Annotated in this window: 43 protein-coding genes, 1 tRNA gene, 1 other RNA gene and 2 pseudogenes (1 of these 47 running past the window's edge); 33 read left to right on the top strand and 14 right to left on the bottom strand. The window is 62.5% G+C overall.

The features are described from left to right. Positions 1–1,314, top strand: partial view of an AarF/UbiB family protein gene (locus Q0K62_RS02115; RefSeq protein WP_297316333.1) — the 3' portion only. Its footprint begins 393 nt before the window's first position; only the last 1,314 of its 1,707 coding nucleotides appear in the window; its start codon lies beyond the left edge, outside the window; it ends in the stop codon at positions 1,312–1,314. 18 nt (positions 1,315–1,332) lie between these two features. On the opposite strand, the gene Q0K62_RS02110 is transcribed toward Q0K62_RS02115, so the two are convergent. Beyond that, positions 1,333–2,193: an aldo/keto reductase gene (locus tag Q0K62_RS02110; RefSeq protein ID WP_366515879.1), complete on the bottom strand. Its 861-nt coding sequence runs from the start codon at positions 2,191–2,193 to the stop codon at positions 1,333–1,335. A gap of 169 nt (positions 2,194–2,362) precedes the next feature. Here Q0K62_RS02110 and Q0K62_RS02105 point away from each other — a divergent pair, with 169 nt between their 5' ends. Then, entirely contained in the window at positions 2,363–3,451 is a 1,089-nt protein-coding gene (locus Q0K62_RS02105) for a glycerophosphodiester phosphodiesterase family protein (RefSeq protein ID WP_297316332.1), read from the top strand. On the opposite strand, the gene Q0K62_RS02100 is transcribed toward Q0K62_RS02105, so the two are convergent. From Q0K62_RS02100 to Q0K62_RS02075, 6 genes are all read right to left on the bottom strand, one after another. Further along, the gene (locus Q0K62_RS02100) at positions 3,420–5,480 is read right to left on the bottom strand and encodes an ABC transporter permease (protein ID WP_297316331.1); all 2,061 of its coding nucleotides are present in this window, start codon (positions 5,478–5,480) and stop codon (positions 3,420–3,422) included. The genes Q0K62_RS02105 and Q0K62_RS02100 overlap by 32 nt on opposite strands. Positions 5,481–5,801: 321 nt before the next feature. Next, a complete protein-coding gene (locus Q0K62_RS02095) occupies positions 5,802–7,199 on the bottom strand; it encodes a hypothetical protein (protein ID WP_297316330.1) in 1,398 nt (465 codons plus the stop codon). A 158-nt stretch (positions 7,200–7,357) separates the two neighbouring features. Further along, a complete protein-coding gene (gene upp / locus Q0K62_RS02090; RefSeq protein ID WP_297316329.1) occupies positions 7,358–7,996 on the bottom strand; it encodes a uracil phosphoribosyltransferase in 639 nt (212 codons plus the stop codon). A gap of 571 nt (positions 7,997–8,567) precedes the next feature. Next, on the bottom strand, positions 8,568–9,230 hold the full coding sequence (locus Q0K62_RS02085) for a thymidine phosphorylase (RefSeq protein ID WP_297316344.1): 663 nt from the start codon (positions 9,228–9,230) through the stop codon (positions 8,568–8,570). A 28-nt stretch (positions 9,231–9,258) separates the two neighbouring features. Continuing rightward, complete coding sequence (locus Q0K62_RS02080) at positions 9,259–10,341, bottom strand: histidine phosphatase family protein (protein WP_297316328.1); 1,083 nt, start codon at positions 10,339–10,341, stop codon at positions 9,259–9,261. A 94-nt stretch (positions 10,342–10,435) separates the two neighbouring features. After that, entirely contained in the window at positions 10,436–12,685 is a 2,250-nt protein-coding gene (locus Q0K62_RS02075) for an RNA degradosome polyphosphate kinase (protein WP_297316327.1), read from the bottom strand. A gap of 856 nt (positions 12,686–13,541) precedes the next feature. Here Q0K62_RS02075 and Q0K62_RS02070 point away from each other — a divergent pair. The 12 genes and pseudogenes from Q0K62_RS02070 to Q0K62_RS02015 all read left to right on the top strand — a co-directional run bounded on the left by Q0K62_RS02070 (position 13,542) and on the right by Q0K62_RS02015 (position 24,854). Next, positions 13,542–14,504 carry a hypothetical protein gene (locus Q0K62_RS02070; RefSeq protein ID WP_297316326.1) on the top strand — a complete coding sequence of 321 codons (963 nt, stop codon included), beginning with the start codon at positions 13,542–13,544 and terminating at the stop codon, positions 14,502–14,504. A 29-nt stretch (positions 14,505–14,533) separates the two neighbouring features. Beyond that, positions 14,534–15,619 carry an ATPase, T2SS/T4P/T4SS family gene (locus Q0K62_RS02065; RefSeq protein ID WP_297316343.1) on the top strand — a complete coding sequence of 362 codons (1,086 nt, stop codon included), beginning with the start codon at positions 14,534–14,536 and terminating at the stop codon, positions 15,617–15,619. Then, positions 15,616–16,275, top strand: coding sequence for a pilus assembly protein (locus Q0K62_RS02060; RefSeq protein ID WP_297316325.1), 660 nt, complete (start codon positions 15,616–15,618; stop codon positions 16,273–16,275). Before Q0K62_RS02065 ends, Q0K62_RS02060 begins: the two co-directional genes overlap by 4 nt. After that, positions 16,275–16,814, top strand: a complete 540-nt coding sequence (locus tag Q0K62_RS02055) for a type II secretion system F family protein (protein ID WP_297316324.1) — start codon at positions 16,275–16,277, stop codon at positions 16,812–16,814. Before Q0K62_RS02060 ends, Q0K62_RS02055 begins: the two co-directional genes overlap by 1 nt. A 470-nt stretch (positions 16,815–17,284) precedes the next feature. Beyond that, a pseudogene (locus Q0K62_RS02050) lies at positions 17,285–17,455 on the top strand (DUF4244 domain-containing protein); the annotation flags it as partial. Further along, positions 17,455–17,844: a TadE family type IV pilus minor pilin gene (locus Q0K62_RS02045; RefSeq protein WP_297316323.1), complete on the top strand. Its 390-nt coding sequence runs from the start codon at positions 17,455–17,457 to the stop codon at positions 17,842–17,844. The pseudogene Q0K62_RS02050 and the gene Q0K62_RS02045, both read left to right, overlap by 1 nt. Before the next feature lie 5 nt (positions 17,845–17,849). Continuing rightward, positions 17,850–18,452: an Rv3654c family TadE-like protein gene (locus Q0K62_RS02040; RefSeq protein ID WP_339350351.1), complete on the top strand. Its 603-nt coding sequence runs from the start codon at positions 17,850–17,852 to the stop codon at positions 18,450–18,452. A 55-nt stretch (positions 18,453–18,507) separates the two neighbouring features. Then, positions 18,508–21,435 (top strand): DNA polymerase III subunit gamma/tau, encoded by a 2,928-nt coding sequence (dnaX, locus tag Q0K62_RS02035; protein WP_297316321.1) that lies wholly within the window; start codon positions 18,508–18,510, stop codon positions 21,433–21,435. After that, positions 21,435–22,037 (top strand): recombination mediator RecR, encoded by a 603-nt coding sequence (gene recR, locus Q0K62_RS02030; protein ID WP_297316342.1) that lies wholly within the window; start codon positions 21,435–21,437, stop codon positions 22,035–22,037. The genes dnaX and recR overlap by 1 nt, the downstream gene beginning before the upstream one ends. A gap of 213 nt (positions 22,038–22,250) precedes the next feature. After that, on the top strand, positions 22,251–23,072 hold the full coding sequence (locus Q0K62_RS02025) for an aspartate kinase (protein WP_297316320.1): 822 nt from the start codon (positions 22,251–22,253) through the stop codon (positions 23,070–23,072). Between the two features lie 13 nt (positions 23,073–23,085). Continuing rightward, positions 23,086–23,649 (top strand): ACT domain-containing protein, encoded by a 564-nt coding sequence (locus Q0K62_RS02020; protein ID WP_297316319.1) that lies wholly within the window; start codon positions 23,086–23,088, stop codon positions 23,647–23,649. Between the two features lie 134 nt (positions 23,650–23,783). Next, positions 23,784–24,854, top strand: coding sequence for an aspartate-semialdehyde dehydrogenase (locus Q0K62_RS02015; RefSeq protein ID WP_297316318.1), 1,071 nt, complete (start codon positions 23,784–23,786; stop codon positions 24,852–24,854). 285 nt (positions 24,855–25,139) lie between these two features. Here the strand turns inward: Q0K62_RS02015 and Q0K62_RS02010 are convergent, their stop codons facing one another. Continuing rightward, on the bottom strand, positions 25,140–26,165 hold the full coding sequence (locus Q0K62_RS02010) for a sugar-binding domain-containing protein (RefSeq protein WP_297316317.1): 1,026 nt from the start codon (positions 26,163–26,165) through the stop codon (positions 25,140–25,142). Positions 26,166–26,410: 245 nt separating this feature from the next. On the opposite strand from Q0K62_RS02010, the gene Q0K62_RS02005 reads away from it, so the two are divergent. The 4 genes from Q0K62_RS02005 (at position 26,411) to Q0K62_RS01990 (ending at position 30,853) form a co-directional block, all read left to right on the top strand. Continuing rightward, complete coding sequence (locus tag Q0K62_RS02005) at positions 26,411–27,400, top strand: hypothetical protein (protein ID WP_297316316.1); 990 nt, start codon at positions 26,411–26,413, stop codon at positions 27,398–27,400. 5 nt (positions 27,401–27,405) lie between these two features. Next, complete coding sequence (locus tag Q0K62_RS02000) at positions 27,406–28,095, top strand: 3-keto-L-gulonate-6-phosphate decarboxylase UlaD (RefSeq protein WP_297316315.1); 690 nt, start codon at positions 27,406–27,408, stop codon at positions 28,093–28,095. A gap of 314 nt (positions 28,096–28,409) precedes the next feature. After that, complete coding sequence (locus Q0K62_RS01995) at positions 28,410–29,366, top strand: sugar kinase (RefSeq protein ID WP_297316314.1); 957 nt, start codon at positions 28,410–28,412, stop codon at positions 29,364–29,366. Positions 29,367–29,491: 125 nt separating this feature from the next. After that, complete coding sequence (locus Q0K62_RS01990) at positions 29,492–30,853, top strand: MFS transporter (protein WP_297316313.1); 1,362 nt, start codon at positions 29,492–29,494, stop codon at positions 30,851–30,853. Positions 30,854–31,887: 1,034 nt separating this feature from the next. Here the strand turns inward: Q0K62_RS01990 and Q0K62_RS01985 are convergent. Together Q0K62_RS01985 and Q0K62_RS01980 are read right to left on the bottom strand one after the other, a co-directional pair. Continuing rightward, on the bottom strand, positions 31,888–32,145 hold the full coding sequence (locus Q0K62_RS01985; RefSeq protein WP_297316312.1) for a hypothetical protein: 258 nt from the start codon (positions 32,143–32,145) through the stop codon (positions 31,888–31,890). A 276-nt stretch (positions 32,146–32,421) separates the two neighbouring features. Beyond that, positions 32,422–32,925 carry a TetR/AcrR family transcriptional regulator gene (locus tag Q0K62_RS01980; protein WP_297316311.1) on the bottom strand — a complete coding sequence of 168 codons (504 nt, stop codon included), beginning with the start codon at positions 32,923–32,925 and terminating at the stop codon, positions 32,422–32,424. A gap of 126 nt (positions 32,926–33,051) precedes the next feature. Between Q0K62_RS01980 and Q0K62_RS01975 the strand changes: the two genes are divergently transcribed. Then, complete coding sequence (locus Q0K62_RS01975; RefSeq protein WP_297316310.1) at positions 33,052–33,672, top strand: DUF5701 family protein; 621 nt, start codon at positions 33,052–33,054, stop codon at positions 33,670–33,672. Positions 33,673–33,864: 192 nt separating this feature from the next. Continuing rightward, on the top strand, positions 33,865–35,775 hold the full coding sequence (gene leuA, locus Q0K62_RS01970) for a 2-isopropylmalate synthase (protein WP_297316309.1): 1,911 nt from the start codon (positions 33,865–33,867) through the stop codon (positions 35,773–35,775). 198 nt (positions 35,776–35,973) lie between these two features. Here the strand turns inward: leuA and Q0K62_RS01965 are convergent, their stop codons facing one another. Then, complete coding sequence (locus Q0K62_RS01965) at positions 35,974–38,184, bottom strand: transglycosylase domain-containing protein (protein WP_297316308.1); 2,211 nt, start codon at positions 38,182–38,184, stop codon at positions 35,974–35,976. Positions 38,185–38,503: 319 nt separating this feature from the next. On the opposite strand from Q0K62_RS01965, the gene Q0K62_RS01960 reads away from it, so the two are divergent. Beyond that, complete coding sequence (locus tag Q0K62_RS01960) at positions 38,504–39,646, top strand: inositol-3-phosphate synthase (RefSeq protein WP_297316307.1); 1,143 nt, start codon at positions 38,504–38,506, stop codon at positions 39,644–39,646. 268 nt (positions 39,647–39,914) lie between these two features. On the opposite strand, the gene glf is transcribed toward Q0K62_RS01960, so the two are convergent. After that, positions 39,915–41,072 (bottom strand): UDP-galactopyranose mutase, encoded by a 1,158-nt coding sequence (gene glf / locus Q0K62_RS01955; protein ID WP_297316306.1) that lies wholly within the window; start codon positions 41,070–41,072, stop codon positions 39,915–39,917. A 199-nt stretch (positions 41,073–41,271) separates the two neighbouring features. On the opposite strand from glf, the gene ffs reads away from it, so the two are divergent. The 5 genes and pseudogenes from ffs (at position 41,272) to Q0K62_RS01930 (ending at position 47,913) form a co-directional block, all read left to right on the top strand. Beyond that, an RNA gene (gene ffs / locus Q0K62_RS01950) (signal recognition particle sRNA small type) lies at positions 41,272–41,362 on the top strand. 205 nt (positions 41,363–41,567) lie between these two features. Beyond that, positions 41,568–42,584 carry a phosphatase PAP2 family protein gene (locus Q0K62_RS01945; RefSeq protein WP_297316305.1) on the top strand — a complete coding sequence of 339 codons (1,017 nt, stop codon included), beginning with the start codon at positions 41,568–41,570 and terminating at the stop codon, positions 42,582–42,584. Positions 42,585–42,839: 255 nt separating this feature from the next. Further along, the gene (gene topA, locus Q0K62_RS01940; RefSeq protein WP_297316304.1) at positions 42,840–45,773 is read left to right on the top strand and encodes a type I DNA topoisomerase; all 2,934 of its coding nucleotides are present in this window, start codon (positions 42,840–42,842) and stop codon (positions 45,771–45,773) included. Beyond that, positions 45,770–46,423 (top strand): annotated as a pseudogene (gene tmk / locus Q0K62_RS01935) (dTMP kinase); the annotation flags it as partial. The gene topA and the pseudogene tmk, both read left to right, overlap by 4 nt. Before the next feature lie 329 nt (positions 46,424–46,752). Further along, complete coding sequence (locus Q0K62_RS01930; RefSeq protein ID WP_297316303.1) at positions 46,753–47,913, top strand: DNA polymerase III subunit delta'; 1,161 nt, start codon at positions 46,753–46,755, stop codon at positions 47,911–47,913. Positions 47,914–47,923: 10 nt separating this feature from the next. Here Q0K62_RS01930 and Q0K62_RS01925 read toward each other — a convergent pair whose 3' ends face one another. Further along, on the bottom strand, positions 47,924–48,985 hold the full coding sequence (locus tag Q0K62_RS01925) for a LacI family DNA-binding transcriptional regulator (protein ID WP_297316302.1): 1,062 nt from the start codon (positions 48,983–48,985) through the stop codon (positions 47,924–47,926). 43 nt (positions 48,986–49,028) lie between these two features. Continuing rightward, positions 49,029–49,295 carry an HPr family phosphocarrier protein gene (locus tag Q0K62_RS01920; RefSeq protein ID WP_297316301.1) on the bottom strand — a complete coding sequence of 89 codons (267 nt, stop codon included), beginning with the start codon at positions 49,293–49,295 and terminating at the stop codon, positions 49,029–49,031. 235 nt (positions 49,296–49,530) lie between these two features. Between Q0K62_RS01920 and ptsP the strand changes: the two genes are divergently transcribed. The 7 genes from ptsP (at position 49,531) to Q0K62_RS01885 (ending at position 57,661) form a co-directional block, all read left to right on the top strand. Beyond that, positions 49,531–51,183, top strand: a complete 1,653-nt coding sequence (ptsP, locus tag Q0K62_RS01915) for a phosphoenolpyruvate--protein phosphotransferase (RefSeq protein WP_297316300.1) — start codon at positions 49,531–49,533, stop codon at positions 51,181–51,183. 45 nt (positions 51,184–51,228) lie between these two features. Further along, positions 51,229–51,675, top strand: a complete 447-nt coding sequence (locus Q0K62_RS01910) for a PTS sugar transporter subunit IIA (protein ID WP_297316299.1) — start codon at positions 51,229–51,231, stop codon at positions 51,673–51,675. 115 nt (positions 51,676–51,790) lie between these two features. Continuing rightward, positions 51,791–52,063 (top strand): PTS sugar transporter subunit IIB, encoded by a 273-nt coding sequence (locus Q0K62_RS01905; protein ID WP_339350343.1) that lies wholly within the window; start codon positions 51,791–51,793, stop codon positions 52,061–52,063. Positions 52,064–52,177: 114 nt separating this feature from the next. After that, positions 52,178–53,719: a PTS ascorbate transporter subunit IIC gene (locus Q0K62_RS01900; protein WP_297316297.1), complete on the top strand. Its 1,542-nt coding sequence runs from the start codon at positions 52,178–52,180 to the stop codon at positions 53,717–53,719. A 457-nt stretch (positions 53,720–54,176) separates the two neighbouring features. Then, complete coding sequence (locus tag Q0K62_RS01895) at positions 54,177–55,703, top strand: C69 family dipeptidase (RefSeq protein ID WP_297316296.1); 1,527 nt, start codon at positions 54,177–54,179, stop codon at positions 55,701–55,703. 155 nt (positions 55,704–55,858) lie between these two features. Then, the gene (locus Q0K62_RS01890; RefSeq protein ID WP_297316295.1) at positions 55,859–57,379 is read left to right on the top strand and encodes a formate--tetrahydrofolate ligase; all 1,521 of its coding nucleotides are present in this window, start codon (positions 55,859–55,861) and stop codon (positions 57,377–57,379) included. 208 nt (positions 57,380–57,587) lie between these two features. Beyond that, positions 57,588–57,661: transfer RNA gene (locus tag Q0K62_RS01885), tRNA-Lys, on the top strand. The last annotated feature ends 10 nt before the right edge of the window (positions 57,662–57,671 follow it).

Here is a 57,671-nt window from a genome sequence, read left to right as displayed (position 1 = left end):
ACCCCGTTGGGTTCGGCATCCCTGGCCCAGGTGCATCGGGCCCGGTTGGTCACCGGTGAGGATGTGGCCGTCAAGGTCCAACGCCCCGGCATCCGGGAGACCATGATCCAGGACATCGATATCATGCGCAGCGTGGTCAAGTGGGCATCCAGGTTCGTCCGTAGCACCCAGGTGGTCGATATCCGAGGGGTGGTCGAGGAGCTCTGGGAGACCTTCCAGTCCGAGATCGACTTCCTGCAGGAGGCCGGCAACCTGTCCGAGTTCAAGGATTTCTGCGCCCCCTATGCCTACATCGACTGTCCCCGCCCCTACCCGGACTTCTGCACCAGGCATGTGGTGGTCATGGAGTATATCGACGGCATCTCCCTCTCCCACCCCGGTCGGCTGGCGGCCCAGGGGTATGACCTGAACGAGGTCGGCACCAAGCTGGTTGACAACTACGCCACGCAGATCATGGATCGTGGGTTCTTCCATGCCGATCCGCACCCCGGCAACATCATCATTCGCGACGGCCAGATCGTCCTGATTGACCTGGGCATGGTGGGGCGACTCGACAAGGTAACCCGGGCGGCCCTCAAGGACATGATTTTCGCGGTAGGCCGTGAGGATTCGCCCGCCCTGGCCCAGGGGCTCCTTCGGTTCGCCGGGACCGGGGAGTCCAGGGCGGAGGATTATCCCTATCTGCTCGCCGACCTGGATGCCGTGGTCCAGCGCTATGGGAAGCTTGACCTGGCCGACCTTGACCTGGCCGAGTACGTCAACACCGTCATGCAGTTGGCCGCCCGGCATGGTATCAAGGTGCCTGGTTCCGTCACCATGGTGGCGCGCTGCCTGGTCACTCTGGAAGGGCTCCTGGATGAGTTCATACCAGAAGCCAACATCGTCCAGATCATTGCCGACCATGTGGCCTCCAGCCAGGAGGTCGGGGCCAGGGTCAAGGAGAACGTCGAGAAACTGGGTTCCCAGGGTGATTTGGCCCTGCATGGCCTGCTTGATGCCATGGCCGAGTCTCGGACCGCAGCACGGATGCTGACCCGGGGCCAGCTTCGCGCCAATGTGCAGCTTGTGGGCTCCGAAGAGCCCCTGCAGCAGTTGGCTGACATGGTCAACAGGCTGACCATGGCCCTGATCGTCGTCGGCCTCTACGTAGGTTCCTCAATCGTCTACTTTGCCCGGATCAAGCCGGTCATCTTCGGCATTCCTGTGGTCAGCATGCTGGGATACGTCGTGGCTTTCATCCTTTCGGCATGGATCGTATTGGACATCCTGGTCAAGCACCGGGCGCTCAAGCGCAGACAGCACGGTGGCGCCTAGCCGGGGCCCGGGAAACTCTCAGTTGCCGAAGCGCTCCACCACGGCTGGGTCCTCATGGTCCATGAAGGCCGATTTGCCGGTGTCCATGGCCCGCAACCGGTCCATCTCCTCCTGGGTCAGTTCGAAGTCCCAGATGTCCAGGTTCTCCTTCATGCGCTCGCGATGGGTGGACTTGGGGATGACGATCACCCCGTCCTGGACCAAAAAGCGCAGGGCGATCTGGGCAGTGGTCCGGCCGTGCGCCTTCCCGATTTCAGTCAGGGTCGGGTTGGTGAACATCCCCTGACGCCCCTCGGCGAAGGGCCCCCAGGATTCGATTTTCGTGCCGTACCTGTCCATATAGGTGCGTTCGAGCGGTCGTTGATAAAAGACATGGGTCTCCAGCTGGTTGACTGCCGGGACGATCCGGTTGAACTTGACCAGGTCCACATACCGGTCGGCGTAGAAGTTCGAGACGCCGATGGCCCTCAGGGCCCCCTGGTCGTACAGGTCCTCCAGGGCGTGCCAGGCCCCGTAGTAGTCGTTGAAGGGCTGGTGCAGGAGGACCAGGTCCAGATGGTCCGTGCCCAGCTTCTTCATGGACTCCTCGACCGAGGCCCGGGTCCGGTCGTATCCGTAGTTGGTGATCCAGACCTTGGTGGTCAGGAAGACCTGGTCACGGTCGATACCGGTCTGGGCCAGGGCGGCTCCGACGGCCTCCTCGTTCCCATAGGCCTGGGCTGTGTCAATGGCCCGGTAGCCTGTCTCCAGGGCATCCATGACGGAACGCCGACACTCGTCGTGGTCGGCGATCTGGTAGACGCCGAAGCCCTCCATGGGCATGAGAACACCGTTGTTGAGTGTGACGGTCGGGATTGATGTGGATTGAGTCTCGTGCAAGGTCTGGCCTCTTCTCTGATACCGGTGGGCCGGAGCGGATAGGTGAACCGCTTTTGCCCTCTCATCCACCATATGTCTTTGAAGCCACTCGAAGTCAAATTGACAAACCCGGATTACATTTCCGTGATGCTAGCGTGGATGATGACATACCTGACGGCGGGAGGCGATGATGAGGTCCAAGGAACATTCGGTCGGCAAGGTCGCACTGGGTTTGGGGCTCGGGGCCCTGGGGGCATGGTGCTGGGCCCTGGCACCGGGGCTTTCGGTGGTCACTGGCAGGAGACGGACGCAGGGCCTGTCCTTCCGTCCATATGCTCACAGGGGATTGCACGATGCCGGGTCTGGCATGGACTTGAACGAGCCCAGTCCCGGGCGGACGGCGTATCTGAACCGGGTCCATGAGTGTCTGCATGTCGAATCGGCAAGACCGGCGGGCAGGCATGCATCACCGGGGAGGCCGGAGGGGGTCGCCAGGGTTGTGGCTCCGGAGAACTCCCTGCCTGCCTTCGAGGCCGCGTGTAAGGCAGGCTATGGCATCGAGCTGGATGTGCACCTCAGCCGTGACGGCCAGGTGGTGGTCATCCATGACGGGGACCTGCGAAGGGTGGCGGGTGTCAATCGTGCCGTGGCCGACCTGACCTATGCACAATTGCAGCAGATTCCCCTCTACACCGGGGAAGGCGTGATGGATGGCCCCGATGACAGGAGCCCGATGCATGCCGATCATGTCGGAGGTCGAGGCAGACAGACGGGAGGCGGGGAGGTCGGGGGTCCCGAGGCCCCGCACGTACCTCTCCTGACCGAGGTGCTTGCCCTGGTGGATGGCCGGGTGCCCCTGGTCGTCGAGATCAAAATGAACGGCGGATTGGACAGGGAGCTCATGAGCAAGACAGATGACATCCTTTCCGCCTATCGGGGTGACTATGTCATCGAATCCTTCAATGTCCTGGCGCTTGCCTGGTATCGGGCCCACCGGCCCGAGGTGACCCGAGGGCAGTTGGTGGCCCCATACCACGGTCGGGTGAACTCCTTCGATTCTGCCCTGCGGTGGATGGCCGGCTCCCTCCTCTTCAATTGGCTGGGGCGGCCGGACTTCGTGGCCTGCGAGTGGCATGGTGGACACTCTGTGCCCATGCGCCTCTACCGGTTCCTGGGCGGGGTCCCAATCGCCTGGACCATTCGTTCCGAACAGGCCCAGCAGGCCGTCGGCCCGGATTTCGACGGCATCATCTTCGAGTCCTATCTGCCCGGGAACTGAACCAGCCGTAGACACCGGAGACCAGGGCGGCCAGGACCAACGCGCACAGGGCCATGATGAGGAAGTAATCGTATGGCAGTGGCACCATGTCCATGTCGACCTGCTTCGACAAGGCCCTGAAGATGATTGCCAGCACGCCCACCATGGCCAGGGCCGAAAGGAGGGTGGCCGAGAGGGTGTCAATCATCGATTCCCAGACGGAGGCGCGGACCGATGTTCCACGTACAACACCGGCGGCATGCATCCTGCGATTTTCCTGACGGTGCTCGCTGACGGCGATGGCACAGGACTGGACCAGGAAGATGGATGTGAGGATGACGGCTCCACCCACCATCTTGGGCAGGGCCCGTTGCACTTCCTGGGACCTGCCTATGTCATACCTGATGTGCTCTTTCCTGGTGCGCGCCTTGATGTCCCTGTGGTCCCATGAACCGTTGAGCCGACCGACCAGGTCGTCCGTCTGGACTCCCGGTGCGGCCTTGACCAGGGTGGTCAGCCCCCTGGGGTCGGGTGCCAGATCGATCAGATCGGTATCCGTACTCAGGTATTGCTCCGTCCTCCCTGTGTGGGTCATGTCAACTACGGCGGTGATGGTTACGGTATGGCGTCGGTTGTTCTTGTCGACCAGGACCAGCTTGTGCCCCAAGGGGTCCCGCTTGCTGTGGTACAAGGACCAATCCGGGGTGACGGCAATCCTGCCAGGACCCAGGTCATCGGCGGACCCCTTGACGAAGATGGGGCTGAGTTCGTCGGTGGCATTGCCGGCCTTGCTGATGTGCATGGTCGTGATGGCGGGAAGGTTGTCCGTTGCCTCCTCATCGTCGTCCGCGCTGGTTCTGTCTTCTTCCGCCTTCCAGACATCCTTGCTGTAGGTGACGGCGGATTCGATGTCCGATGAAGACTGAAGTCGCCGGTCCAGGTCCCCTGTTCGTTTGCTTCCTGCACTGATCAGGACGTCGGCCGTGACCGGCTTGTATTGGTTGATGGTTGAGTTGGCCCAGCTCGTTCTGGCCATGCTCAGCATACCGGTCATGATGACCAGCATCAGGATGACGGGCAGGGCTATGGCAGTGGAACTGCGGCTTTCCTTGTACGCTCTTTGCCTGGCCAGGAGGCCGGAACCGTGGGAGACGAGCTGGAAGGGGATGCCTATCAGATTGTTGCAGGCCGATACCAGGACGGGGGCCAGAGCGCCGACGGCGACAAGCATGCAGCCGGTGGCGGCCAGAATCTGACTCTCCACATCCATGTCGCGGAAGTTGTGGAAGACCAGGACCAGGCCACCGGCCAGGCCTGCCAGGGCGATCACCAGGCGCAAGGGGCCGATTGGCTTGGCTCCCGCCCGGTGCTCTGATGCCTGCATGGCTTCGATGGGAGATATGGATGTGATCCTCCTGGCGGCGAACCAGGCCCCTATCAGGCAGGCCAGAAGGATGCCACCGAAGGAGATGAGGACCCCCTCGGGATGGGGCCGGGCGGTCATGCTCAGCTGTTCGAGACCCGAGTTGATGAGGGACTTGGCGAAGGAGGGAACCAGGAAGCAGCCTGCCGCGCTGCCGATCAGGTCGGCCAGGCCCAAAGGAATGATGAACTCCAGCAGACAGATCAGTCGCACCCGCCTGGGAGAGGCTCCTGAAAGACGCATCATGGCATACTCACGCCGGCGACGTTCAATCAGGAATCCTACGGAGGTGATGACCAGGAAGATCGAGATGAACCCACAGACACAGGCGGCCATGATGGACAGCTGTTTGGCAGCTTCCTGTGCGCTCTGTGCCATGGTGCGGTCGAAGACGCTCAGGGTCCGCATGTCCGGCATCCCGTCGCCCATTCTCGCGGCCAATGCGACCTGGACCCAGGCGCTGGTCAGCGCGGATGAGGCAATGACCGCCAGGACCATGACCGTGTAGGAGGCTCGGTGCTCATGGAGGAGGGATAGTACCAGAGAAGGCAGATCCGGCCTCTTGACGGTTCCGGTTCTGGTTCCGGCATTCGGGTATGGTGCCCTGTTCGTCCTTGTCGTCTGCATAGCAGGAGTCCCTCCATCCGATTCCCATGGATCCGTCTCATCGGGGTATCCCGATTGTTCGGATACCACCATTCGAGCACAGGAAGGACTGTCCCTCAGGGTGTTTTCGGGGTCGAATCAGTGATGAATCAGGGTACCTGATCACACCGGGAAATATGGCATGGGGATGCCGGGCATGCCCGGATGGGCGAAAATCTGTCAGCTGAGACCGTCGCGGGTTGGTTCTTGGAAGGCTGGGGCTCAGGGCCGCTCGGGCGGCACATGGAAACAGATCGGGGAGGAAACCGGGAGGGATGGTATTCGCGCCGTCCGGGATGTCGGCTATTGGGGATCCTGATTGTGCCCATCCGGGTGGAAGAGGTGGGTTATTCTCTTTTTCGGATTAACGGTATGCAGAATTTCCGATGACTGGCGGGAGACCGAATCGGCTATCCTGCCGCTGAGTTCCTTGGCCTGGTTCAGGGCCTGGTCACCAAGGTCGCGGGCATTGTCGACACCTCCCTTGGTCCGGTCAAGGACCTGGCCACTCAGGTCCCAGGCGGCGCTTGCGCCTTCCAGGGTCTTTCCGAGAACCTGCCCGCCGATGTTGCGTGCGGTGTCGATGCCTTCCCTGCTTGTTTCCATGATCCGGAACGTCGTGTCACGGGCTGCGTCCAGCCAGGGTCGGGAGATGAGCGGGTCGCTGCTCCGGTCCAGTCCGATGCCCTGGCCGAATTCCGCCATGTCCTGCTTGATCAGGTTGCAGTAATCAACTATGCGCGGCGATTGCTGGGGATGGAGCAGAACCTCCTGGTTGGCTTTTTCCGCTGTCTGATCGACTTGCTTGAGCAGATGGTCGGCATTATCGGAAATGACGCGGACACGGTGTTCACGCGAGGTCTTCGCCGCCCGGCGGTGTTGGTCGAGTTCATCGGGTTCCACCTGGGCGACCCGGTCCAGTTCCAGGATCGTGCCGGCATCCTGCAGTCGGAGCGATCCGGCCAGGACGGCCAGCCACTCATTGATCTGATCCCGGTAATTCCCCATGTCGGTGCCCGGGTCATGGGCCCCTGATCCGTCGCCCATCTTCTCGGTGATGTCATCGATTTGGCGGATTGCGTAAGCCTGCGTCTGGGCGATGGCCAACGACGTGGCCTGCACCTTGTCCCAGGTGGTCTGCGAAACGTGCCCGATCTGGTTGCGCGCGGCCAGGGCATCTTCGATGACCAGGTTGGCACCGACCATGTTGGTCAGGACCGTGTCCCGCTGGGCGCGCAGGATATCGTCCACATGCCTGTCGATTCTCTGCAGGTACTTCACCATGGCCTGCATGGTCTGTTGAAGTTCATACTGGGTTATCAGGGCACCGATGCTGGTCAGCAGGACCGGAGACAGGGCGGATTCCACCCCGCCCAGGAACCGCTGCCCGGCCTGGGCCTCCCCGCCGTCCTTCACCAGGACCGTACCTGCGGACAGGCCCGTGCGCTGGTCCCGGTGGAGGTCGTATTGGCTGAGGGTTTTGGGGGCCTTCCCATCCTGTCTGACCCATTTGCCGGATATGGCCCTGTCGCCAAGGACCTGTGCAACCATTCCCGATAGGTACCCTCGGTCGGTATGGGGATTGATGGGCTCGGCCAATGATTGCAGATGATGCGACTGCAGGAACCCGTCGATGGCTTCGAGGTCCCCCAGTAGTGCCATGCTGTCGCCGTCGTCGATGACCTGTATTGATTCAACCATGATAGGCCTCTCCCGGGCAATAGTGACTGTTCGACTCCTAGGGTGAAGCCTATCATCGCGAGTCCGGGAAGCAGGGGAGATTGAACGGCGTTCTGCCTACCTATAAAAACGGTGGGAATCGTCAATGCGTGACGACCCCCACCAAAGAAAGAACCGAATCAGTCGATGACGCCGTAGAGACGGTCGCCTGCGTCGCCCAGACCGGGGACGATATAGGCCTGGTCGTTGAGCTTCTGGTCGACCGCACAGACCACGACCTTCAGGTTGATGTTCGGGTCGATGTCCTTTTTGAGGCGGCCCAGTCCCTCGGGGGCGGCCAGGATGTTGATTGAGGTCACATCCTTGGCGCCGCGCTCGGCCAGATAGTTGGTGGCTGCGATCAGGGTTCCGCCGGTGGCCAGCATGGGGTCGAGCAGGAAGCACTGACGGCCTGACAGGTCCTCAGGCAGACGGTTGGCGTAGGTGATGATGTCCAGGGTGCTTTCATCGCGCTTCATCCCCAGAAAACCCACCTCGGCCGTGGGCAGGAGCCTGGTCATGCCGTCGAGCATGCCCAGTCCGGCACGCAGGACCGGGACCACCATGGGGCGGGGGGAGCGGAGTTTCTTACCCACCATGGGGGCCACCGGGGTCTCGATCGGGTGGTCCTCGATGTCCAGGTTGCGGGTGGCCTCGTAGGCTTCCAGCATGACCAGCTCGCTGATCAGCTCACGGAAGGTGTTGGAGGGGGTGTTCTTGTCCCGCAGTACGGTCAGCTTGTGTTCAATCAGCGGGTGTTCCAGTACATGAAGTTCCATACCTCCTAGGGTAGCCCAGTCTGTGCGCTTCCGGTAGCGGACGGCAAGCCTCCCCCCCCCCCTACGAGGTTTGCCTGCCCTGCAGGACTTTGACGGAATCGGCTGCATCGGAATCGGGGTGAACCGTGCGTAAACCGAGTGGCTGCCGGACAGATGGGTCTCCCATGTAACGGTTGAAATTGGCATATTGGAGAAATGCCAGTACCGGCGACGGTGGAGGGGGCCTCGTCGCAGGATGAATGTGGCTTAGGGGCTTGACGGCCCGGCAGATACGTCAGGGATACGGGTTGATATGCCGGATTCGGGTGGTATTCATGGTCGCCCACATGCCCTGGTTCAGGAGGGGGTGTTGACGATATGAGGAAAACGCCGAACCATGAAAGCGCCTGTCGGCGCAAACGCCGCTCGCGGCGGCAACAAACGGAGCCCGGGGCTTAAGCATGGTCCGACGCAAACACCATTGTACGACATCGCCTCGGGCTTTCCCGACAGGGAACGCACTTATGCTCCAGGCCGGAAATCGGGGGCAGTCGGTCTGGTTCACCGGGACGGATGAGGATGGTGTCCCCGCCTACTCCAGACGGCCGCGCCGCCAGAGTGAGGCGCCGTGGAGGAAGTCGCGGGCCGTTTGGTTCAGCGATGATGCTGTCCCCAGGGCGGATTCACCCTGCTGGCCACCGGGCCCGGCCTGGCGGACCGAGGCCTTGATGCCCCTGGCGATCACATCGCAGAAGGCCCCTGCCCGCTCCAAGGCCACGGCGAAGTCACCGGTGAAGGCTCCGGAAAGGATGGAGTCGGCGGTCCTGGCGATGTCGGCAGCCTCGGGTGCCGGATCTACGCCGGCGATGGCCGAGGCTGCCGTGTCCGTGGGCTCTCCCAGCCTCCAGAGCCGGGAGATGCCGTCGGCGTCACGACGCATCCAGGAGCGCAGCATATAGAGCCGCCAGAGGATGCCCGGGAGGGAGTCCGGATCTGCGTCGCTCCAGAGTTCGGCAATCAGGTCGACCCCCTCCCGGTCGACCAGGGTCAGGACCCGTTCCACGATCTTCGGATCCTCGGTGTGATGGACCTTGTCCAGGAGGGAGGCGGCTGAGACATGGCTCATTTCGCTGACCTGCTGGGGGTCCATGCCCCCGGTGAGCTGGGCTTGCAGAGCTGGGTCCAATTGACCTGGACGTGAGGGTCTGGAGGATCCGGTTCCCGAGGCCACAAAGCCGGTTCGTGAAGGGCGGATGGATGAGGCGCCGACCCGTGAGTTGCTGTCAGTAGACAATTGGTGTCACCTTCTGTACGTCGATGATGGATGGGTGGGCGGGGTCGCCCGTCAGACTGAGAACGATGGCGGTTCCGGTGGGCATGAAAGGTGACCCTTCCGGCAGGCGCTTCGCCAGCCCCCTGCTGGTACACAACCCGCGCAGGTGCGCAAACATTCCGCCGATGACCGGCCGGTGCATGCAGACCATTGCGGTCCTGTCTGCCTGAACCAGAAGGTCGGCCATTCGGGCATCCAACCATTCGATGGCCCTGTCGGGATCCTTGCGGAACGCTGATTCCGTCAGGTGGTTCACGCTCGTCAGGGGCAGGTCCGTCTCGTCGGTGAAGGGGCAGAGGGTCTGTACGCAACGAATCCAGGGGGAGCTCGCCACTGTGTCGGGGGCGAAGGCCACCAGCTCACGGGCCAGGGCATAGGATGTCCCTGCACCTCTGGGGGTGAGTGGGCGGTCGGCGTCCTTGCCGGTCCATTCCTTGCGGGGCACCGCCTTGCCATGCCTGACGATGAGGAGTTGTCGGGCGGTGAGCGCCCCCTCGTCCACCCGGTCGATGAAGGCGTCGAGAATGGCCCGGTCGCTGGGATGGGTCAGAAGGCCCCTGGCCGTCTGGGTGCCGACCCAACGGATCCGGTCGATCTCCTTGGTGCTGGGCTTGTGTATGGGGCCCATGAGGGTGCGTTGCCGGTCGGCCCGATCCTCACCGGCCGGGGTTGCCATCCAGTACCGGATGTGTTTAAGCCTGCCCCCCTTGCCTCCCTTGCGCTTGCCCTCATTGACCAGGGGGTATTCGACATCGTCCAGGTAGGGGCCCAGGCGGGCTATCTGCCCGGTTTCCTCGCCCACCTCACGCAGGGCTGCATGCATGTGAGTCTCGTGGTTTTCGAGTTTCCCCTTGGGCCAGCTCCAGTCGTCGTACTTGGGCCGGTGCACCAGGCAGAGCTCCAGATCATCCAGGGCGGCACGGGGATCGGCATCGACAGGGGGTCGGCCATTGTCACTGAACTTCATCCACCCCTGGAAGTCCTGCCGCCACCGGTACAGAATGGCGCCGGCAGCCTCCACAGACCGGCTCATGGCCTGACCTCGCTTCGGACCGGTTCCTCAGGAACCATCGGTGATTCCGGTCGCTGCGGGCTCTCCAGGGGGTGGCCTGTCCGGAGTGAGACCATCATCGCCGCCGGGCCCTCAATGCACGGGTGTGTTTGTCGATCAGGTACTCCTGGCAGTCGACCAGGGGTTCGCCCTTTTCGTTGCGTGAGTGACGGACGTAGGTCCCGTCCGCCTGCATATGCCAGGAGCTGGTGGCATCGGCCATCTGCAGGTCCACGTATTCGATCAGCCCCTGGACCTCGTCGGGGGCCGTGATGCGTACCAGGGCCTCCACGCGCCTGTCCAGGTTGCGGTGCATCAGGTCGGCGGACCCGATCCATACCTCGGGGCCCGAAAGAGGACCCTCTCCAATCTGGGGGCCCTGGGAGTTGGCGAAGGCGAAGATGCGGCTGTGTTCCAGGAAGCGTCCCAGGATCGAATGGACCCTGATGTTGTCGCTCAGGCCAGGCACACCGGGCTTCAGGGAGCAGATGCCGCGCTCCACGATGTCTATCTTGACGCCGGCCTGGCTGGCCCTGTACAGGGCGTCGATGGTCTTTTCGTCCACCAGGGAGTTGACCTTGATCTTGATCCAGGCCTCCTTGCCGTCCAGGGCCGCATCCTCCTCGCGGGCGATGCGCTGCAGGAGACCCGAGCGAACGGTGCGTGGGGCGACCAGGAGACGGTGGAAGGACGACTTGGGGGCATAGCCCGAGAGCTGGTTGAAGAGTCTGGCCAGGTCCTGGCCCACCACCGGATCGCAGGTCAGGAGACCGAGGTCGGTGTATTGGCGGGCGGTCTTGGGGTTGTAATTACCTGTCCCGACATGGCAGTAGCGACGCAGGCCGTCCTCCTCCTGGCGGACCACCAGGGAGAGCTTGCAATGGGTCTTGAGCCCAACGATGCCGTAGACCACGTGGACACCGGCTCGTTCCAGCTGCCGGGCCCAGGCGATGTTGGCCTCCTCGTCGAACCTTGCCTTGATCTCGACCAGGGCCAGGACCTGTTTTCCGGCGTGGGCCGCGTCGACCAGGGCGTTGATGATGGGGGAGTTGCCCGAGGTCCGGTAGAGGGTCTGTTTGATGGCCAGGACGTGGGGGTCGGCCGCCGCCTGCTCCAGGAAGGCCTGGACCGAGGTGGAGAAGGAATCGTAGGGGTGGTGGAGGAGGATGTCGTGCTCGCGGATGGCCGCGAAGATGTCCTGGGCCTGGCTGGATTCGACCTCGGCGATCTGCCGGTTGGTGGTCGGTATGAAGGGGCGGAACTTCAGGTCGGCCCGGTCGATGGACTGCAGCTCGAAGAGGACGGTCCAGTCCAGGGGGGCGGGCAGGCGGTAGACCTCGTCTGGATTGACCCTGAGTTTGGTTGCCAGCAGCTGGGAGAGGAAGGGGGAGGTGGTGTCTGAAATCTCCAGGCGGATGGGCGGGCCGAACCGGCGCTGGAGGAGTTCCTTCTCCATGGCGTTCAGGAGGTTCTCCGCATCATCCTCTTCCACGTCGATGTCCTCGTTGCGGGTGACCCGGAATGAGCGGGCCTCCTTGATGATCATGCCGGGGAAGAGTGATTCCAGGTGGGCGATGATCAGGTTCTCCATGGTGATGAAGCCGTAACGCTCCTCGCGGCTCTCCTCGTCGGTCAGATCGTCGACGGGCACCAGGCGGGAAAGGTTGTCGGGTATCTTGACCCGGGCGAAGTGGGTCTTGCCGGAGGTGGGGTTCTCGACCAGGACGGCCAGGTTCAGGGAGTTGCCCGAAATGTAGGGGAAGGGGTGGGCCGGATCGACGGCCAGGGGGGTCAGGACCGGGAAGACCTGGTTGCGGAAGAAGTTCGACAGACGTTCCTGTTCCTGGCTGCTGAGCTGGTCCCATCCGAGCAGGATGATGTGCTCCTTGGCCAGGTCGGGCAGGATGTGGTCGATGACATAGTGGGCGTGCTCGTCCTGGAGCTTGTGGGCCTGCTCGGATATGGCACGAAGCTGTTGGCGGGGGCTGAGTCCGCTGGCTGCGGTGACGGCGATGCCCGTGTCGACGCGGCGTTTGAGGCCGGCCACGCGGACCATGAAGAACTCATCCAGGTTTGAGGCGAAGATGGCGGCGAAGTTGGCGCGTTCCAGGAGGGGGACGGTCTCATCCTCCGCCAGTTCGAGCACGCGCTTGTTGAATTTGAGCCAACTGATTTCACGGTCGAAATATCGATCCTCGGGCAGGGGCGTGTCCGGTTGGCCGTGTCTGCCTGCGGGATGACGGGACTGCTTGTCGGTCTCGGCTATATGCTCCGCAATCTGGCTTTTGAGTATGGCCTTGGAGGGTGCGTCGAATTTCTGGATCATACTATAGAACTCTATTCCGTAGTATGGTCCGTTTCAATTGCCGGGTCGCTGGTCGTTTGTGGCCATACATAAAGGGGCGGCCCCGGAAGGGCCGCCCCACAAGGTCTGCTCAGGCGGAATCTCTGCACAACATCTTCGTTGCAACGGCTAAGTATGTAAATGCCCGTTCAACGCATCGGTCCTTGTGGCCATACACTTTGTGGGCTTCCGCTCTATTGAGTTTTCCTTGTACTTGGTATTATGCCAGATTTCGCAAGGGCTGCAAGCCAGGTTGAGGTCCTCGAAAAGAAGGAAGGATTTGTTCGATATCGTGCATATGGACGGTCAAAGAACGGGTGAGTTGGTTGTTTCGGGTCGGCTTATGTTCGCATATGTTATGAATCACTTCTCCTCGCCTGAGCATCCTTGGAATTGCAGGCGTGTCGCGGTTATTTGAGTTGCATGGTCGATTGGGTTAAGTCCGGTCGAGTCCAGTCCGGTCCGATCCGATCCAGCCAAACTGGGTTCTGCTTTCTCCGGACCTGATCTCTCGGCTCTCGTTTTTTTTTCCTCCCTGTCCAGCTCGACTCCGGTAGTGGCTGCCCTGTCCTCTTGGGTCTCTTTCCCCTGTGCTCTCTTTGGTGTTGTCCACTGTCTTCCATTGCTCGCGGTGTTTCATGGCGCTTCGTGGAGGAATTATCGCCCCCCCCCCCCTGCTCTGATGAATTTGTCTGGTTTTGTCGGCTGTGTTCACACTTGACCACAATCGTCTTTCTTCATGGTCCGGCTGATGAAGTGCATGTGTACTTGGTCTATGAGGCAGAAGCGGATTGAAGGCCAGGCATGGTCCTGGTCGAGCGAGACGGGTGGTGCCATGATGGCCGGAAGCAAGGTAGGGATGGATGAGTCCTCCAACCGGAATACCCCTGGTACGAGCTCGGGCCTTGATGTTGGTGGAAGGTCCCGGAAACCGGGCGGTCTGGTCTTTCTATGCGCCTCGGGTGGGGCGGGATTGACCACCCTGGTGGCCATGGTCTCCAAGATGTTGACCAGGCGTTCCCATGTCTGTGTCCTAGCGGATATGGACCTGGCGGGTGGGGGAATGGATGTCCTTCTGGGAATCGAGGGTGCTCCTGGTTTGCGTCTTGGGCAGATTCGCGCCCCTCTGGGGAGGATGGACTCCCAGGCCTTGCAGGAGGAGCTCCCGGTCTGGGACGGTATTCCGGTGTTGAGCAATGACCCCTGGAATGGCCGTCCGCCTGGATGGTGGGATATGGATGCGGCCCTCAGGGCCATGTCATGTTTTGCCGATCTGATCCTTATCGATGCCGGCCGTGGAACCGACTTGGAGAATTTGCGCTCGCTGGCCGGTCTGCCCAGGGTGCTGCTGGTTGACATGACGGTCCTGGGACTGGCCAGGGCCCGGTCGCTCCTGGTTGGTCCCGAATCGTTCCAGGGGGCGGGTGTGAATGGGGGTGGAGTGTCATCGGTCACGTATGGGGATCCCAGCGCCCGGGTGCCCCGCCAAGAGGGTGTGGCTCGGGGAGGCCTAAAACCGGGGTCGGACAGGGCGAATCTCGCCGGCCCCGATCCCCTGGCAGTCATAGGAATCCTGCCCCGTGCCGGGCGGTCATCCTCGGTCGTCGACCAGGAGGAGGCTGCAGATTTCCTGGGTTTTCCGCCCCTCTGTGTGCTGAAACCCAGCGCTTCCCTGGCCGGATCGATTCTGTCCGGCCTGGGCCTGGAGAAGATACCTCGCTCCTATCTGAAAGCTCTGGATTCCCTGATCGGTGTGATTGAGGATTCCCTCCTGACGGGTCCGGGCGAAGTCGAGTATTGACAGTGAGCAGCATCGGTGGTGAACGAATGATGGCTACAGGTGAATTCGGCTCTGTCCGGCGGTCCTTCCAGGGATGGGGGTCAGAGCTGACTTTCGGATACCTGAACGATCTGGTGCAGGATCGCGCCGTTACGGACATCGCCGTCACCGGGGAGGGAAGGGTCTGGGCCGATAAGGGTAGGGGCATGGAGGAGGAGATCTTGGAGCCGGGTTTTGCAAGCCCCGGGGCCGTTCGTGATTTTGCGGTGCAACTCTGCTCTCAGCTCGGCAGGCGGCTGGATGATGCCCGCCCCATTGCCGACGCGTCCAACGAGGCGGGCATCCGTATCCATGCCGTACTGGCTCCGCTGGTCCCTTCCGGTGCCTCCTTATCCATACGGCTTCCGGCCCACCGACGACCCGGACTGGAAGAGCTGGCGGCATCGGGGCTCTGCCCCCACAACTGGCTTTTCATCCTCAGGGCCCTGGTGGTCAACCGTGCCACCTTGCTGATTACAGGGGGAACGGGTGTGGGTAAGACCACCCTCCTGCGTTCCCTCCTGGCTCTCTGCCCGCCCGGGGAGCGGTTGGTCACCGTCGAAGAGGTGCGCGAGTTGGGCATGATCGAGGGGCATGGCGACCAGGTTGCCCTGGCCGCGAGGGAATCCAATGTGGAAGGAGCAGGTGCCGTCGGCCTGGTCGACCTGGTCAAGGCGACGCTGAGGATGAGACCCGATCGGATCATCCTGGGGGAGTGCCGTGGCGAGGAGATAGCCGACCTGCTGCGGGCCTTCAACTCCGGTCACACGGGTGGGATGGTCACCCTCCATGCCGACAGCGTGGAACGGGTACCTTCCCGCCTGGCTACCTTGGGGCTTCTGGCCGGCCTTCAGCCCGTGGCCTTGTCTGCCCTGGCCGAAGGGGCCTTCGGTGCGGTGATTCACCTGGAACGTCACGGGAGTCAGCGCCATATCGCCCAGATAGGAAGGCTGGTTATGGGTAGCGAGGGGACCTTGGTTGGTCTGCCTGTCTGTATTTGGTCCGGCAGTGGTCACCCCCGGTACGGTTCGGCCTGGGGTCCATTCGCCAAACGGTGGGGAATCAGGACCAGTGGTCCGGGAGGAGACCGGGAATGAACCTCGAACTTGTCTCCGTCCAGGTCTGCGTCCCGGCCCTTGCCGCTTTTGCTCTTGTCCTGACGGGGCGTAGTGGTGCCAAGCCTCGTCTCGATTCGCTGGAACCGGTGATGGAATCAAGGCCTGAACCGGTGGGGGCTGCGGTCCTGATCGCTTCTCTGATTGCACTTGTCCGTAACGGCAGTGATTTGGTGGAGGCCTTCGAGGAGTTGGCCGGTCGCCGTTTCGCTACCAGGGAGGTGACGTATGACCGAGTTCATGCCATGCTGCTGGATCGTTCTCCCCCTGCTGAACGGGGAGAGGGGATGGATATCATCGCCGCGGCTTTGGCGGCCTCGTATCGCCTCAGTGCCGAATCGGGGTGCCGGGCGTCGGACTGCCTGCAGGCGGTGGCCTCCCTGCAGAAGCGTCAGGCTGCCTTGGATGATGCCCGCGATGGGGCCTTTGCCATGCCGAGGGCCACGGTCAGGCTCCTTTCCGGTCTGCCGATTCTGACGGTCTTCCTGGGTGAGCTGTTGGGCGCTCACCCCCTGGCTTTTCTCTTCCGGTGGGGAACAGGGGTGGTTTGCCTGGCGACGGGGACTTGTTTCTATTGTGCAGGGCTGATCTGGATGTGGGTGCTCCTGAAGGGGATGGAAAAGAAGGGCGGACTCTGATGAAGGCCTTGGGATCCGCCATTCTGATTGGCCTCGCAAATGCACTGTTCCGCAGGTCGGTCGGCCTGCGCTCGCGACTTGGTCCTCATGGGAGGGCAAATGCTCCGCTCACCCTGGTCCTGGAGATGATGGCGGTAAGCCTGCGGCAGGGTGCTTCGATTCCCCAGGCCCTGGCTGGGGTAGGGCGGACCCTTGGTGGTACCTATGCAGAGGTGCTGATCCGGGTGGCCCGTCTGTTGGGTGATGGCAATGACTGGTATCTGGCCTGGTCCCAGGCCAAGCGGCATCCCCTTCTGGGGAAATCGATGGCGGTCCTGTCGGGTTGTCTGGAGTCCTCCTGGCGGCATGGAACCTCGCCTCTGAACCGGATGGAAACCACCGTCGAGCAGTTGGAGAGGCAGGCCCGCAGCGGATTGGACCAGGAGACTGCCAGGCTCTCCATTCGGATGCTGGTACCGACCGGGCTCTGCATTCTGCCTGCCTTCGTTCTCATTGGTGTCATTCCCTGTATTGCCGCCTTTGCGGGCGGAATGTTCTGAGTCGAGTCCAGATGCTTCCATCGCTCCGGTTGTTAGCTGTGTGTCTTCCCTGACGTCTTGATGAAACGTTTTGTCAAACATCTGATAATCCACAGGATGAGTTCATCGGGGCTCATTTGACCACATGCACCTTGCAGGGAGGATGAGAGGTCTGAACGGGGGCAGAGTGGGGTCACCTGGTTGGGAAGACTCGTCGTCATCGACGAAACGCAATGAATTGGGGATTTCGGAAAGGAAAGGTGGCAGTTATGACAAGCATGCACTTGGTGGTCAAGGGTAAAGGCCCGAACGGGGAGGGAGCCGAATTGGCCCGTTCTGAAAAACACACCGGCATCCGGATGGCTGCCGAGACGGGTAGGGGAGGCGGACTCGGCAGACTGAAGACGCTTCGGGTGCGGGCGCACGGGATGATGACCGAAGGTGTCTGCCGCCTCCATCAGCTTCCCCTCGCTCTGATTCAAGGAGGTGCTGCCAAAATCAAGGTGTTGACGGCACGGCCGGAGTCAGGGGCCGCGACGGCCGAGTACGCCGTGGTACTGATAGCCGCGACGGCATTCGCCGGGCTGCTCCTGGCCATCCTCAAGTCTGATACTGTTCGTTCTCTCCTGTCTTCGCTGGTTAAACAGGCCCTGAGCGTCTGATGGTCGGACCCAGTACTGCAGGGCGGGTCAGGTCCGGCTGCTTCCGGGATGCCGGAACCGATTCAGGAACGGTGACGGCCGAGTTTGCCGTAGTGCTTCCGGCGGTCATGGCCCTGGCCATACTGCTGTTGGCCCTGACCCAGACCATCCGCATCGGCATGATCTGCCAGGATGCCGCCAATGCCGCGGCCCGGGAGCTGGTGATCCACCAGGGCAAGGACGACCCGGCCGGTCTGGTGTCCCGAATGGCGGGAGGGTCATCTGAGTTGGCCCTCGAACGTTCCGGTCGCCAGGTCCAGGTCACCCTTTCCTGTCCGGTCGTCTCAACTCCGCTTGGAATCCTGCCGCCGCATATTCAAGGCAGGGCCGTTGCAATCCTTGAGGAGTGAAGGCCATGGCCGATGGAAGGAAACTCATTCGCCGGACCGTTTCGAATGAAGGCCGAAAGGAAGTGGACGCGAAAGGAGAAGAGGAGGAAACAGGGCGGAAGGAAATAGAGCAGAAGGAATCAGGTCGCACGGAATCAATCCGTGTGGAATCAGGTCGGGTGGAACCCCGCCGGAGAAGGACCGGAAATCGAATGATTCCAAGTGGACAGGCCGGAAAGGCATGTTCGCGGAAGCATGGAACCAAATCAGATGGGCCGTGGTGGCGAGGAGAGGATTGCGGGTCGGGTTCATCCATGGGAATCGCCCTGGTTGCACTGGTAGCTCTTGGACTGGTGATTGCGGCCATGGTGGGGAATCTTCTGATCTGCCGTACCAGGGCACGTACTGCAGCCGACGCCTCTGCCCTGGCTGCGGCGACGGTACTTGATGAAGGTAGTGGTTCTCCTTGCGCCCGGGCCTCTGCAGTGGCTTCCGCCAACCATGGGGATCTGACAGCATGTACGGTTGAGAGTGAGGATGTCCTGGTCGAGGTAGGGGTGGACACCTCTGTCCTCATTGTCCCCAGGGTGGCCCAATCGTCCCGTGCCGGGCCTGTCGACTGTGCCTGACCGCAGGGTGAAGGCTGAAAGCGAACGTGTCTAAAGAAATGGATAGCCTTGAACCATGGCATTGGCACTCTATAGGCGGTATCGTCCTGACACATTCGATGGCATCATAGGCCAGAATCAGGTCACGGTACCCCTTTCGCGGGCGCTGGATGAGAACAAACTCACCCATGCCTACCTTTTCTCGGGCCCCAGGGGGTGCGGGAAGACCAGCAGTGCGCGAATTTTCGCCCGGTGCATCAACTGCGCCAAGGGTCCCACCAGTCACCCCTGCGGGAAGTGTGACAGCTGCAAGGACCTGTCCACCGGAGGCCCGGGGTCGATTGACGTGGTGGAGATCGACGCGGCCAGCCACAATGGTGTCGATGATGCCAGGGAGCTCAGGGAGCGTGCCGGCTTCGCACCTGTGCGCGATCGGTATAAGATCTTCATCCTGGACGAGGCTCACATGGTCACCCAGCAGGGATTCAATGCCTTGCTCAAGATTGTCGAAGAGCCGCCAGAGCATGTCATGTTCATCTTTGCGACCACCGAGCCCGAGAAGGTCATCGGCACGATTCGTTCCAGGACCCACCACTACCCTTTCCGTCTTGTTCCCCAGGAGGTCATGGGGCCCTATCTGGAGGAAATCTGCTCCAAGGAGGACATCAAGGCCGAGCCTGGTGTGTTGAAGCTGACCATGAGGGCCGGGGGCGGTTCCGTCCGTGACACCCTATCCGTACTGGACCAGCTCATGGTGGGGGCCGCAGACGGTACCATCACCTACGACTCCGCCGTGGCCCTTCTAGGGTTCACCCCTGAATCCCTGATCGGTGAAGCGGTGGACACCTTGATCGACCACGATGGCACCGGCCTGTACGGCGTGATTCAAAAGGTGGTGGTCGGTGGGTTCGAGCCCCAGCGGTTCGTTGAGGATCTCCTGGCCCATGTCCGTGATCTTCTGGTCTTGAAGCTGGCTGGAGACAAGGCCGAAAGCGTGCTGAGCGAGGATTCCGACGCCGACCAGGCAGCAGACCTGCATCGCCAGGCGGATGCCCTGGACCTGTCCACCCTGATTTCCATGGCCGATTGCATGAACAAGACCTTGGCCAGCATGAATGGGTCCACTTCTCCGCGGATGCGACTGGAGCTGCTGGCAGCACGTCTCCTGGCTATAGGGTGTGAACCCATGGAAACCCCTCAGCAGGTTCCGGCTCCAGCTGCCGCTGCAGCCAGGCAGGCTGCTCCTGTACGGTCCGGTTTCATCGGTTCCAAGCAACAGGGTCAGTCGGGGCAGGGTGCCAGGCCATCTCAAGCCGCATCGCATGCAGGTCCTGGCCCCTTCAATCCTGCTTCCGCGGCTGCGGCAGCCGGGACCTCGACACCATCTGATCCGGCAGAGGCTGCGGCTCCTGGTGTGGCACCTGCACAGGGTGGCCAGCCCACGGCGGTGCACACCCCCACATCCGCAGCAGACGATAAGGCGTCTGTCCCGACCGGAGCCGAGCTTGACAAGCGCTGGGATGCTCTGGTCGCCGCCCTGCCGGAAGAGGTCCGAGACTATGTGGTCAGAAGCAAGGTGCCGACCGTGGACATGGCGGCCGGTCCTTCGGGCAGGCAGATGCTGGCCATGACCTTCGACAAGCCGTTGAGCCAGCACGCCTTTGCCATGGCAGTGACCTCCCGGAGCGTGGATGGGGAGACCAAGGTTCCCAGGATCATCATGGTCCGGGCCCGGCAGGAGTTCGGCGAGAAGACGATGATCGCCCCATCCGGGACGGCCGCCAATGGGGAGCCGGTGGAATCGGTCAACAAGATGTCGCCCCAGCGTCGTGCCGAGGTCAAGAAGGAGGTTGCCCTGGCCAGGGCCAACCTGTCGACCATGGGCTTGGGGTCGGCCGTCAAGCCCCATGCGGCTTCTGACATGAGTCATGCCGCCCGTGAAGCGGCCGGAGCCCAGGGTGAGCCCGACGGGGAGAAATCCTCGGCGGGCGACCAGGCCGGCACCGGCGACGGTTCGGATGAAGGTCACCACCCGGGGTCGCCTTCCGGCCAGGAAGCTCCAACCGGTGGGATGCCCTTGACTGGTCAACCCGTTTCGTCGGGTGCGATGGTTTCTGCTGACCAGCAGGTCTCAGGAGGGCAGGGAGCTTCAGCCGGGTCTGCAGATCAGGAGGCTTCGGCCCCCTTGCCGGCAGCCGGGTTCGGGTCGACTGACTCTTATGCCCAGGAGGATGACGACGATCCCTGGGCCCGTCCCATGCCTGCACAGCCAGCCGAGAAACCCGTCGACAAGGATAAGGATGACCCATCCGAGGAGCATGAGGCCAAGAAGGTCGCCCTTCCCGACCTGAGCGATGATACGGATCCATGGGCGGTCCCCGAGCAGACCAGACCGGCTGCTGGGCCGGATGCCTCCCCGATCGATTCCGGTCAGGATGATGCGGCACCCGCTGGAGATGCGCCATCAGGTCTTCCCGTTGGGTTTGGACCTGGTGCAGGATCCGGCCAGGCCGAGGCCATGCCAGGCGCTGGCGCAGAGGGGTTGGGCGGCCAGGTCGAACAGGTCCCGCAATCCGGGTCCCAGGGTGGAGTTGAGCCTCAAACCTCAGCCGGTCCTCAGGATAGCTTTGAATCGCAATCCCAGACCGTGCCTACGGGATTCCAGGTTGGTGACCAGTTTGCCTCCTTCGTGCCGCCAACCCGGAGGGTCCAGCCCGGGCAGGCCGTTCAGTCGGATTCCCCTGTTCGGCAAGGGGGTCATGTGTATCCCGGTGAACCCGGTCAACCAGACCCCGATACGGGCGGAATGCCGACGCCTGCCGTCAACCCCGAGAATGATGTCTACTCGATGCAGGATGCCCGATTGGGTGCTGACACAACCCTGAACCAGGATGACCTGACCAGAATGTTCGATGTATCCAAGGTCGAGGACTTTACCGCCGATGACCCGGCTAATCCACTGAACATACAGCGCAGGCGGCAGGCACGACAGGCGGGTGAATGATGGCCGGAACCTATGACGGGGCCATTCAGGACTTGATTGACTCCTTCTCCAAGCTTCCCGGGATAGGCCCCAAGGGGGCACAACGCATAGCCTTCTACCTTCTCGGGGCGGATAGGCAGAGTGCCCAGGACCTGGCCGATGCCATCGTCACAGTCAAGGAGAAGGTCCGCTTCTGCGAGATCTGCGGGAACGTCTGTGAGACCAGCCCCTGCCCGATTTGCCAGGACCCTCGTCGCGATCGGTCCATGATCTGCCTGGTCGAGGAGCCCAAGGACGTGATGAGCATCGAACGGACCGGGGAGTATCACGGCCTGTACCACGTTCTGGGCGGGGCCATCGACCCAATGTCCAATGTGGGCCCCGGTGACCTGCGCATCCCCGAACTGTTGAAGAGACTCAAAACGGATGAGGTCAAGGAAATCATCCTGGCCTTGGACCCCAACATCGAAGGGGAGGCCACAACCACCTATCTGGCCCGTCTTCTGGATCCCCTGGAAATCAAGGTCACCAGGTTGGCCAGCGGTCTGCCGGTGGGCAGCGACCTGGAGTATGCGGATGAAATCACCTTGGGTAGGGCGATTTCCGGCCGACGTGATGTCTGATGCCCTCGTCGAATGGTCAAGGGCCTGTACTGGGGAACCGGCGCTGGCCGCCGTTCCCATGGTTGGCGGATTCGTGGTTTCCCCGTCATCGGCTGTGGTGTCTGGCTCGGGTTCCATATGCTGGTGACCGATGCGTCCAGGACCACGGTCGTCCATATAATGGCTTCTCGTAACCTACGTCCAAGTGTCTCAACCTTCGCGGATGGAATAGCAGTGGCTCTTATCGTTCAGAAATTCGGCGGGTCCTCGGTGGCGGACTCGGATTCCATCAAGCGCGTGGCCAAACGCATCATCGAGACCAAGCATGGTGGGAACGACATGGCCGTTGTGGTTTCGGCCATGGGGGATACCACGGACGATCTGATCGACCAGGCCCTGGATGTGGACTCCAACCCGCCGGCCCGGGAGATGGACATGCTGATGACCGCCGGAGAGCGCATCTCCATGAGCCTTCTGGCCATGACCATCCACGCCCAGGGCGAAAGCGCCCACTCCTTCACCGGGTCCCAGGCGGGGTTCATGACTGATGCCAGGTATGGGGCCGCCCACATCCGTAACGTCAAGCCCTACCGGGTCATGAATGCCCTGAAGCAGGGTGAGGTCGGCATTGTGGCCGGATTCCAGGGGGTCAGCGCCGACGGCGATGCCACCACACTCGGCCGAGGGGGGTCGGATACCTCTGCCGTGGCCCTGGCTGTGGCCCTCCATGCCGATGTCTGCGAGATATACACCGATGTGGACGGGGTTTTCACGGCCGATCCCAGAATCGTACCCACCGCCCGCCGGATCTCTCGGATCTCCTATGAGGAGATGCTGGAAATGGCGGCGGGCGGATCCAAGGTCCTGGCCCTGCGGTGCGTGGAATACGCCCAGCGGTTCCACATGCCCATCCACGTGCGCAGCTCGTTCTCACACCGGCCGGGCACCCTGATCATGCCCCAGGATATGGGTGTTTCCGACATTCCCAACCTGGCACCGGACCAGCGGCAGGTGGCCCAGGCACAGCGAGTCAACCGACCGAACCACGAAGGATGACGGAAGGATGAACATGGCAGGCGGCAAATCAATGGGTGACCTCTTCCCGGACCTGAACGGCCCCGAGGCCCCGATCATCTCGGGCGTGGCCCATGACCGCAGCGAGACCCAGGTCAGCCTGCGATCGGTGCCCGACAAACCGGGTGTGGCCGCCAGGCTCTTCACCATCCTGGCCGAGGGCGGAATCAACATCGACATGATCGTTCAGGCGGGTGCCGCCACCGGCACCGTCGACATCTCCTTCACCCTGCCCAGCGCCCAGGCCGACCAGATCCACCCTCTGCTGGATAAGGCAAGGGACATCATCGAGTTCAAGTCGGTCGACATCAACTCCGAGGTGGGCAAGGTGACCCTGGTGGGGGTGGGCATGAAGACCCACTCGGGCATCACCGCCACCTTCTTCCGGGCTCTGAGCGACAAGCACATCAACGTCCTGATGATCTCCACCTCCGAGATCCGCATTTCGGCCCTGGTTCCCCTGAAGGACCTGGATGATGCCGTCAGGGCCGTCCACACGGCCTTCGAATTGGACACCGATCAGGTGGAAGCGGTCGTCTACGGCGGTACAGGCCGCTGAAGTCCGGCCTTCGGTACAATCAAAACACCAGCGGAAATCAAACAATCCGGACCAATCCAGGCAGGGCCAGGACGTTGCAGGCGTTCGGGCCGGCACAGCCGGTTCTCGGCGGAGGGGTCGGGGAGGAGATCAGGATGACGAGGATCAACGATCGGGGCATCAATGTTGCGGTGTTGGGTGCCACCGGGCAGGTCGGCATGGTCATGCGTCGGATTCTGGCCGAGCGGGACTTCCCCGTCAGGGATCTGAGGTTCCTGGCATCCGCCCACTCGGCAGGCCGGGAACTGGACTGGTGTGGCACCTCCATCACCGTGGAGGATGTGGGGAAGGCCGACCTCTCGGGCATCGACCTGGCCATCTTCTCGGCCGGCGGATCCACCTCGAAGGTCTGGGCCCCCCGCTTCGCCCAGGCCGGTGCCTACGTGGTCGACAACTCCTCCCAGTGGCGTATGGACCCCGAGGTACCCCTGGTGGTCTCCGAGGTCAACCCCGAGGACCTGGACCGGATTCCCCGTCGCATCGTGGCCAACCCCAACTGCACCACCATGGCCTGTATGCCGGTGCTGAGCCCCCTGGCCAAGGCCTATGGTCTCAGGCGGCTGATCGTCTCCTCCTACCAGGCGGTCTCCGGGGCCGGCAGGGCGGGTGTCCTCCAACTCAGGGACGAGGCCACTGCAGCCGTCGAGCAGGGAGCCGACAAGCTGGCCTTCGACGGTTCCGCCATCGACTTCCCGGTTCCGACCAAGGTGGTCAAAACCATCGCCTTCGACGCGGTCCCCTTCATCGGGGCCCTGGTGGATGACGGAAGTGAGGAAACGGACGAGGAACAGAAGCTGCGTAACGAGAGCCGCAGGATTCTCCACCTGCCCAACCTCCATGCCTCCTGTACCTGTGTGCGTGTCGGGGTCTTCACCTCGCACGGAATGAGCATCAACGCCGAATTCGACAAGGATGTGACTCCCGACCAGGCCCGTGACCTCCTGGCCAAGGCCCCCGGAGTCCGGCTTTCCGATATTCCTACCCCCCTCCAGGCGGCCGGCAGGGATCCGAGTTTCGTGGGCAGGATCCGTCAGGACCAGGCCGTCCCGGGCAGGAAGGGCCTGGCCATGTTCGTAGCCAACGACAACCTGCGCAAGGGTGCGGCTCTGAATGCCGTGCAGATCGCCGAGGTCATCGTGGCCAAGCACTTCGCAGACAGGGTCTGAGCCGCGAGGCCCGTAGGCCTGCTGGACTTGTACGGGGTCTGACGGGGCAGCGGATTGTGGCCCTGGTCAGCAGAACGCGGAACTGTGGAACCGCGGAACCGATAGACCCGGGGACCGGATCCGGACGATACCGTGCCGGTGGGGTTTGCCGCCTGGGGTCCGCCTTGATCCGATTCCGTCCAAGAGCGTTCGTGAAGATAAGAATCAGCTGGCAGGAGGGTCAGGACTCCAGAGGTTCCCAGTGGGTCATGCCGGAATTCGAGACCTGGACCTCTACGGATGCCCTCATCCCGATTCAGCGCCACGTCGTTTCTGTCCCTTGCCTGTGGTCTGTTCGTCGTCCAGACTCAGAATCCCTTCGGCGGTCTCCCGGTCGGTGGCCAGGGCGGAAATCAGTCCGGCCCTGAGGCAGGCCAGGATTCCGGGCACTTTCTGGTGTCCCCAGGCCACGCCGATGACCAGGGGGATGCGCCTGAGCCGGTCGAAATCGATAGATATGGTCCGCTCGCACAGGCTGGTGCGGATGTGGTTGCCCTGGGCGTCGATATGGTGGCCGCAGATGTGCCCGACCGCCTTGAGGGAGGTGACCTGCCGAATCAGGTCGGCGTCTTCATAATCATGGAAGATGTGTCCGGATCGCCCCTCCTCCACGGATCCGACCCCTACCACGGCCACGTCCGCATGGCCGCCCAGGGTCAGTGTGTCGGCGATCTGCTTCTCTTTGAGCATGGCCTTGGCGACGGACTTGGAGGAGAGGATCATGGGCACGGGCAGGGTGGTATAGCTGCCCCCCAGTCGTTGTGCCAGCATCCGGCAGATTTCTGGTGAATCCGTCATGGGGTTGGTGGGTGAGAGGGAGCCGATCATCTGAGCCACATTGGTCTTGGCCCAGTTCTGCGGCGGAACCTCGCGGACCGTATAGGCCACCGCATTGCCATTGGATACCGTGACCAGGGAGTCGGGTCGGGTGTGCTCCACCAGGAGGGAAGCCGCGCTGCGGGGCACCACATCGTAGCCGGTGCATCCCTGCGGGGGTTCCGAAACCCTGGCATAGTGAAGGTTGAACCGGTGTATCAGCTCTGCTTCAAGGCCCTGTAAACGTTCCAGGGGGTCCCTGATGGTGACGGAGACCAGGCCCTGGTCCTCGGCCTCCTTGAGCATCCGCGAGATGGAGGGACGCGAGTATCCCACCTTGGCTGCGATCTGGGACTGGAGCATGTGGTCCTCGTAGTACATGCGGGCGATTTCCAGGAGGAGCTGGACCCGGTCACGCGCCTGCGCGGAGGTCATCAACTGTACATCATTGAACATATGTACATCTTATCAAACGACTACGGGAGAAACAATACGAAACTAAGTGAATGAAAAGGCAAAGAATTAGGCGATTTTTTTATCGACACTTCCGTAGTGTAGCAATAGCAGTAATCATATGTGCATCTAGTTGGTTGCTTTTGGGCTGGACCGGTCACTATCGTTGATTTTGTAGGGAAGGCACCGATGCCACTGGATAGCAGGATGCGGTGCATGACAATCGCAGAGCAAACAAAGGAGTTCGAATGGCATTTGCAAGGACAATTCTCGGAGATGTGGACCCCAAGACCCTGGGTGTCGTCAACAGCCATGACCACCTGATTCGCGTCGGGGCGGGAGAGGTCTACCTGGATGGGGACCATCAGCTGGATTCGGTGGAGAAGGCCGAGACCGAGGCGGGCTACTTCGCCAAGGCCTCCCTGAACTGGAGCGACCAAGGCGGCACCGTGGTCGACATGTGCCCGATCAACTGCGGACGTGACATCGAGAAGCTGGTCGAAGTGGCCCGTTCCGTCGACCACTTGCAGGTGATCGGCGCCACCGGTTTCCATCGCGAGCATGTCTACCTGGAGACCCAGTCCCACTGGATCAACCGCTACAGTGTGGACCAGATCGCTGACCTGGTCATCGCCGACATCACCGAGGGCATCGACCGTAATGACTACACCGGTCCCCTGGTGGACCGCAGCCCCTACAAGGCCGGCGTCATCAAGATCGGCACCGCCTATGGCAAGATCACCCCCTTCGAACACAAGTGCATGGAGGCCGCGGCCAAGGCCGCCATCGAGACCGGTGCCCCGATCAACACCCACACCACTTATGGCACCTGCGGCCTGGAGCAGGCCCAGACCCTGATCGATCTGGGTGTCCCCGCCAACCAGATCGCCATCGGCCATATCCAGCGCAATGCAGACGTTTACTATCTGGAGCAGATCCTTGACCTGGGCGTCTATCTGGAGATCGACGGTACCAACCGCATCAAATACCAGCCCGATTCCAACAGGATCATGGAGCTCAAGGCTTTCAAGGAAGATGGTTTCGAGGACCGGATCCTTCTGGGCACCGATTCCGGAAAGCGCTCCTACCAGAAGGTCTACGGTTCGGTCAGCGGTGTCGACTACAACCCCGCCGTGGATGGTCCCCGCATGATTGCCGAGGGCTTCGATCCCGCCTATGTCGACAAGCTGCTGATCGGCAACGCACGCACCTTCTTCGCCTTCCGTAAGGAGGCCTGATCGCCATGGCGCAGGAGAACCGGTCGGGAGCCAGGGGCGCTCTGGAACGTCCCCAGCTGCAGATTGCCTTGGACACCTTCGACATGCCCTCGGCCCTGAAGCCCTTGAACGCGGCCATCAGCAAGATTGATGTAATTGAGTGCGGGACCGTCCTGATCATCGCTGAGGGTTTGAAAGCCGTCCGCGAGATTCGAGCGCTCTACCCTCAGAAGACCATCCTGGCCGATGTGCGTATCGCCGAGGCCGGGGCCGTCATCTCCAGGGCCTGCTTCGAGGCCGGGGCCAACTGGGTCTCGGTCGTGGCCGGGGCCAGCATGACCACGGTGGGCCAGGTCGTCAAGGTCGCCCAGGAGTTCGACGGCGAGGTGCAGATCGAGCTCGGCGAGCGGTATGATCCCGATCAGGCCAGGCAGTGGCGTGAACTTGGTGCCACCCAGGTCATCGTCCACCGCTCCCGGGATGCCGAGGCGGCCGGAACCCTGACCTGGGGCGAGAACGACAAGGAGCGCATCCGCGAACTGCATGATATGGGCTTCAAGGTCACGGTCACCGGCGGCGTCACCGCCAAGGATCTCCCCTTCTTCAAGGGTGTCCCTGTCGGTGTGGTCATCTCCGGTCGTGGCATAGTCAAGGCGGATGATCCGCTGGCGGCGGCCACCGAATTGCGCGATACGATCGACAGGGTCTGGTCCTGACGACCCCATGGGATTCCGGTCGTCCGTGGTGGTGATGCCCCTTGCACAGGAGCAAACGCGCACCCTGCGGATGGCCGGTTCCGGACCAGACGGGACCAGGCCGGATGTTCGGTGTGGGCCGCTCTCCTGCCGGAGCAGCCAGGCCCCGTCGGGACGATGACCGAACCAAGCACAGGCACTGAATGGGAGGACCCCGATCGCAGGTGGTCCGACCCGGACCGGATTCGCACAAGACGAATCGAACAGGGAAAGTGGACCGGAGAGGGACATGGCAGTCCCGGTACGGTCTGAGTGAAACAGACTAAGGAATATCGATGGCAGAGCATACCTATGACCTTTCAACGATTGGCGAAGGTCAGATCAGACTTACGGTCAGGAGGGGCGAGCGTCTGATGAATGCGCGTTCCGTTCTGATGAATCCCGCCTGTTCGGAGGCCAACGTGGCCGGTGTCCTGGCCCAGTTGCAGCGCAAGACCCTCTGGACCTCCTCACTGCCCGAGGGTGACCTGGGCGAGTACGTGCTGAGCGAGTACCGCTCGGTGGGCGTGGACCTGAGCACCATGGTCCGCAAGCCGGCCAGCCGGATCGCCCTCTACTTCATGGAGCCGGGCGAACCGCCGATGCCGGCCAATGTGATCTACGACCGGGAGTACACCCCATTCAGATCCACCGGGGTGAACGAATACGACTGGGACAGGATCTTGGACACCCGCCTGGTCTTCCTGACCGGCATCACCGCCGCCCTGACGGATACCACGGCCGAGGTTGTTACCTATGCGGCCGACCAGGCCTTCAGCCGAGGCATCGATATCGCCCTGGACGTGAACTTCCGCAGCAAACTCTGGACGGGCGAGCAGGCCAGACGTGTCCTGGAGCCCATCGCCGAGAAGGCCCGTATCCTCTTCTGCTCCATCAAGGACGCCAAAAGCGTCTTTGGGATCGAGGGAAGTGGCGAGAAGGTCTGCGAGCAGCTCTATCAGCGTTTCGGCAACGACTACATCGTCTCCACCAACCATCTGGACGGCCCCTACTTGCGTACCGCCAAGGGGATCAAGAAGTACACGACCACCACGGTCCCCGTGGTCGACCGCCCGGGTGCAGGTGACTCCTTCGTGGCTGCCACCCTGCACGGGTTCCTCTCCGATGATGTGGAGTGCGGCGTGCGCTGGGGCCAGCGTGCGGCCGAATATGCCCTGACCCACATGGGCGACCTGACCCGCATCCGTGCCCACGAGTTGGACATTCCCCTGGGCGAGGACATCAACCGCTGAAAGCCGTAAACGGCTCTTCATAGGTGTATGCACGGCCTGCCCTGCCCTGATCCCCGGTGGAATCAAGGGCGGGTCGGCCTGCTGGGAAACCCGTTTATCGACATATCCATGAAAGGGATTTCAATATGAGCGATACACAAGCCCGAACAAGCCAGGGAGGTCTGACCGCTTACGAGCAGATCGACACCCGCCCCCTGACCGGGCATCAGAAAAGCATCATCGGCCTGGCCATAGCCGGCAACATATCCGAGTTCTTCGACATGTTCCTGATCGGATTCGTGGTCTCCATCCTGACCTCGGCCTGGCATCTGACCGGTGTATCGGCGGGCATCATCCTGGCCTGCTCCGGTCTGGGCACGGTCATGGGCTCCATCGTATGGGGGCGCCTGGCCGATCGGTTCGGTCGTAAGCACGCCTTCCAGTGGTGTGTGCTCTGCTTCGTCGTGTTCACGGCCCTGTCGGTCTTCCTGCCCGACGGTGCCTGGGTCCTCCTGGCCATCCTGCGCGTGGGCGTGGGCATCGGCGTAGGCGGTCTCAACATCGTCTCCATCCCATATGTCCAGGAGTTCGTGCCCTCCAAGCAGCGCGGCATGCTCTCCGGCCTGGCTTCGGTCTTCATCCCCCTGGGTCTCCTCCTGGGTTCGGTCGCCCAGAGTGTGATTGGCGAGAACTGGCGCGTCCTGGTGGCCCTGGGCGCCATCCCGGTCCTTCTGCTCTTCTGGCTGGCCATGGTGCCCGAATCCCCCAGGTTCTATCAGAGCGTCGGCCGTGATGATGACGCCCGCAAGGCCCTGGGTTGGGCCCTGGAGCTGCCGGCCAATCAGGTCGGGGACCTGCCCAAGGTCGAGCAGGAGCAGAAGGCCAGCTACCGTCTGCTCTTCTCCAGGCATCTGAAGCCACTGATCATCATCTCCGTTGGCTCTTTCTGCTTCATTTTGGGTTCCTTTGCCATTCAGTCCTGGGGCCAGACCCTGATGAAGGATGCCTTCGGATTCTCGACCAAGATGGTGGCATACCTCTTCATGGGCGTCTCGGTGGCCGACTGCATCGGCCGGTTCGGTTCGGCCTGGTTGGCTGATGTCATCGGCCGACGCTGGACGATGTTCTCCTTCGGCATCATCGGTGCCCTCGGCTGCTTCTACGCCGCCTTCTTTCACAATTCGGGCTGGCAGTTCTACATCGCCGTCCTGGTCATCATGACCTTCGCCGATGGCGTATTCGGCATCCTGAACGCCTTCGGCGGTGAGCAGTTCCCCAACGATGTACGCTCGACCGGTCTGGGTCTGGGATACGGCATCGGGGCCACTGCAAAAATCGTCGGCCCGATCTTCATGGGCCTCCTGGTCGGTGGGGATTATGTCTCCCAGCACATCAACATCGGCGTGGTCACCACGGCCTTCACCTTCTTCGGTGTCTGCCTGGTCATCGGTGCCGTGGTCTATCTCTTCGCCCAGGAGACCAAGGGCAAGGATCTGGAAAGCCTCTGATCGGGTATTCCGTACGGAAACGCGGGCAGGGTCGTCCTCGGGGAGGGGGGCGGTCCTGCCCGTTTCCATCAGGTTCGTTTGGGGGCGGGCCTGTCTTTGCCCAGACCGGACAGGTTTTCTCCGCGGTCTGTCCATTCTTTCCGGTGCTTCTTTCCAGGACCGACAACCTTTCGTCCGGATGGGCGGTAGCTGTGATCGGCAAGAATGGTTCCGACGGTCTCGCCGATGTCTGTCACGCTCGGATTCGCCTGTCCAGAACCTTCCCGCACCCGGGTCTGTTCACCTGTCCAGCCGCCGTGGGCTGGTCGTTGCCGACGGGGACGACCACCAGGGGACCGCGCAGGACAGGGCTTCGTTGACGCTGTTCATTCCGCCGTGGGTGATGAAGAGGTTGGCCTGTTCCCGTACCGGATTGCGGCAAAGAGGGTCGGGTCGCTACGTTGGAGGGGATGACTCCCAGTCGGCCAGGTGGTATGTCCAGGGTGGGCACCAGGACCGAAACGTCCAGATTGGCCGGAGCCTCCGTCAGCTGGCGTGGTATTCCCGCCCCGACCCCCGGCTGGTTCTCCGGGGACACGCAGGTCAGTGGTTTTCTTCTCATGGAGGGACATGCCACTCCTGATACCCCCCGCATTCCTCATAACCGTCATTGTCCGTCTTCCTCCTCGTCATCCTCGCCACACCACTGGTCCCTTGCAGGCAGGCGGCTGGTTCGACAGGGTGGTAGCCCTGCTCGGGAGACGTCTTCTGGTGGGGTTGCATGGGGCGGACCGTATAGGCATGGTTCCTCCGAGGCTGGTAAGCCAGAGCTTCGCACCGATGTCGTCGTGGGCGGGATGGGATCGTCGCCTGAGCAAGCCCCCACTGATCGACACAGGGCGGGATGCTTGAAGACGGAGGTCATGTATGGCCCTCCGGTTTCGCCCGGTTCCCTCAGGATCATGGAGTTGAGGGCAAAGGCGGAGAAAGGCGGTGGGAGGGTATCCCCGCCTCGGCCGCCAGGGCCGCGCCGGGCAGGAAGAACATTTCGTGGATCAGGCGTCATAGGCCGGTGCCATCCCTCGGGCGGTCTGGTAGGCGGCCGACCATGAAAAGATTTCCCACAGGGGCCGATTGGGGGGGGGGCGGTCATGCCGCATGCGGTTGTAGGCGGAAAAGCCCGCGCCTGTCGTTCCGATGCGCTCTTGCCAATCGGGGGCATTGATGGAATCCGCCTCGCGCCCCTGCCCGACCGGGTCTTTGGCGGGTCCCAGTGTGGGGTTGGGGTGACCGGCGAAGGGCAGGTTGACCATGAGCACCCTGCCACTGCAGGGTTGGTGATGTTCGATGGCTTTGCCCCCAGGGTCTGTCCTCCTATGCCGAGGGGTTGGCGGAGCGGACCCCCGGGGTTGCCATCTGTGCCATACCTCGAATGGCGGTTCATGGTTGTGTCCCCTCGACCTTCAGCCGGGCTCTGGTTTCATCGACCAGGATCGGGTCGATCACCGGGGCCTGACAGACCTCCAGGAGGCGCATGATCCAATCCATCCTGGCAGCCTGCTCCGTGAATCGGTTCCCGAGATGAGGGGTCAAGCCAGATGTCCGGCAGGATGAGACGGTCCTAAGTCGTATGGGCCGGGTCGGGGCATTTGAATTCGTCGTTTTGCCGACCGGTTTGCGGCATCGAGGCAAGTTGCCCGGAGAGGCGCCCCTTGATCGAGTGGAGAGTGAAGAGCAATGCGAACGGTGCCTTTTCGGCCGCACCGTGACGAGATCAGGCTGGTCATGTCTGGGGAGGTGGGGACCTGGCGCAGCCATCCGGTGACCTTCTCCCGGGGTTGTCGGGTTCCTGCATGCCCAGGCCTGCAGGGCGTTCGGCGTATGGTTCTCCTGGGTTCAGACCAGGTCCTGCAGGGTTGCTTGGAGGGGAAGTGGTGGTGGAAGAACCCCTCGGAGACTCCCGACCGGTCGGGGATGTCCTGCATGGAGGTCTCGCCATATCCCTGTGACATGAAGAGGCTCCTGGCTGCTTCCAGAATCCGTGACAGGGTTGGTTTTGCCTTGGCCTCGCGCCGATCGGTGCCCTCCTGCATGCAATTCCCGTTCTTCACTCGAAAGCCGGTTGTCGGTCTGTTATTGATGACGGGCTGGCACATTGTTCAGACGGGCAAAAGTCCCGGATAGCGGTCAGATTGCCGGGTGGCCCTACACTTGGTGGCATGACCAAATCATCTGACGAGGCACGGCGGCAACTGGACCGGATTGTGGCCCTGGGGTATCCAGACGTGGCTGATGTGAGCGCCTCCGCCTTCAGATCCCTGGCCCAGCCTCTTATCTCGGCCCTGGAAGGAACCGAGCTGGGTGATCAGATACTGCTCATACCGACCCGGGAGCTGGTCAGCCCCGAGTCCCTGATCGCCCGTACCAGCATCAACCGGATGGCCGGTTTTACCACCATGCCCCCGCGTGACATCGCCAGCTTCCTGCCCCAGAACGGGTTCGAGCCCCCTGAGGGGCCTTTCTATATCGTCTTGGAGCCTCATACGGGCACCTGCTATGTCAACAGGGAACCGGATGTCGCCCGCAAGCTCATCGACTCGGATGACCGTCTGCCCCTCACCCTGGAGGAGGGCCTGGCCGTCGCCACCCAACACCCCGACTGGCTGGCCGTCAAGAACGGGTTCAACCTTCTTGGCTCGCACAGCGCCGACGGTCGCGTCCCCAGCATCTGGATGAGCCAGACGGCACCCCGCCTGGGCTCGGTCTGGCCCAATTCCCGCCACACCTGGCTGGGCAACGCATACTGCCTGGGCCGTCGCGGCATCTCCCTCTTCCGGTGAGGGAAATCCCCGGATCAACGTTCGTCGGGTGACCGCCGGCCATGTTTTCCGGCAATCGATGGTTATATTTGTGTACGAGGTGAATCTCGCCCTGCAAAACGTGAAGGCTGTGTCAACGGCGTCCACGATGGTGCGGGGACGGTGTTCGCCGCAAGGAAACGGCCCACACCAATCAATACAGAAGGAGGAGTGATGGATCAGGATCATACGTCCGTATTCGATCTTGCGGCCCAGGCTGCATCGTCCAATGGAGGTAACAACGATCTGTTGCTGCCTCCCCGCCGGTTCGTCGGCTCGCCGCAGAAGCCCAGCCCCATGCCCTACGACAAGTATGTGGCTTACAAGAAGCAGGTGCCCTTCGACTATCCGCAGCGCACCTGGCCCGAGAAGACCCTGCAGAGGGCCCCGCGCTGGTGTTCGGTCGACCTGCGTGACGGCAACCAGGCCCTGGTGGACCCGATGGATTCGGAACGTAAGCTACGTTTCTGGAACCTCCTGATCTCCATGGGGTTCAAGGAGATCGAGGTGGGCTTCCCCTCGGCCTCCGAGACCGATTATGACTTCATCCGCCTCCTGATCGAGCGTGAGCTGATTCCCGACGACGTGACCATCGTGGTCCTGACCCAGGCCAGGGAGCATCTGATCAGGCGCACCTACGAGGCCCTGCTGGGGGCCAAGCGGGCCGTGGTCCACTTCTACAACTCGGTCTCCGTGCTCCAGCGCGAAGTGGTCTTCCATAAGGACAAGGCAGCCGTCAAGAAGCTGGCCACCGATGCGGCCGGGCTCTGCAAGTCCCTGGAGGAGGATGCCGAGGGAACCGACCTCTACTATGAGTACTCGCCCGAATCCTTCTCCGGGGCCGAGCCCGAGTACTCCTTGGAGGTCTGCAACGCGGTCATCGACGTAATCAGGCCCACTCCAGAGCATCCGATGATCATCAACCTGCCCAACACGGTCGAGATGACCACCCCCAACGTCTTCGCCGACGAGGTGGAGTACATCTCCAACAACCTGAAGGACCGCGATTCCGTGGTCCTCTCCCTCCACCCCCACAACGACGAGGGCATGGCCGTGGCCGCCACCGAGCTGAGCCTCCTGGCCGGGGCCGACCGGGTCGAGGGGTGCCTCCTGGGCAACGGGGAGCGTACCGGAAACGTTGACATCTGCACGGTTGGGCTGAACATGCTGGTTCAGGGCATCGACCCCCAGCTGGACTTCTCCGATATGCCCAACATCCGCAGAACCGTGGAGTACTGCAACCAGATCAAGATCTCCGAACGGCATCCCTATGCCGGCAACTTCGTCTTCACGGCCTTCTCCGGTTCCCACCAGGATGCCATCAAGAAGGGGCTGGATGCCCGTCAGCAGGCTGCCCTGCGCGATAACGCCAACACGGAGGACTACCTCTGGCTGGTGCCCTACCTGCCCATCGACCCCAAGGACGTCGGCGGCAGCTACGAGGCGATCATCCGTGTCAACTCACAGTCCGGCAAGGGCGGGATGGCATACCTGCTCAAGGCCAATCACCACCTGGACCTGCCCAAGCGACTCCAGGTGGAGTTCGAGAAGCTGGTCCAGGCCTACGCCGACAAGACCAAGCACGAGGTCAAGGATGCCGATATCTGGCGACTCTTCAAGGACGAGTACCTGCCTGTCGAAGAGGGTGGCGGCGTGGCCGACGGGGAGTCCATGGCCGACAAGGACGACGAGACCCTGAACCAGTGGGGCCGCCTCAAGCTTCTGGGTGTCTCGGTCACTTCCGGCGAGGACGGGTCGGACACTGTGCTGGAAGCGACCGTGCTGGACAAGGGGCTGGGCCCCCAGGACGAGGAGTGCAAACGCCGTATCGAGGGCCGCGGCAACGGTCCCATAGCTGCCTTCCTGGATGCCCTCAAGTCGCTGGATCTGACCGTTTCGGTCCAGGACTATGCCGAGCATGCCATGACCGCCGGGTCGGACGCCCTGGCCGCCTCCTACGTGGAGTGCAAGGTGGGCGAACCTGCTGAGGCGAGGGTGATTTGGGGTGTCGGTATCGATTCGTCGATTTCGACCAGCTCCCTCAAGGCCATCATCTCGGCCATCAACCGCTTCGAACGGATCTGACGGGAGCATCCGATCGAGATACCATGAAAGGCCGTCCCCGTCGGCATGCGACGGGGACGGCCTTCTTCTGTATTTCTACTTGTTCGGACCGTTTTGTTCGCTCCTGACTGGTGCCGTCGATTGATGCGGTTTGCCACTCAGGTAGCGCCCGGCTGCTGTCCCGTCCTGGCTGACCGCCGGCCCTTTGTGCGTGGGGATTTACCGGTTGTTGCCGCCCGTGGATTCGGTCGGGTTACTCTGTGGGGTTTCTCCGCCATTGCCGTTGCCGCCACCGGTGGAGTTGCTCTCATCCCTCCTGGATTCCTGTTGAGGCTCCTGGGAGGGCACGGTCTGGTAGTTCCGTGGTGTGTAGTTGCGCACGCCGCCGGTACCCCAAGTGCCATCCGGGCCACCGATCTTGCCCTTGTCGACGGCGGCGGGGAACCTCTCGACCGGACTGTCGCCCAGGGCCCCCTTCATGTACTGGGTGAAAAGGCGGACCGGGTAGAACTGGTCCTGGTAGACCTCGGGGACCTTTTGGGCGCTTCCGTCCGCGCCCTGGTTCCAGACGGCGAAGGTGGTCAGGACCGAGGGGGTGAACCCGATGAAGGAGATGGCCGTCTCGTCATTGGCCGTTCCGGTCTTGCCCGCGATGGGCCGTCCCAGGGACCGGGCATAGGAGCCGGTGCCGTATTGGACCGTGGAGGTCATGGCCTTCTGGAGGAGGGCCACCTGGTCGGGGTTGAAGACCTGGTCGCCCTTGATCGTGGCCGTATAGAGCTCCCGGTCCTTGGAGTCCTTGACCTGGGCCACCAGATGCAGCTCGGGCCTCTTTCCCCCGTTGGCCAGGGTGGCGTATCCCTGGGTGGCGTCGTACACGGTCAGGGCATCCAGACCCAGGGTGTCGAAGGTGGTCGTGTCGTCGATCTTCCCGGTGATGCCGGCCGTGTGGGCCAGCTGCGCCGTCTTCTGGGAGGTCACGTGCTCCCCCAGGTCCATGAAGACCGTGTTGACCGAGTTGGCGAAGGCGGAATAGAGGTTGATGTACCCGTAGCTCACCTGGCCTGCATTGGCGACGGACTTGCCCACGCTGGAGAAGGTTCTGGGGGAGTTGCCGTTGAAGACGGTGTTGAGGCTGACCCCGTCCTGGATGGCCCCCAGGAGGGTGTAGGCCTTCATGGTCGAGCCCACCTGGAAGGTGGCCTGGTCCACGTTGTTGAGCTGGTGGGTCAGGTAGTCGTCACCCGCATAGAGGGCGATGATGGATCCGTCCTGGGGGCTGACCGAGAGGCCGCCGGTCTGCAGGGTCGGAGGGAGGTTCTTCCCTCCCGCGGAGGGGCTGGCCACCTGGAACATCAGATCCTGCTTGTCCTTCTGGATGGTCGTGACGATCCTGTACCCGCCGGTGTCCAGGTCATCCGGGGTGAAGGGGGCCTTCTTCCCGGCCGCCAGCTCGTTGCGGACCATTCTCAGGAGGTACCCGTTCGGCCCCTGATAGACGTTCTGGGGGGAGTAGTTGATGGTCTGGGGCATGGCGGCCTTGACGTTGTCCGCGTGGCTGATGTAGTGTTCCTCCTCCATGATCCCCAGGACCCGGTGGAACCTGGATTCGGCCTGTTTGGGGCTGACCGCGGGGTCCCAGGTGGTCGGAGCCGGGATGATGCCGGCCAGCATGGCCGACTCGGGCATGGTCAGGTCCTTGGCGTTCTTGCCGTAGTAGTTCTGGGCCGCCGCCTGGATTCCGTAGGCCCCCCGCCCGAAGTAGATGGTGTTCATGTAGTTGCACAGAACGGTTTCCTTGCTCTCGGTCTGCGAGATCTTCAGAGCCAGGATGGCCTCGCGCAACTTCCCCCGGTAGGAGGTGGTTTCGCCCAGGTAGTAGCGTTCGGCGTACTGCTGGGTGATGGTTGAGCCACCCTGCCGGGTCCCCTTGGTCACGTTGTTGAGCAGGGCGCGTCCGATTCCCCTCAGGTCGATGCCGCTGTCCTTGTAGAAGGAGCGGTTCTCGGAGGCGACGACCGCATTGCCCACGTACTTGGGCAGGACCGAGCAGTCGATGATCTCCCTGTCCTGGTCTGCGTAGGTGCCGATCGGGGTAGTGCCATCGGCGTAGTAGACCGTGGTCTTCTGGGCCAGGGCCTGCTTTTCGGGCGGAACGATTTCGGTGGTCAGATAGAGGTAGGCGAAACAGCCTATGGCGGCGACCAGCAGGGTCCCCAGGATGCCCAGTGTCCACTTGAGCAGGAGATGCCGCCTCTTCTTGGGCTGCTTGCGGTGACTGCCCTGGTTCGCCCTCCTGCCCATGCGATGTGAGGGGGTCCTGTTGTTCTTCCTGCCCCTGGTTTTGGTGGTCTGCCGCACCGGCCGGGGGGAGGAGGCGGAACGTCTGCCTCCCGCTGCCGAGCTGACTGAACGAGTCTGTTTGGCCATGACAACCACGCTAACCACCCACCTTGAAAACTGTTCGACCCAAGGCTGAACGTCCATCATTCCCGTACGTTTTTGCCCCTCGCAGTTCATTCGCAGGCCTCTTGCCGGGCGGGAAGCGGCAGGTATGTATATATCCTGTACACAAATATATGGAGTGATTCGGGTAATCATGAACACAGGGGACACCCTTGATGCCAAGTCATGAAGCGGTATTCGGTCCTGCCGCCCGCTTGGGACGACTTTTCCCTCCCGTTCCCGGCAACTCGCTGGGAACAGGTATGCTTATGTTGGAATAACTCAGTTAATCAGAGGAGTTTGTATGAGCATCCGTGTAGCTATAGCGGGCGTGGGCAACTGCGCTTCCTCGCTGGTACAGGGAGTCGAATATTACCGGGACGCCAAGGATGATGACAAGATCCCCGGCATTATGCATGCCAATTTTGGTGGGTATCGTATCCGTGATGTCGAATTTGTGACCGCCTTCGATGTGGATTCACTCAAGGTGGGCAAGGATCTGAGCGAGGCCATCTTCGCCTCCCAGAACAACACCTACAAGTTCAGCGATGTGCCCAACCTGGGTGTCGAGGTCCTGCGTGGACCCACCGGTGACGGTCTGGGCGAGTACTACAGCAAGATGATCAAGGAGTCCGACGCCGAACCCGTCGACGTGGCCCAGGTGCTGCGCGACAAGAAGGTCGACGTTCTGGTCTCCTACCTGCCCGTAGGTTCCGAGCAGGCCGACAAGGCCTATGCAGCAGCGGCGATCAAGGCCGGATGCGCCTTCGTCAACTGCCTGCCCGTCTTCATCGCCTCCGACCCGGAGTGGGCCCAGAAATTCCGTGACGCCGGTCTGCCGATCGTGGGCGACGACATCAAGAGCCAGGTGGGCGCCACCATCACCCACCGCGTCATGGCCCGCCTCTTCGAGGACCGCGGCGTCCGTCTGGACCGCACCTACCAGCTGAACGTGGGTGGCAACATGGACTTCATGAACATGCTGCAGCGCTCCCGCCTGGAGTCCAAGAAGGTCTCCAAGACCCGCGCCGTCACCTCGATCGTCCCCCACGAGATGGATGAGCACAACGTCCACATCGGCCCCTCGGATTATGTGGCCTGGCTGGATGACCGCAAGCTGGCCTTCGTCCGGCTTGAGGGCACCACCTTCGGTGATGTGCCGCTGAATCTGGAGTACCGTCTTGAGGTCTGGGATTCCCCGAACTCGGCCGGTATCGTCATCGACGCGGTGCGCGCCGCCAAGATCGCCCTGGACCGTCACCTGGCCGGCCCGATCCTGGCCCCCAGCTCCTACTTCATGAAGTCCCCTGCCGTGCAGCATGAGGACAACGAAGCCCGCCAGCTGGTTGAGGACTACATCGCCGGCAAGGTGGAAGGCGACGAGGATGCCCTCAATGCCGACGTCAAGGCCGCCAAGGACAACGGCAAGGATGTCTGGCACGCCTGAGTCCTGAGCTCATGCCCGTCTGAGTTCCTGGCCCGCCCCAAGGGGGTTCCGTCTGGAGCATCTTGGTCGCAGACGGTTGAATTCATGGGAATGGCCGGTCACCCATAGCGGGTGGACGGCCATTCTTATGCCCTGGCTGGTGTCGGGGTTATGGATCTCGCGGCTTGGCTGTTTCGGGTCCTGGGATCCTTTGGTTCGGCAGGGGGCTCAGTGCTCTCCATCCTGTTGGCGTTCAACAGGAAACGTTGTGTTCCCGAATTCAGATGGTTCAGCCGATCAGGGGCTGAATCCTCTTCTCCCAGGAGTCCAGGGCCGAATTGATGACCTGATGCATGTCGTAGTAGGCATAGGTGCCCAGACGACCGCCGAAGACCACTTGGGGTTCCTTCCCGGCGAGATCCTTGTAGCGGGCGTAGAGAGACCGGTCACCGGCCGTGTTGATGGGGTAGTAGGGGTCGTCGCCCTTGCCGGCGAAACGGCTGTATTCCTCCCAGACCACGGTGCGTTCATGACTCTGCCGGTCATGGCGCTCCGGGTTGAAGTTCTTGAACTCGATGGCCCGGGTGTAAGGAACATCCGGGTCGGAGAAGTTCATGACCGGGCAGCCGAAGTGGTCATCCTCGTCATAGCGGCGTTCCTTGAAGTCGACCGTACGCCACTTGAGTTCGCCCAGGCCATAGTCGAAGTAACGGTCGACCGGACCGGTGTAGACCACGGGGACCCTGCCCGCCAGGGCGTCTCGGTTCCAGGGTTGGGAGGCATCGAAGAAATCCACTCCCAGACTCACCTGGATGCGGGGATTGTCGATCATCCGCTCGAACCAGGCGGTATATCCGTTCTTGGGCAGTCCCTCCCAGGTGTCCTTGAAGTAGTGGTTGTCATAGTTGAACCGTACGGGGAGACGCTTGATGATCGATGCGGGCAGCTGGGAGGGGTCGGTCTGCCACTGCTTGGCCGTGTAGTTCTTGATGAAGGCCTCATAGAGAGGGCGGCCGATCAGGGAGATGCCCTGGTCGTTCAGGTCGGCCGGGTCGGTCCCGGCCAGCTCCCCGGCCTGGTCGCGGATCAGATCGCGGGCCTCCTGGGGGGTGTAGTGGGCATGGAAGAACTGGTTGATGGTGCCCAGGTTGATGGGCAGTGGGTAGACCTCCCCGTCGTGGGTGGTGTAGACACGGTGGGTGTAGTCGGTGAACTCCGTGAAGCGGTTCACATATTCCCAAACCTTCCTGTTGGAGGTGTGGAAGAGGTGAGCTCCGTACTTGTGGATCTCGGCCCCGGTCTCCTCATCCATATAGGAGTATGCGTTGCCGCCGATGTGATTGCGGACGTCGATGATCTGCACCCGTGCCCCGGTATGCTCGACGGCCTGCTGGGCCACGGTCAGACCGAAGAGTCCGGCTCCGACGATAATCAGATCTGCATCCACGCTTTGACTTCTTCTGCTCGTGTGATCCCGCGGGATCCCCGTTTCCTGGCTGAGTCCATGATATCGGAGCCTTTCGGCTACCGGTAGTGACCCTGATGGAACGGGACCGAACTGTTACCTATGAGCCGACGGACCGGATCGTTCGGAGTCTCCCGTTCGCTGACGCGCGCAAATAGGTGCGGTCTGCTATCATGGTGACTTGCTCTCACGTGGCGTTATGTCACCCAATCCCCCCAGGGCAGGAATGCAGCAAGGGTAAGTGGCCTCTGTCGGGTGCGTGGGAGTTTTCTTATGCCTGGGATGGTTCTGCCATATTCGCTTCCACCGGCTGTATCGGAAATTCGCGCAAGTCACTCCAAACCACGGTCGTCACGGTGGTCGTTTGAATCGTGGAGGGAGGAATCACCGGTCCTGCTGTGAACGACATGCACTTCTTATGCGGTGGGAACGCGTCCCGGCCCGGGGGTTTGGATAAAGTCGGGAGGTATGACCGATATGCAAGATCAAGGTCAGGCCGAACAGGCCTGGTACCAGCAGGACCCGAAGGATCAGCGCGACGAGGGTGACCGGGCCTTGAGAAAGCTGGATCCGCTGACGGTCCGTCCCCGTATTTCCAGCCTCGTGCTCTGCCTGGTCTTCGGTCTGCTGATGCTGGCCGCCTCCGTCGGTGTCTGGTGGCTGGCCGTTTACACCGTGAGTGGACAGTCCTATGATGACATGGTCATCTCCAACTTCAAGGGCTTTGTCGAGCAGGTTCCCCTGATCAAGGCCTACCTGGGCATCTTCACCATGCCCAATGTGGCCATCGGCATGTGCATCCTGGTCGGTCTGATCGCCCTGGTGGTCGTCCTGGTCCGCAAACGGTGGTGGCTCCTCGGTCAGGTGGCGGCTTACTCCCTGCTTGCCTATCTGGTTGGGAGGGTTCTCAAGAGGGTCCTGCCCCGGCCCCTCCTGATCAACGTTCAGTCCACCAAGGAAAACTCCGCCCCGTCCGGGCACACCATCATGGCCGTGACCGCCATCCTGGTCCTGCTCTACGTGGTGCCCCGGGTCTGGCGGGCCCTGGTGGCCCTGATCGGATTCGCCTTCACCCTCTCGGTGGGCTGCTCTCTGGTTCTGGGTGGATGGCACCGTCCGGCCGACGTGGTCATGGCCATCCTCCTGGCAGGGGGGCTGGGACTGATCATGCTGGCCTTCACCCGTTCCTCCGGTATGGATTTGCCGGGGACGCGGATGTCATCGGCCTCGGTCCAGATCGTCTCCACCATGATGATGACCCTGGGGATTCTGGGAACCCTCTATGCGGTCTTCGTCATCTGGCAGATCTCCTCGGGCCTGGAGATGGGTGCCATGTGGACCTTTTACGGGGCCCACTGCTCGGCCGTCATCCTCATCGCCTCGCTTTTGTCCCTCCTGATCGGGCTGGCCCTGGCCATGCGCCAGGTGACCGCCTCCCCCCTGACCAGGCTGGGCCTGGTCGGTGAGCCTCCTGCCCCGCCTCGGGAAGACTGAAAACGCAGACGATATTGATGGATAGGACCGCTGATATGCGGATTCGTTCCTGTCATCCCTGGAGCTCCTCCCCTTGCGGTTGCCTGCTGCGCCCCCTGCCTGCCTGCCGTGTGTCGCAGTCTCATCCGAGTGCGCCGAGGGGAATATGCACACGAGTTACCGTCGTGCCCAACCATGCACATTGGCATTGATTTGCGATATGACAACCTCAGGTGAGTAAGATGGCGTGCGAAGCACCCTATATAAGGAGAGGCCATGGCATCCGGCAATAAGCTCGTCATTGTTGAGTCGCCAACCAAGGCAAAGAAAATCGGTGGGTACCTGGGCAAGGGGTACACCGTCATGGCCTCGGTCGGTCATATTCGTGACCTGGCCCAGCCCTCCCAGGTGCCTGCCTCCCAGAAGAAGGAATACGGCAGGTTCGGGGTCGATGTGGACGACGGGTTCAAGCCCTACTACATCGTGGACGACAAGAAGAAAAAGACCGTCTCCGACCTGAAGAAGGCCCTGAAGGGTGCCGACGAACTCTACCTGGCGACTGATGAGGATCGTGAGGGGGAGGCCATAGCCTGGCACCTGGTGCAGACCCTCAAACCCAAGGTCCCTGTCAAGCGGATGGTCTTCCATGAGATAACCCCGGAAGCCATCAAGGACTCCCTGAACCACACCCGCGACGTGGATGCCAACATGGTCGACGCCCAGGAGACCAGACGTGTGCTGGACCGCCTGTATGGGTATGAGCTCTCGCCGGTGCTCTGGCGGAAGGTGGGACCCGGGCTGAGCGCAGGGCGTGTCCAGTCCGTGGCCACCAGGTTGATCGTCGAGCGGGAACGGGAACGGATGGCCTTCATCCGTGCCCCCTACTGGGACTTGGTGGCGAACCTGGCTGCCGACCCGGATGCGGTCGACGATGCAGAGGACGGCCAGCCTACGACATTCCGGGCACAGATGGTCCAGTTGGACGACCGCCGTCTGGCCTCTTCCAAGGACTTCACCAGCACCGGGCAGCTGACCGCCGCGGCCACCAAGGACCAGGTCCTGCAGATGGACCAGGCCCAGGCCGATCGGGTGGCCAAGGCGCTCGCCGGCCAGCCCTTCACCGTTATGGGCATGGAGACCAGGCCCTATCGGCGCAGGCCCCAACCCCCTTTCACCACCTCCACCATGCAGCAGGCTGCAGGCAACAGGCTGGGGATGAGTTCCCGGGCCGCGATGAGGGCCGCCCAGGGTCTTTACGAGAACGGTTTCATCACCTACATGCGTACCGACTCGGTCACCCTTTCCCAGGAGGCCATAGCGGCCGCCCGGCAGAGCGTCACCAGGGTCTACGGGGCCGAATACCTCTCGGAGAAATCCAAGCAGTACGTGACCAAGTCGGCCGGTGCCCAGGAGGCCCATGAGTGCATCCGCCCGGCAGGGTCATCCTTCCGGCGGCCCGAGGATCTGGCTTCCGTCCTGCCCCCGGACCAGCTCAAGCTCTACACGCTGATCTGGCGAAGGACCCTGGCCTCTCAGATGGCCGATGCCACAGGTTCGACCGCCTCGGTCCGTCTCTCGGCCCAGGCCGGACAGAACGGTCAGGCCGTCTTCCAGGCATCCGGTACCGTCATTGAATTCCCCGGTTTTATGAAGGCCATGGGGTATGGATCCGAAAAGCCCCGGGGAGGTTCCGCCGGGAAGCATGAGGGGGTCGAGTCCTCCGGTTCCGAGGTCGACAACGGCTCCCTTCCCCCCATGCAGGAGGGGGACCGGCTCAAGGCCGTTTCAGTGGAACCCGACGGGCATGAGACCCAGCCCCCGGCCCGCTACACCGAAGCCTCCCTGGTCAAGACCCTCGAAGCCAAGGAGATCGGGCGTCCATCGACCTATGCCAGCATCATCTCCACCATCATCGACCGCGGTTACGTCTATGAACGTGGCCGGGCCCTGATCCCTTCCTGGCTGGCCTTTTCGGTGGTCAGGCTGCTGGAGACCAACTTCCCCCGGTACGTGGACTACCGGTTCACGGCCCAGATGGAGAACGGCCTGGACATGATCGCCCATGGCAAGGAGAAGGGGAAGGACTGGCTGACCAGGTTCTACTTCGGTTCGGGCCAGGGGGCGGCGGAGAACGCCGACCAGGCCCACCAGGGGCTCCAGGAACAGGTTGCCCAGCTGGGCGACATTGATGCGCGGAAGATCAACACGATTGAAATCGGCGACGGACTCCAGGTCCGCGTGGGTCGGTACGGCCCCTACCTGGAGGACACGGCCGATCTGGATGCCGAGGGTAACCCCAGGCGGGCATCCCTGCCCCCGACCATGGCCCCCGATGAGCTGACACCCGCCACTGGGCATGAGCTTATCGCCTCCAACGCCGGTGGGCCTCGGGAATTGGGAACCGATCCGGCGACGGGCGGTCGGGTTGAGGTGCGCAAAGGACGGTTCGGTCCCTATGTGGCTCTGATCGGTCCCGAAGACCAGGCCGCGGAAGAGAAGAAGCCGGTCAAGCCCGCCAGGTCGGACAAGGGTGGACGTTCCGGCAAGTCCGAGGCTCCCAAGCCCAAGATGGCCTCGCTCTTCAAGACCATGGACCCGGACACCGTGACCCTGGACGAGGCCCTGAAGTTGCTTAGTCTACCCAGGACCGTGGGTACCATAGATCTGGTCGACGCCAAGACCGGGCAGATCGACCAGGCCACGGTCACTGCCAGCAACGGCCGGTATGGCCCCTACCTGACGGCCACCAAACAGGATGGCTCCACCGAAACCAGGTCCCTGAACGATGAGGGGCAGATCTTCACGACCGACCCGGCCACAGCCAAGGCCCTCTTCGACCAGCCCAAGTATGGTCGCCGTTCCCGGGGGAGCGCCAAGCCGCCCCTGAGGGAGCTGGGTCAGGATCCGGAAAGCGGCAAGCCGGTCACCATCAAGGACGGGTTCTACGGGGTCTACATCACTGACGGTCAGACCAACCGGACCCTGCCCAAGCAGTACACGGCCCAATCCATCGAACCTGAGGAGGCCTTCCGCCTCCTGGCCGAGAAACGGGCGGCAGGCCCCGGGAAGCGCAGGAGCAGGTCTTCCGCCGCCAGGCCCAAGACCACCGGGAAGACCTCCAAGACCAGGACCACTCGCACCAGGGCCACTACGGCCAAGAAGAGCACCAGCACGCGCAAGAGAAGCACGACTACGGAGAAGAAGGCATGAGCGACGGATTATTCATATCCTTCGAAGGCGTTGACGGGGCCGGCAAGTCGACCCAGACCCAGCGGGCCCACGATTACCTGCAGGCACGGGGGCTGAGGTCCCTGGTAACCAGGGAGCCGGGTGGCACACCTGCAGGTCTGGCCATCAGGGAACTGGTCCTGCACGGCATGGCATCCTTCCCCTCCCTGGCAGTGACCGGGGGCACGGACGTGGTCGATTCCACCGATGACCTGGCCCCCCGCACCGAAGCTCTCCTCTACGCGGCCGACCGTGCCGAGCACGTGGCCCAGGTGGTCAGGCCGGCCCTGGACCGTGGCGACATCGTTCTCTGCGACAGGTACCTGGATTCATCCGTGGCCTACCAGGCCGGTGGTCGCGAGCTCTCGACCGATGTGATCCGACGGCTGAGCCTCTGGGCCTCCGACGGTCTTCTACCCAACCGGACCTACCTGCTGGATGCCGATCCCACCCAGTCAAAGTTGCGGTTGGACCATGAGCCCGACCGATTGGAATCAGCCGGTGACGACTTCCAACAGAACGTACGCGAGGCTTTCCTGAGTCTGGCCGAGAAGGAGCCCGACCGGTTTGTGGTCATTGACGCCTCCCTGCCTGTCGAAGAGGTCTGGCGGCAGATACAAGATGACCTGGACGGCCTGGTGGCGGGCAGGGCACCCGACACTCTCGACCAGGATGGCGGGTCCGGGGATTCCTCCTATGAGGGGGATGATGCTGACGCGGATTCGGATGACGGGACAGACGGCCTGGTCGAGGATGCCTACCAGGACGGGGATGACGAGTCGGACCCCGACTATGCCGATGAGGATGATGACCTGGAGGATATCGAGAACAGCGACGAGGAAGATGACCAGGATGAGGATCTGGCGGATTCCGAAGGTGGGGACGAGGATGATGACCAGTCCTCTTCTGCGGTCATGAGGTCGCACAGGCTCTTCAGGGCGCGGTTCCTGCGGAAGGCGCGGTGAGCGTCTGGGATGCCATCGTCGGCCAGGAGCCGACGGTGGCCCTGCTTAAGCAGGTTGTGGCCTCCCAAGGTTCCAGCCGTGACTCCATAGCCCAGTCCTGGTTGATCTGTGGTCCTCCTGGGTCCGGACGCTCGAACCTGGCCCGGGCCTTTGCGGCCTCCCTGGTCAGCCCCGACCACGGTCTTGGCGACCGGCCCAGTCGTATCACCCAGCAGGTCATGGCAGGGACCTATCCAGATGTGACGGTCCTGTCCACCAACAAGGTCACCATCGGTATTGACGAGGTCCGAGAGCTGATCATGACCTCGGAACAGATGCCGGCCACTTCGCCCTGGCGGGTCATCATCATCGAGGACGTGGACCGGATGATGGAGAGGACCACCAACGTCCTCCTCAAGGAGATCGAAGAGCCGGCCCCCCACACCATCTGGCTCCTCTGCGCCCCCAGCGCCCAGGACGTCCTGCCTACCATCCGTTCGCGGACCAGGATCATTAACCTGGCCATCCCCTCCAATACGGCGGTCGCCCGTTTCCTGACCGACCAGGTCGGTGTGCAGCCCCCTCTGGCGGCCAAGGCGGCCCGCCTGGCCCAGGGGCATATCGGCATTGCCAGGCTCTATGCCACCAAGGAGCAGGTGCTGACGGACCGTGATGACCTGGTGGTGGGTCTCCTCAACCTCCGGCGCGCTTCGGATGCGGTGGTCCTGGCTGGACGGGTGGTCGATGCGGCCCGGGACCAGGCCGTCAACACGGTCGACGAACAGGTCAAGCAGGACGAGCAGGATTTCAGGGCCGTCAACGGACTCTCACCGGATGAGCGCATTCCCCGCCAGCTCCGCGGTGCCTACCACGCCCTCGGGGGCAAGGACCAGGTGCGCCGACGCGTGACCAGGCTGACCAGGGATGTTCTGGACCGGAACCTGACCACCCTTTCAAGCGTCTACCGGGATGTGGGTGTTCTCCAGAACCAGGCCGAGGAGACGGCCGGATTGGTCAACCTTGAGAACCGTGCGGCCATTGCCGAGCTCTCGGTGCAGCTCTCCCGCCAGGGTGCCATCGAACGGCTGGAAATCATAGCCCGGACCCGTCGGCGTCTGGCGGCCAACGGTTCCACCCTGCTTGACTTCGAAGCCCTCTTCTGCGGCCTTCTGGCTTGAAACGGCCGCTTCAGTAGGGAAAGGTGCCCGGTTCGGTCATGTCGCTGCTGCCCGTTCGCGGCGACCAGGTCGATTCGCGGCAATCCAGCTCCGGCGCCAGGGCTATATGGGCAGGCAAAAGGGTCTGGTTGTTGGTCTCGATGAGACGGAGCGCCTCTTGGACGATGCCCTCCAGAGGGGGTCTGACCGTGGTCAGTGTCGGTTTGCAGACCTGGCAGGTGGGGCTGTCGGTGAAACTGACCACCTTGACCTGGTCGGGAACATCGATGCCCAACTCCTGGCAGGCCATCAGAGCCCCCAGGGCCAATTGGTCGTCACCGCAGACGATGGCATCGGGGTGTGTCCTCCCCGTCGTGAGGATGTCCTTGGCGGCATCGTGCCCGCGTTGCATGCTGCAGGGGCCGAACTGGACCCATTCTGGTTCGGGCGCCATGTCCAAGGTGCTGGTCAGGGAGTAGAAGGTGGTGAAGAGATCGGTGGCTCCGCTTGTGCTCAGGTCGCGGCTCAGAAAGGCCACGGACTGTGCGTTCTGCTCGGCCAGGTGGGTGATGACCATCCGCATGGAGGCCGCCAGGTCCATCCCCACCCAGCAGGCGTGGTATGAGAAGGGGTGCCCGCCGATCTGGACGATGGGTATCTGCAATCCCAGATCCGGGGGGATGTCGGTCGGGTCCGCGTCCATGGAGGGAATGACCAGGATTCCCTCCACTTGGCGGGCCGTCAGGGATCGGATGGCTGCTTCCCAGGTCCGGTTGTCGGATTCGGAGATCACCATCAGGTACCGGCCCCGTTCGGTCAAACAGTGACTGACCAGATCCAGGATGGCCCCTGTCAGGCCGTCGTTGGCCCCGGCCATGATCAGGCCGATGGTCCTGGTCTGTTCGGAACGCAGGGCGCTGGCGGCGAAGTTGGCTGAATAGTTCAGTTTTTCGGCCGCTGCATGGACTCGGCGGCTGATTTCATCGTCCTTGCGCCGGTGGCCGGAGAGGACGCGCGATACGGTGGCGGTCGAAACTCCGGCCATGGCTGCGACGTTGGCGATGGAAACCTGACTGTCCGCCTTGCGAGCCATGGGTCCTGTTCAGCCTTCCTTCCGGGTGATGCGGCTTCTGGTCTTATTCAGCCTCGGTCAGCTTCGTGATCAGGTCGTCGGCGACGGATTCGGCCTGGTCGCCCTCGACCGTGATGGTGACCTGGTCGCCCTTGGCGATGCCCAGGCTCATGACCATGAGGATGCTGGCCGCATCGACCGGTGTGCCCTCGCCCTTGGCGATGGTCACCTTGCAGCCGCTGGAGGAAGCGGCCTGGGAGAATTCCGAGGCGGGGCGGGCATGAATCCCGACCGGGTCGGTGATGAGTGCGGAACGCTGTGCAGTAGCCATGATGAATCAGCTCCCTAGGTAGTTTCGGTCGACGAGCGATGCCGACCGAAGCGGATAGTAAACGCTCCTCAAAATAATACCATGTCCCCAGATAGGGTCAGAAAACGATTACCGTTGAAAAATGAATGAAAATGTGTATACTGAACAGCGATACTTGAAAGACGTTTCAATCGCCTTCAGTCACGTCGGTCCCCGGCTTGGCCGAATGATCTGATCAGGCACTAAGGAGTGCAGTATGGAAATCCAGGGTGTGGGTATCGGCCGCGGCATCGCTGTCGGTCCGGTCATTCATATGGCGGCCGGACTGGATGTGCCCGGTGACGATGCCAGGTCCGAGCAGCTGTCTGCCGATGCCGAATTCGAGCGGATCGGCAAGGCCTTGGACACGGTCAACCAGGACCTGCTCGAGCGGGCCCGGAAGGCCCAGGCCGGTGAAGGCGCCAAGGACGCAGCTCCCATCCTGACGGCCCTGGCCCAGATGGCCCAGGACCCGGCCCTGAAGACTTCGATCCGTTCCTTCCTGGATGCCGGCAAGACGGCCGAGCGTTCGGTTTACGAGGCTTTCGCCGACTTCGAGGGGAAGCTCAAGGAGATCGGCGGCTACATGGGGGAGCGCGCCAACGACCTGCATGACGTGGGCCAGCGTGTCATCGCCGACCTGCTCGGGGTTCCCGCCCCCGGCGTTCCCGAGAGCGACACCCCATTTGTCCTGGTTGCCCCCGACCTTTCACCGGCCGATACGTCCAGCCTGGATATGACCAAGGTCCTGGCCATCGTCACCAGTGAGGGTGGCCCCACAAGTCATACCGCCATCCTGGCCAGGTCTCGCGGCATCGTTGCGGTGGTCAGCGCCGAGGGTGCCGAGGATCTGCGTAATGGTCAGCAGGTCATTGTCGATGCCGCTTCCAGTCTGGTTATTGCCGACCCCACCGACAGCCAGGTCGCCGACGCGGAGCGCGCCCGTCAGGCGGCCGATCAGGCCAAGGCTCTGCGCGGTCAGCCCGGTCAGCTCAAGGACGGATATAAGATCCCCCTCCTGGCTAATGTGGGCAAGCCCGCCGATGCCGATCCGGCGCTGGAATGCGGTGCCGAAGGTGTGGGTCTTTTCCGTTCCGAGTTCCTCTTCCTGGGCAATGAGCAGGCCCCCGGTGTGGAGGAGCAGGCCAGGGCCTACAAGGCCCTCCTGGAACGCTTCCCCGGACGCAAGGTGGTCATCCGTCTCCTGGATGCGGGTGCCGACAAGCCCCTGCCCTTTCTGACCCAGGCCGACGAGCCCAATCCTGCCCTGGGCCTGCGTGGTCTGCGCACCCTCAAAGTCCACAAGCAGGTCCTGGATGATCAGCTTGAGGCCTTGGCCCAGGCTGACGCCCAGACCGATGCCGACCTCTGGGTCATGGCGCCCATGGTGGCCGATGAGCATGAGGCCGACTATTTCGTCCGGCTGGGCAAGAGCAAGGGCCTGAAGAAGGTGGGCGTCATGGCTGAGGTTCCCTCCATCGCCCTGATGGCCGACAAGGTGGCCAAGGTGGCTGATTTCGTCAGCATCGGCACCAATGATCTGACCCAATACACCCTGGCCGCGGACCGGACCCTCGGTTCCGTGTCCAACTATCAGACCCCCTGGCACCCCGCCGTTCTGCGGGCCATCAAGATGATTGCGGATGCCGGCCAGGCCAACGATATGCCGGTGGGTGTGTGTGGCGAGGCGGCAGCCGATCCGCAGTTGGCCGTGGTCCTGGCCGGCATCGGCGTCACCAGCCTGTCGATGACCCCCGTCGCCCTGGACGATGTTCGGGCCGAGCTCACCAAGTACACCCTGGATGAGGCCAAGAAAGAGGCCGCCAGGGCCCTGGATGGTGAGTTCTACCATCCGCGCGGCTGGGAGTGAAGGCCGATACGTCCAGATTCAACCAACCCCGGAAAAGGAGCAGCAATGCCTGATTTCAAAGCCTTCCTTCCTGATTCGTCCTTTGCTCTGGACGTGCCTGCCTCGGATTGGCGCGATGCCATCCGCAAGGCAGGTGATCGTCTGGTGGCTTCGGGGTTCACCACCGATGCCTATACGGATCAGATGATTGAGACCGTGGAGAAGATGGGGCCCTACATCGTTATCGCCCCCGGTCTGGCGCTGGCCCATTCCCGCCCCGGTGACGCCGTCCTGGGAACCGGACTGAGCTGGGTCAGGCTGTCCACCCCGGTCGAGTTCGGCAACAAGGCCAACGACCCCGTCAGCCTGGTCATCGGTCTGGCCGGTCGGGACGAGCAGGAGCACCTGCAGGTCATGTCGGCCATTGCCGGTGCCCTGACCAATAAGGAGAAGACGGCGGAACTGGCCCAGGCCCAGACCCCTGAACAGATCCGTTCCATCCTGGAATCCTGAAGTCGGCCCCGGGTCGTGTCCGTCCGAACGCCAACGTGAACCATCAAGCAAGAACCCAGTAACAAGCAAGAATCAAGAAGCAAAAGCAGTACTCAATCAAATGAAGGAGCAACTTATGGATATCCTCTGCGTGTGCGGAAACGGGATTGGAACTTCGGTCCTGCTGAAGGTCAACGTCGAGCAGGTGGCATCGGACCTGGGCATGGACGTGAACGTGACCACCTCCGATGCGGGAAGCGCCAAGGGCACTGCCAACATGAACGATCTGGTGCTCACCTCGCCCCAGCTGGCACCTGAGCTCGAGGGGACCACCACCCCTGTTGAAACCGTTGAGAATTTCATGGATACGGATGAGATCAAAAGCATTCTGGAGCGGTACGCCGATTGATTCCCGGCCGCTGTTTCCATGTTTCCGTGGGTGTTCCTGGCCGGGGTTTCATGAACCCGGTGGGAGCGGTCCACTGATTCGTTCGGTCAATACGACAAGAGAAGAAGGACAGAAATGAACGTCTTCCTAGCGGTGCTGAATTTCATCAGCCAGGAGATTCTCAATGTGCCGGCCTACCTGATCGGTATTGTGGCGGCCATTGGTCTGATCGCCCTCAAGCGCAGCGCTGGTCAGGTCATCTCCGGCGCCCTCAAGGCGGCCATGGGCTATCTGATTCTGGGTGCAGGCGCGACCGTGGTCACCAACGCCTTGGACCCATTCGGCAAGCTGGTCTTCAAAGCCACCGGAGCCCAGGGTGTGGTGCCTACAAACGAGGTCATCGTGGCCCAGGCCTCCAGCCAGTTCGGCGCAGCCTCGGCCTACATCATCGTGCTCAGCTTCATCGTGATGCTGATTCTGGCGCGGTTCACCCCCCTGAAATACGTCTTCCTGACCGGCCACCACATGGTCTTCATGTCGACCCTCCTGGCCCTGGTCCTCTCGATCGGCTTCGGCAAGGGCAACACCTGGCTGATCATCCTGATCGGTGCCCTCCTCATGGGCGTGATCATGGTGGCCATGCCCGCCTTCGCCCAGCCCTATATGAACAGAGTGACCGGTAGCGACAAGCTCTCCATCGGCCACTTCAACACCCTGGGCTACATCGTCTCTGGTGCCGTCGGCAGTGCAGTGGGCAAGAAGTCCCGTTCCACCGAGGACATCGACTTCCCCAAGGGGCTGAGCTTCCTGCGCGACTCCATGGTCTCCACCACCCTGCTCATGGTCGTCCTCTACCTTGTCTTCGCCGTCTGGGCCGCGATCGTGGTTCCCGCCAAGACCGCCTTTGCCATCTTCCCCTCGCATCCGGCCAACTGGGGAGCCTTCTTCATGGCTGCCTTCGCGCAGGCCCTGCAGTTCGGTATCGGCGTCAGCATCATCCTCTACGGCGTGCGTATCATCCTGGGTGAGTTGGTGCCGGCCTTCCAGGGCATCGCCAACAGGGTGGTTCCGGGTGCCCGCCCCGCCCTGGATATCCCGATTGTCTTCCCCTATGGCGCCAACGCCTCCCTGATCGGCTTCCTGGCATCCTTCGCCGGTGGCCTGGTCGCTCTGGTCATCATCGCCGTCTGGCTTGGACCGGTTTGGGGTCTGGCCCTGATCCTCCCCGGCATGGTTCCCCACTTCTTCGATGGTGGCGGTGCCGGCGTCTTCGGCAACGCGACCGGTGGTCGTCTGGGAGCCATCGTCGGCGGCTTCATCAACGGCCTGCTGATCACTTTCCTTCCGGCCATCCTGATGACCGTCCTGGGCAGCTTCGGCCTCTCCAATGCGACCTTCGGGGACGCGGACTTCGCCTGGTACGGCACCGTGGTGGGCAAACTCGCCCAGCTCGGTATTCCTGCAGGCGCAGTGATGCTGGTCCTCCTGGCCATCGTGATCTTCGCCCTGGCCTGGATCTGGCAGGTCAAGGTGGTCAACACCGGTTGGATGCCTGCGACCAGGCACGCCGCCTTCATCGATGAGGTCAAGGCCGAGGAGAAGAAGGCCCAGGAAGAGGCTCGTGCCGCCGCCAAGAGCGCCCGTGCCGCCTCCAAGGCAGCCTCCTCAGCGGAGTGAGCGATGGTTGGAATGGTCGATTGACCGTCGGGGTTCGGATTGACCCGCACGGCACATGAGACCGGTGCCCGGAATTCCCTGGAGGGTTCCGGGCGCTTTCGTATTCCAGGGCTGGCCGGTTACCGGGGATGGGCAGCAGGGGGTGTTGATCCTGCTGGGTCCCAAGCCCCTTGCTGAAGTCTCCTGGTTGGGCGGTCTGTAGCCAAACTCACGTTTGTCAAAGTCGGCCTTTCCGAGCTCAAGGGCCGCGCCGGACGGCTGTCCCTAGCGGTTTTCAGCCATTTCCGGTTTCGACGCATTCTCGGAACCCGACTCTTGGTTGGGAGCGCCAGGCACTAGAGTGAAAACAACGCAAATCGACCCGAATCGGGCGGGGTCGTCCCGCTGGTTGTTATCGGCTGTGGATCGGTCTCCTCGTCGGGATTGGAAGTAACCGAGGAAAGGAAGGCGCGGTTTCATGCCTTGCACCACGCTGCTGATCGGCAAGAAGGCCAGTTATGACGGGTCAACCATCATCGCCCGCAATGAGGACTCGCCCAACGGGGAGTTCCGCCCCAAGCGGTTCGTCCTGGTGGAACCGGATGAGCAGCCCCGCCATTATCGCAGCGTCCTGAGCCACGTGGCCATGGACCTGCCTGACAACCCGCTGCGCTACACTTCGGTACCCAATGCCGTCCCGGACCAGGGGCTCTGGGCCGAGGCCGGTGTCAACAGCGCCAACGTGGCCATGTCGGCCACCGAGACCATCACCACCAACGAGCGTGTTCTGGGGGCCGACCCCTTGGTGGAGCTGGCGCCCGCCCAGGGCAAGCCCGGGGATGATGATTACCTGGCCGAGGTGCCCGGTGGTATTGGCGAGGAGGATCTGGTCACCATCATCCTCCCCTATATCCATTCCGCCCGGGAGGGCGTGCAGCGCCTGGGTGCCCTCCTGGAGGAGTACGGCACCTATGAGATGAACGGTATTGCCTTCAGCGACCTGGATGAGATCTGGTGGCTGGAGACCATCGGGGGCCATCACTGGATCGCCAAGCGGGTTCCGGATGACTCCTACGTGACCATGCCCAACCAGCTGGGCATCGACGAGTTCGACCTGGATGACGCCCTGGGCGACCAGGAGGACCACATGTGCTCGGCCGACCTGCGCGAGTTCATCAGCGACAACCACCTGGATCTGGCCGTCGAGCCTGCCTCCCCCTTCAATCCGCGAGATGCCTTCGGTTCCCACAGCGATTCCGACCACGTCTACAACACCCCCCGCGCCTGGTACATGCAGCGCTTCCTCAACCCCTACGACGAGGTTTGGGATGGTCCTGATGCCGACCACACCCCGACCAGCGACAACATCCCCTGGTGCCGTCAGCCCGAGCGGAAGGTCACCATCGAGGACGTGAAGTACCTCCTTGGTTCCCACTATCAGGGGACCCCCTATGACCCCTACAGCGTGGTCGGCGACGAGCACACCCGCGGTCTCTTCCGTCCCATCGGCATCAACAGGAACGACCAACTGGCCGTCATCCAGCTGCGGCCCTACCGCCCCGAGTCCTGCCGGGCCATCCAGTGGATGTCGTACGGGTCCAACGCCTTCAACGCCCTGGTTCCCTTCTACGCCAATGTGGACCGGATGCCCGACTACCTGAGCAAGGCGACCAACCGGGTCTCCACCGACAGCCTCTACTGGTCCGACCGGCTGATCGCCGCCCTGAGCGACTCGGTCTTCGCCTCGACCTCGGCTGCCATCGACCGCTACCAGCAGAACATGGGTGGGGCGGGTCACCGGATGATCGCCGCTGCCGATGACCAGGTGAGCCGCCTGGAGGGGGGCGATCAGGGTACGGACAACCTCGAGGTCCACCGGATTCTCGAGGCCGCCAATCAGGATCTGGCCGACAGGCTCCGCAAGGAGACCGACGACCTCCTGGGTGAGGTCCTGTATACGGCCAGTATGGCCATGCGCAACGGCTACCATCTGTCTGACAAGTGAGTGGGCGGGTCATCTGCCTATCCGCTCCACCGAGGCCATCACCGGGACCGGCCTGCCCACCCCGGCAGGTCGTCCCGGTCACCGTCCACCACGAGAACCGAGCAAAAAACGGACCCGGCGTCACCATGATGACGCGGCCCAAGGAAGGGGAGACCATGACCGATTTTGAGGATTTCGTCAGGCCATACGGTCTGTTCAGCAAGATCGATGCCTTCGGCTACCTGAAGGATCTCCAGGAGCATCCCGACAAGCCCCGTAAGCAGGGCAAGGTGGTCCTGGTCACCGCCGACACCCCGCTCAAGGCTTCGCGCGGTGAGGGCAAGACCACCACCACCATCGCCCTGATCGACGCCCTGCGCGCCAGGGGAGTGGATGCGGCTGCCGTCCTGCGTCAGCCCAGCATGGGTATTACGGCGGCAGGGTCCAAGGGCGGGGCCTCCGGCGGCGGCAAGGCCTCGCTGACTCACCCCGAGCTGGTGGACTGGGGCCTCTGCGGCGAGATGGCGGCCATTGAGTCAGCCCAGAACCTGCTGGTCTCCTTCGCCGAGAGGGCCGTGGATGAGGGGAAGCTGGATACGGTCCTGGTGCCCAGGGTCTCCGAGGTCCCCTCCCGCTCCCTCCGCCAGATTGCCGTGGACCGCGGCAGGGGCGACCTGGCCGAGCGGACCGTGCTGACCCCCACCTGCGAGCTGATGCAGATCGTGGTCCTCTCCCGGAGCATGGAGGAGATTGGGACGCGGGTGGCCGACATGGTGGCAGGCACCCTGGATGGCAGGCCCGTCAAGTTCGGTGACTTCATCGATCTCTGGCGGATCACCGGTATCCTGACCGATGCCGTCAAGCCGGCCTACACCGAAACCCTTGAGGGGTCCCCGGTCTATGTGCACTGCGGCCCCTTCGCCAACGTCTCCATCGGCATCCCCAGCCTGGTCAGTGTGCAGATGGCCTGTGCCCGCCATGACGTGGTCATCGTCGAAGCGGGGTACGGTGCCGATGCCGGTGCCCAGAAGTGGCTGGACATCGCCGCCCGCGAGTACGGGGCCCAATGGCCCGCGGCGGCCGTCGTCGTCACCCGGGCCACCACCTGGCGGGACGACCCCAAGCTTCAGTGGCGTTATCCCTTCCATGTCAACCGTTTGGAGGGGCTGGGCATCCCCACCTTCCCGATGATCAACCTTTGGGAGGGGGAGGACGACCAGGTGGGGCAGCTCCGCCGGACCGCCTCCGACCTGGGCTTCCGCAACCCCATTGTGGGCAACCTCTTCCGCGATGGCGGTCAGGCCTTGGAGGATCAGCTGGATGGCCTGATTGCCGCTCTGGGGACCCCGTCCGCTGTCCATGCCGATACAGCCAGCCATCGGGGGATGGACGTGCTGGACCAGATTCGCTGGATCGCTCAGAGCGCCTATGGTGTTCCCGGCGACAGGGTGGTGGAGAAGGACGGCTTCCGCCAGTCCCTGGACCAGGTCAGGCGGCTTTGTGTCCAGGCCGGTGTCAAGCTGGAGGATCTGGCCATCGTCGCCGTCAAATCCCCTGCCACGATGACCGACGACGATACGGCCCCCGAGGACCAGCGGACGGTCACCCTGAAGAAGGCGGAGTCCCACACCGGCGCCGGCCTCCTCCAGGTCAACCTGACCACCTCCCTGACCACCCCCATGCCCAAGATCGTCTGAGTGCCGATCATCCGGGCCTCCCCGCCAAGGTGGGGAGGCCCGGCAATGTGCAGCTCATCCCAGCATGGGTCTGCTTGTTTTCCAAGCTTTTCCTCTTTCAACCAGCCGCCGGTTTCGTCGACTGATTCTTTGGTACTCAGTGACGCGCCGTGTTGCGAGGTGGGGAAAACCGTGTATAGTTACATCTTGGCTCAGCTATGTGCCACTCGCCCCTATAGCTCAGTTGGCTAGAGCAGCTGACTCTTAATCAGCGTGTCCGGGGTTCGAGCCCCCGTGGGGGCACAGGCTGAAA

The sequence above is a fragment of the uncultured Bifidobacterium sp. genome (assembly GCF_945269915.1).
In the GTDB taxonomy this organism is placed as follows: domain Bacteria; phylum Actinomycetota; class Actinomycetes; order Actinomycetales; family Bifidobacteriaceae; genus Bombiscardovia; species Bombiscardovia indica.
Note: the sequence above shows the minus strand (reverse complement) of the source record. Positions and strands in the feature narration are given on the sequence as shown.

Excerpts from the sequence above, each read along its gene's own strand:
- Q0K62_RS01900 (WP_297316297.1), top strand. The coding sequence starts at position 52,178 with ATGAACGTCTTCCTAGCGGTGCTGAATTTCATCAGCCAGGAGATTCTC.
- Q0K62_RS02095 (WP_297316330.1), bottom strand. The coding sequence starts at position 7,199 with ATGGTTGAATCAATACAGGTCATCGACGACGGCGACAGCATGGCACTA.
- Q0K62_RS02055 (WP_297316324.1), top strand. The coding sequence starts at position 16,275 with ATGAAGGCCTTGGGATCCGCCATTCTGATTGGCCTCGCAAATGCACTG.
- Q0K62_RS01990 (WP_297316313.1), top strand. The coding sequence starts at position 29,492 with ATGAGCGATACACAAGCCCGAACAAGCCAGGGAGGTCTGACCGCTTAC.
- Q0K62_RS02080 (WP_297316328.1), bottom strand. The coding sequence starts at position 10,341 with ATGAGCCGGTCTGTGGAGGCTGCCGGCGCCATTCTGTACCGGTGGCGG.
- dnaX (WP_297316321.1), top strand. The coding sequence starts at position 18,508 with ATGGCATTGGCACTCTATAGGCGGTATCGTCCTGACACATTCGATGGC.
- Q0K62_RS01980 (WP_297316311.1), bottom strand. The coding sequence starts at position 32,925 with ATGCAGGAGGGCACCGATCGGCGCGAGGCCAAGGCAAAACCAACCCTG.
- Q0K62_RS02000 (WP_297316315.1), top strand. The coding sequence starts at position 27,406 with ATGGCGCAGGAGAACCGGTCGGGAGCCAGGGGCGCTCTGGAACGTCCC.
- Q0K62_RS01895 (WP_297316296.1), top strand. The coding sequence starts at position 54,177 with ATGCCTTGCACCACGCTGCTGATCGGCAAGAAGGCCAGTTATGACGGG.
- Q0K62_RS02045 (WP_297316323.1), top strand. The coding sequence starts at position 17,455 with ATGGTCGGACCCAGTACTGCAGGGCGGGTCAGGTCCGGCTGCTTCCGG.
- ptsP (WP_297316300.1), top strand. The coding sequence starts at position 49,531 with ATGGAAATCCAGGGTGTGGGTATCGGCCGCGGCATCGCTGTCGGTCCG.
- Q0K62_RS02010 (WP_297316317.1), bottom strand. The coding sequence starts at position 26,165 with ATGTTCAATGATGTACAGTTGATGACCTCCGCGCAGGCGCGTGACCGG.
- Q0K62_RS01925 (WP_297316302.1), bottom strand. The coding sequence starts at position 48,985 with ATGGCTCGCAAGGCGGACAGTCAGGTTTCCATCGCCAACGTCGCAGCC.
- Q0K62_RS02005 (WP_297316316.1), top strand. The coding sequence starts at position 26,411 with ATGGCATTTGCAAGGACAATTCTCGGAGATGTGGACCCCAAGACCCTG.
- topA (WP_297316304.1), top strand. The coding sequence starts at position 42,840 with ATGGCATCCGGCAATAAGCTCGTCATTGTTGAGTCGCCAACCAAGGCA.
- Q0K62_RS02060 (WP_297316325.1), top strand. The coding sequence starts at position 15,616 with ATGAACCTCGAACTTGTCTCCGTCCAGGTCTGCGTCCCGGCCCTTGCC.
- upp (WP_297316329.1), bottom strand. The coding sequence starts at position 7,996 with ATGGAACTTCATGTACTGGAACACCCGCTGATTGAACACAAGCTGACC.
- Q0K62_RS02075 (WP_297316327.1), bottom strand. The coding sequence starts at position 12,685 with ATGATCCAGAAATTCGACGCACCCTCCAAGGCCATACTCAAAAGCCAG.
- leuA (WP_297316309.1), top strand. The coding sequence starts at position 33,865 with ATGGATCAGGATCATACGTCCGTATTCGATCTTGCGGCCCAGGCTGCA.
- Q0K62_RS02015 (WP_297316318.1), top strand. The coding sequence starts at position 23,784 with ATGACGAGGATCAACGATCGGGGCATCAATGTTGCGGTGTTGGGTGCC.
- Q0K62_RS01910 (WP_297316299.1), top strand. The coding sequence starts at position 51,229 with ATGCCTGATTTCAAAGCCTTCCTTCCTGATTCGTCCTTTGCTCTGGAC.
- Q0K62_RS01905 (WP_339350343.1), top strand. The coding sequence starts at position 51,791 with ATGGATATCCTCTGCGTGTGCGGAAACGGGATTGGAACTTCGGTCCTG.
- Q0K62_RS01890 (WP_297316295.1), top strand. The coding sequence starts at position 55,859 with ATGACCGATTTTGAGGATTTCGTCAGGCCATACGGTCTGTTCAGCAAG.
- Q0K62_RS01920 (WP_297316301.1), bottom strand. The coding sequence starts at position 49,295 with ATGGCTACTGCACAGCGTTCCGCACTCATCACCGACCCGGTCGGGATT.
- Q0K62_RS02065 (WP_297316343.1), top strand. The coding sequence starts at position 14,534 with ATGGCTACAGGTGAATTCGGCTCTGTCCGGCGGTCCTTCCAGGGATGG.
- Q0K62_RS01975 (WP_297316310.1), top strand. The coding sequence starts at position 33,052 with ATGACCAAATCATCTGACGAGGCACGGCGGCAACTGGACCGGATTGTG.
- Q0K62_RS01985 (WP_297316312.1), bottom strand. The coding sequence starts at position 32,145 with ATGGTCAACCTGCCCTTCGCCGGTCACCCCAACCCCACACTGGGACCC.
- Q0K62_RS01965 (WP_297316308.1), bottom strand. The coding sequence starts at position 38,184 with ATGGCCAAACAGACTCGTTCAGTCAGCTCGGCAGCGGGAGGCAGACGT.
- Q0K62_RS01945 (WP_297316305.1), top strand. The coding sequence starts at position 41,568 with ATGCAAGATCAAGGTCAGGCCGAACAGGCCTGGTACCAGCAGGACCCG.
- Q0K62_RS01995 (WP_297316314.1), top strand. The coding sequence starts at position 28,410 with ATGGCAGAGCATACCTATGACCTTTCAACGATTGGCGAAGGTCAGATC.
- Q0K62_RS02040 (WP_339350351.1), top strand. The coding sequence starts at position 17,850 with ATGGCCGATGGAAGGAAACTCATTCGCCGGACCGTTTCGAATGAAGGC.
- Q0K62_RS01960 (WP_297316307.1), top strand. The coding sequence starts at position 38,504 with ATGAGCATCCGTGTAGCTATAGCGGGCGTGGGCAACTGCGCTTCCTCG.
- Q0K62_RS02020 (WP_297316319.1), top strand. The coding sequence starts at position 23,086 with ATGGCAGGCGGCAAATCAATGGGTGACCTCTTCCCGGACCTGAACGGC.
- recR (WP_297316342.1), top strand. The coding sequence starts at position 21,435 with ATGGCCGGAACCTATGACGGGGCCATTCAGGACTTGATTGACTCCTTC.
- Q0K62_RS02070 (WP_297316326.1), top strand. The coding sequence starts at position 13,542 with ATGGCCGGAAGCAAGGTAGGGATGGATGAGTCCTCCAACCGGAATACC.
- Q0K62_RS02100 (WP_297316331.1), bottom strand. The coding sequence starts at position 5,480 with ATGCAGACGACAAGGACGAACAGGGCACCATACCCGAATGCCGGAACC.
- Q0K62_RS02105 (WP_297316332.1), top strand. The coding sequence starts at position 2,363 with ATGAGGTCCAAGGAACATTCGGTCGGCAAGGTCGCACTGGGTTTGGGG.